Source organism: Paenibacillus senegalensis JC66, from assembly GCF_000285515.1.
Classification (GTDB): domain Bacteria; phylum Bacillota; class Bacilli; order Paenibacillales; family NBRC-103111; genus Paenibacillus_L; species Paenibacillus_L senegalensis.
This window is the reverse complement of record NZ_HE610962.1, coordinates 260,531-318,201: the sequence shown is the minus strand read 5'-3', so window position 1 is coordinate 318,201 and position 57,671 is coordinate 260,531. Positions and strand designations below refer to the sequence as shown.

Sequence of the window (57,671 nt, the reverse complement as noted above, 5' to 3'; positions counted from 1 at the left end):
GAACGAAGAAAGCGCCTCCTTCCAGAAGGAGGATATGGAGCAGGTCCCTCCGCAAAAACTGGGATTTATATCTGCTCATTTCTCCCGTGCTGATCTATTTCTTTATCTTTGACTATATCCCGATGTATGGGGTGCAGATCGCATTCAAAAATTTCGTTGCCGCCAAAGGGATATGGGGCAGTGACTGGATAGGCTTTGATCATTTCCAGCGCTTCTTCGACAGCTATTATTTCTGGCGGCTGATATGGAACACCTTCAGCATCAGTCTTTACCAGTTGGCGGTAGGCTTTCCGATTCCGCTCATTCTGGCTCTTTTGATTAACGAAGTTGGCAACAAAACATTTAAACGTTTTTTGCAAACGGTAACTTATGCACCGCACTTTTTATCAACGGTCGTTATGGTTGGACTTATTTTTATTTTCTTGTCACCGCAGAACGGAATCATAAATCAGCTTATCGTTTTCTTTGGCGGCACGCCGATTTCGTTTATGACTGAAGCGGGATGGTTCAAATCGGTGTACGTATGGTCCGGAGTATGGCAGGGAATGGGCTGGAGCTCGATCATCTATTTGGCGGCTTTGGCCGGGATTGATCCGTCCCTGCATGAAGCGGCCAGGGTCGATGGGGCAAGCCGCCTCCGCCGGATCTGGCATATTAATCTCCCGGGCATTATGCCAACGGTTGTCATTTTGCTGATTCTAAATGTTGGTCAGGTGATGAGCGTCGGCTTTGAGAAAATTTACCTGATGCAGAACAATCTGAATCTGGAAAGCTCAGACGTCATTGCGACCTATGTCTATACACAGGGAATTCTAGGCGCGCAGTACAGCTTTGCTGCTGCAGTCGGTTTGTTTAACTCTGTCATCAACGTGATCCTGCTGGTGACTGTCAACCAGATCGCCAAAAAAGTGAACGAGACCAGCTTGTGGTGAAGGAGGGAGAGCGATGAAAGAAACGTTTGCGGATCGGTTGATAGGTTTTGTAATTTACGCTGTGCTTGTACTTATCCTTATTGTTGTTTTGTATCCGCTTATTTTTGTGGCCAGCGCTTCAATCAGCGATCCGTTATCCGTGGCGAGAGGCGAAATGTGGCTGTTTCCAACCGAATTATCCTTTGTTGGGTATGAGCGTATCCTGGCCAATACGGAAATATGGGTCGGGTACAGGAACACGATCATTTATACGGTTGTCGGCACGGCGATCAATCTGGTAATGACGATTATGGCGGCCTACCCGCTGTCCCGCAAAGATTTTGCCGGGCGGCATGCGATTACGGGCTATATTGTGTTCACCATGTTTTTCAGCGGAGGCTTGATTCCGACTTACTTGCTGATCAAAAATCTCGGAATGATCAATTCGATGTGGGCACTTATCATTCCAGGGGCTGTATCGGTGTGGAATATTATTATCATGCGCACATTCTTCCAAACGAGCATTCCTTATGAAATCCAGGAGTCGGCTTCCATTGACGGCTGTTCTAACCTGCAAACCTTGTGGCGAATTGTGCTGCCGCTCTCCATGCCTGTCATCGCAGTTATGATTTTGTTCTACAGTGTCGGCCATTGGAACGCTTACTTCAACGCTTTGATTTACTTGAATGATCGCGATAAATATCCTCTGCAGCTGTTCTTAAGAGAAATTCTGATCAAATCAGAAGTCGATCAGATGGCGGGAAGTATGGACTTATCGGTGCAGAATCATCTAATGGAGACTGAGGCTATCAAATACGCGATTGTGATCGTAGCCAATTTGCCGGTGCTGGTCATTTACCCGTTCCTGCAAAAGTATTTCACCAAAGGCATTATGATCGGTGCTATCAAGGGCTAGCCATTTGCTCTTGTTCACACATAGACAACCAATAACAAGGAGGTTTCCAAAGAAAATGAGTAAGTACAAAAAATGGACCTGCGTCCTGCTGACGGGTGTTATGACGGCAGGGCTGGCTTCAGCATGCTCAAATCAGGCCGAACCAGCACCATCCGATGGAGGAAACAAGCCTGGAGAGAGCGAGCCGGCTGTCCGGGCCGAAGGATTCCCGATTGTGGAGGAGCCGATCAAGCTAACCTTTTTTGCTGGCAAAGCCGCTTCAGCGCCGGCTAACTGGAACGACCTGCCCGTCTGGCAGGAATACGCCAAGATGACCAACATCGAGGTTGACTTCCAGTTAACACCGGCAGACAGCCTGGCGGAGAGGCGCAATCTTGTGCTTGCCGGCGGCGATTATCCGGATGCGTTCCATACAGCTAGGCTGTCAACGACTGATCTGATGAGCTATGGCGGACAAGGAACGTTCATTCCGCTCAACGATTTGATCGAGCAATATGCTCCCAATTTCAAAAAAATGCTGGAGGAGCATCCGGAAGTGAAGAATGGACTGACGATGCCGGACGGCAACATCTACTCCTTTCCAACGTTTTACGATCCGGAGTTTCACTCCGTATTGATTGGACAGAAGCTGTGGTACAACGAGAGCTTCCTGGATGCGCTCGGTATGGAGCCGCCGGAAACGACGGAGGAATTTTACGAATACTTAAAAGCTGTTAAAACCGGAGATCCGAACAAGAACGGTCAGGCGGATGAAATTCCGTATGCGGCCAGCAACTATGGTTCCTTGCTCGATGAGTTGAAGGGAGCATGGGGTCTCGGCAACCGCGGCAATGTCCACGGCCGTGTAGATCTTCACCCGGAGACGAATGAGCTGCGATTTATTCCGACGGATCCGCGCTACAAGGAATTGCTGGAATACATGAACAAGCTGTACACGGAAGGATTGTTCGTTGATAACTTATTAACGATTACCGGGCCGGAGGTCAATGCGCTGATGGATGAAGGGATTGTCGGCTCTTCGGTCACCAACAGTCCGCATGCGATCAGTGGTGTCAATATTGAGCACTTTATAGGCGCTCCTGCATTGAAAGGTCCATATGGCGACCAGATCTTTTCCAGAGCCCGTTCCCCGCTCATTGATGCCGGAGCATTCGTGATTACGGACAAAAATCCGCATCCGGAAGCGACCGTTCGCTGGATTGATTATTTTTACAGCGAAGAGGGAAGCAAGTTGTTTTTTATGGGGATCAAAGATTTAAGCTACATTGAAAAGCCCGATGGCACGCTGGAATACACGGAAGCGTACAACCAGGATCAGTCGAAGTTCGTCTCTTGGGCCGGAGGATTCTACCCCGCCATGCTGACTGCAAACACGTTCAAGGGCGGAGAAGCGACACCGCTTAGTATGGAAGCGGCAGCTAAGGTAGTGCCGCATTGGCCGGAGGAAGTATGGCCGGCATTTACGTATACCGAGGAGGAGCTTCCCCGGTTTACTCCGCTGCATACTGATCTGAATAAATACGTGGATGAGATGACTGCCAAATTTATTACAGGCGACATTCCCTTCTCCGAGTGGGACAATTACGTGCAAACGCTGGAGAGGATAGGCTTGGCGCAGTATTTGGAGATTTATACGGCCGCTTATGAGCGCTATAAAAATTAAACGAAGATCAGAACTGGAAAAAGAGAATCAGAACTCCAGGAACGCATCCACTAGGAGGGAATGGGAATGAATCGAAAACGCAAGCCGCTCACGGTGTTGTTGATCTCTGTGCTGGTAATGTCCATCTTTCTGCCGGCAGCCTACGCCAAGCCCGAGCCGTTGTTTACCGCATGGGTAGCCAGCAATTCGCAAAAGGTGATGAGGGATGAACCGATGCCGGCTGATTCAGCCCGGACGATGCAGCTCGCTGCGGCACGCAACGAATATGAAAGCGGCCAGGTGATTGTCCGGGCGGGCAATCACCCTCTGCGCAAGCTCCAGGTTTCGATCAGCGATCTGAAGCAGGAGAACGGAGCAGCCAAAATCCACCGCCGCGATATCGAGCTGTTCCAGCAGCATTATATCGAAGTGACTACGTCGACAACTCCGGCTTATCCGCAGGGCTGGTATCCGGACGCTCTGATTCCGCTGAAGGGCAAGCTGGAAGTGGGGGCCGGGCATAACCAGGGCATTTGGGTTAAAGTTTATGTGCCCAAAGGCCAGCCGGCCGGGGTGTACAAGGGAGAAATCACCCTTCACGAAACGGGCCAGCCGGTACGGATTCCGGTGGAACTGACGGTGTGGGATTTTGAGTTAACGGATGAGAACCACTCCAAAACCGCATTCGGCATATGGGGCGGACCGATACAGGAGGCACATGGCAACGTCCAGGGGATGGAAGCCTGGGAATATATTGAGAAGTATTACTGGGCTTCAGTCGAGCACCGTTTGACGCCAGGCTATTTGCCCATTCCTGATACGGATATCGACTATTATGTGGAGCATGCGCCGCGATTCATCAACGATCCGCGAGTATCCGCCTACCGGCTTCCTTACTACCGGGATGCTCAAGGTGAGCCGGACATAGAACGGATCAAGGAATTGGCTGATAAGCTGAGAGACCGCGGGATGCTGGAAAAAGGCTACTTTTATATCAGTGAAATCGATGAACCGGTTCCTCACCCGAACGCTGCGAACAACTATGACCGGGTGAAGGTGATCAACGATGCATTGAAGCAGGCGGCACCGGATGTCCCCCATCTTGTTACGATCCAGCCGCTAGAAGAGCTGCTTGGCGATGTAGACATCTGGTCACCGGAAATCGATAAATACGATTATGATTTCGCGCGCGAGCGACAGGCTGAAGGTGAACCGGTCTGGTGGTATACGAGCGTGTTCCCGAAGCATCCGTTTCCCTCCTATCACACGGATGACGATCTGGTAGGAGCGCGGCTGCTAACGTGGATGCAGCATGATTACGGAGTGGAAGGAACCTTGTATTGGGCCACTACTCAATTCCAGAAATACGATTCGGCGCAGAGAAAATATGTGAGCCGGGATGTATGGACAGATCCGTTGGCTTTTCCAGGCGCTAACGGGGACGGGTACTTGTTCTATCCCGGGACGGAGATTGGCATTGACGGTCCGGTAGGCACGATCCGGCTGGAAGTGCTGCGTGAGAGCATGGAGGATTACGAATACTTATGGCACTATGAGCAGCGGCTGCGTGAAACGGCGGCAAGACTTGGAATCGAGGAAGACTCTGAGAATTTCTCATACCGGGATGCTATCCGGCCGTTTTACGACCGTTTATATGAAAGCATTAAAGTTTTCGATGAAGATCCTGCTGAGCTGTTCGAGGTGAGAAAAGAAATCGCGGAAGCGATCACCGCGGCGCCTGAAGCGGTTCCGGTAATGGTAACTGTGCATGCGCCGGAAGAGGGCAGCCGGGAGGTTCGGGTTTATGCTCCTGCAGGCTCCAAGGTGACTTTAAACGGTAACCCGATCGCTCTGGAGAACCAGGCTGCAGGGTATGATCAGTTTGCTCAAACCTTGACGCTTGCGCCTGGCGCCCATGAGGCCGATATCGAGGTCAGCAAGGATGGATTGACACAGAAGGTAACACGTAAGCTTGTCGTTTATGAAACGGCAGCTCCTTATGCTGTTGAGCTCAATTCGCTGGAGTCGGAGGAAGCGGTGCAGCGGTTTACGACTTCTACCGTGAGCTTAAGCTTGTCGGATGAATTTGCAACGGAGGGCAAGCACTCGATGAAAGCTGTTTTCCCGGGTGAAGTGAACTTTCCGAATATCCGCTTGTTCAATGAAGGCCGCGGGTTCAGAAGTGCCGATTGGTCCGGATTTGATGCGCTGGAGTTTGACCTGTACAACCCGGGAGGGACGGCTCAATTTTACGTGAAGTTCTTCTCCGAGGATGGGCGCAACGATGACTCCTTCATCCAGATCGCGAGAAGCGGACAGGAGAAAACGGTACGAATCCCGCTGCGCCATGTCAATTTGGATCTGACCCGGATGAGAGGGATCGAAATATGGATGTGGAGAAGTGTTTTGCCGCAGACCCTCTATTTCGATAACTTCCGCTTCACCTCCGCCGAGCCCGCAGACCCGATGACTCCTTAAGCGAGATGCGGACCCGGCATCCCGGAGGACGGAAGAGGCAGTGAGGCAGAAGAGATCTCGGGATCTTTTTTGCAGCAGTTTGGTGAATGGAATGATGCAATTTATTACCCATAGGGTATTACTAATTAAGTGTTAACCAATAGCAAGACTGGAAGCGAAGGTTAACCAATAGCAAGGCTGGAAAGCGAATAACATCTTATGGCAAAGAAAGAGTGAAGCGAAATGAAGCTTACTTTTCTGGGGACCGGGGCTGCTGAAGGCATCCCCTCCCCCTTCTGTGATTGTTCGACGTGCGAGCATGCCAGAGTCCATGGCGGCAGAAATATTCGCAAGCGGCAAAGTGTCCTCATCAACGATCATCTTCTCGTTGATCTTGGTCCAGATATTTTTGCTTCGTGCGCACAGCTGGGCATTTCCCTCTGCCAGGTGGATCGTTTGCTGGTCACTCACAGCCATTCGGACCATTTCGATCCGTCCAATTTGATGCTGCGGGCCAAGACGTTCCGGTTAGAAACAGAGCTGCCGGAAATGACGGTGGTCGCCGGGCCATCCGTATGGACCATATGGGACGCATCGGGTGGCAGTGACCAGCAGGCAGGAATTAAGCGGGTGCCTATTTTGCCGGGGAGGGCTGTTCAGCTGGGGGCGTACTCTGTTCGCTCCTTTGCGGCCACCCATCATTCACGAATCGGTGACGCGATGAATTACGTAATCCAGGACGAGACGGCGACCTTGCTGTACGCTTCGGATAGCGGCGTGTATGCGGAAGAAATATGGCGGGAGCTGGAGGTGCAGCGGGTTGAGCTCGATGCCGTCGTGCTGGAGGGGACGATTTGGACTCGGCCACCAGGTAAGGAGCATTTGAATGAAGGAGACTTCCAGCTGATGCTGGAGCGTTTGCGTGAGATTGGAGCGGTGACCGATAGCACGGTGGTGATCGCGACTCATTTTTCCCATCAAGGGTCGGCTCCTTATGAGGAGTTGGCACAGAGGGTTAAGAAGCTTGGCGGTGTGTGCGCTTATGATGGGTTTGAGGTGAGCTTTGGCCGAGAGTAAACAGTTGATGCGGGCGCATTAAGCAAAATCAAGCAAATGCAAACCGAGCTAGCACAGATCGAGCTATTGCAACCGAGCTAACGCAACCCAAGCTAAGCCGAATTCTATAACAAATGGCATCGAGATCAATAGACCAACCTTAAACCGTTTCCGATTGGCAGTACCGGGGAGACGGTTTTTCCTATTTTGAAGGGAAAGGAAAGTGGGAAGGAGGGAAAGTTGAGGGATAACGTACGGTTTTGTAATTGGAAAGAGTGCCTAATAGGGAGCGACATCAAACATTTGTTAAGATATGGTATGCTAATGTGGTATCAAACGTATACGCAGACAATTGTGGGTAAGCGTGGGCAAGTGCAGGCAGGTGCAGGTAAGCGTAGGCAGTGATGACGTTTGCCGCCTGTTCGTATTCTAACGCTCGCAACGGTCCTTATTTTGCTAAAATAGTAGTTTTCTGGGCCTTTTGTCACAAATAAGAGCGAGGACGAGCGTTAGAAATAAAACCCTTGCTTTTTCGGGCAAATAAGAGCCAGGGCGAGCGTTGTGCGCAGAACAATTTTGCTGATTGACGCTTGCTGACATGTTTAGAGGAGGTATCACATAAATCGGAAGCCTACTGACGCAAATTATCACTAAACCGACCCAACCGACAGCCAACCCAACCGGCCCAGCAGGACACAAATAACCAACCAACATAGCGATTCAATTGACACAACTCCATAACGATTCAAACGACGCAAATTACCGACAATCAACCCAACCGAAACAATAACAAGAACAACCCAACCGGCACAATTACGCGCGCTATACACAGTTTGGCGAACAGCTCAAGTTTATGATTAGTTCACCTTAACTAGCTTAGGAGGTACGAAGCTCGATGAACAGATTCATCATTGGCCAATTTGGCGGATTTGATGAGGGGAAATATGAGCGAGATTTTCGGAGAGGCTTTTACGGTATAGAGGCTTGTTTATTTAAAAATGAGCAGGACCTCACCAGGCTTATGCAGGAGGCCGAGCGGCAAAACTTTCAAATTGGCGTCCACTTTCCAATGAGGGCTGGGAGGCGTGAGCTCAGGGATGCTCTTTTTCTTGCTGCCGATCCGGCGGTACGTGCCGAAGCATTTGAATCAGTCGAGCAGGAACTGGACTTTTTAACGGCATTCAGGCCGAAATATATTCTGTTTCACTATCCCAAGCCGGTCATACTGGATAATAGAGTAGATTGGCGCCAGTGGCATTTTGACGACCGAAGAGAGTATGAGTATGAGTCAGCGTATGCCCTTGAACCGTTTAAGCAGCAGACGGAAACCCTCCTGAAGTGGTTGACGGAGAAGGGCAGGGCCTATCGGTTTACCCCGGTATTGGAGTTCGATGGGCTGAACCGCTATATCTATGAGGATGACTTCTTTGAACAGCTGTTGGCGAAATATACGGACATCCGTCTCTGTCTGGATACCTTGAGACTGTTCCTGCAGGAACGAATCGACCCTTTCTTCAGTGCATCGCGGGTTCTTGAGAAATACGCGCGTTTTGCGGAGACCGTTCACTTATCTAACGTGCAGATTCTAGACGACCTCACCATCCAAAATCGCCGCTGCCCGGTGCTACCGAACCAAAATCCTGAGCAGGGCTGGGCGCCGATCGAACAATATCTCTCACAAATTAGCAGGGTCAATTCTTCAGTTAAAATCGTATTCGAGCATCGTTCCGACATGGTCAGTGATGAGGAACTGGAGACTTGCTATCAATGGGTCGACAAACTGTTAGGGTAGGAAGTAGTTTTTTAGATTGGCCTCGGCTTGAGGTAGTTGGCACGTATTTGGGCATTTTGCATTTTTGCATCATTCCAGTATTGTTGTAAATAAGGTGTGATTAGAAACAAAAGACTCGCATCAAGGCAGCTAACGGACGGAAGCTTAAGCTAGTGGCGGGATGGACTGACGAGTATGAATGCAAAATAATCAAGCTCACATATAGTATAGGAGGATTGAAAATGAGCGAAGAAGTGCAATCTCATGGCTGGGATGCCATAGAGCAGTCGATGTCCAAGCTTTATGGAGTTCAAGAGCCTAAACATTACGGCACGCTTATCCCTTATATGCTGGGAGGCCGGGATCCGCTTGACGGCATCAGCGCTTACAAAGCGGAGCGCCCTTTTCCTCATTGGCATATCGTTACATTTGGATTTTCCGAGCTTTACGAAAAGGAATCTGCGGATACTGAAAGCAGCGGATATGGATTTGAGCTGACCTTCCGGCTGCCGCGTGGGGAGGATGAGGAGGAGCCTCCAGGCTGGGCGCTGAATCTGTTGCAAAATATGGGGAGATACGTATTCAAAAGCGGAAATGTTTTTAGAACCGGCGATTATTTGGACGCTAATGGCCCGATCTGTCTGAACGCTGATACGAAGCTGACGGCGCTGGCTTTTATCGAGGATCCGGAGCTGCCGCCTATAGACACGCCTAATGGGCATGTTGAGTTCATACAGATGGTTGGCATTACAGGCTGCGAGCTCGAAGCTATGCAGACCTGGAATACCCGTGGAATGCTGAAAGCCTGTGAAGAGCATATGCCCCATTACATAACCGATCTGTCGCGGGAATCCTTTGTGGAAAAACCGGAGATTGCGGAGGCTGTGCAAAAAGGTATGGAGCGCGATGGGTCCAGCACCGGATTTTTATACGTGGATCAATTGGGGTGGGAACCGGGAAAAAAACGTTTGCTGGGCAAAAGCCAGGCGGTGCTTCGTTTGGGAGCCAAGCAGGCGGAAGTGGTCGCTAAGCTGCTGACAGGCCGCATTCGCAAAGGAAAATCGCTTTCCTTGTCGGGACCAGACACCCTTGTCGTATTGAAGCCTGGGGAGCAATCAGTTTGGGAGGAGGGGGAGAAGGGTGAAGTTCACATCTATCTTGACGAGGCCTGTACTTCCGAATTGTCCCAGCGGCTCCAACCGAAGGAAGGGATAGTTCAGCTATTAGCATGCAAAAGCTTGACGGTGCAAATTCTCAAAACCTACATTAAAGACCAGGACGGAAATGTCGTATCTACTATAGGGTGATAGTTGAGATGGTAACAGCTCCAAGAGGCATATTTCAGTCTATTCTTCTGTCCTAATGATAACAGAGCAAACAGTAGGTGACGCTACTATACTAAGGTGTGAACTCCCAGGAACAATGTGCCCCTGAGAGGTTCGCATCTTTTATTTTATGGCTTCACTTTATAAAAATCGGCTCACTGCTAAATCTGCTGAATTTACAGCATCAGCATCTTCATAGTGTATATTGCATTAGCGAATAGTGAATTAGAATTAGTGATTTGTGCATTTACATTTTAAAAGGTTATTGGTACACTATTGCCGTATGAGTAATTGATAACGATAATCATTATCATCTAATAGTCGATGATTCTATTAATAAGCTTGTCAATAAGTTTATCAATAAGTTATCAATTAATGAGGAGAAGATCGAAAGGAGATCAATAGAGTTGAAACAAAAAAGACAGCTTTCTATCGGATTATCCTTGACGGCTACTTGGAAAAAGGGAGACAACGAGAAGCAGCAGAAGGATACAGGAGAAGGAGATGATTTGGATCCGTTTTCGAATGATCTATTCGTGAAGCTGGCGAAAATGGCAGAGAGAGCGAAGCTCGATTTTGTGTTTAAACCGGACGCCCTTTTTCTTCAGGCCAATGGACAAGGGCATTCATCCCGCTTCGCCAGTCTCGATCCCACATTAATGCTGACCTCGATTGCCCGCGAGACGGAGCGCATCGGGTTAGTGACTACGGTATCCACCTCGTTCAATCCGCCTTATATCGTTGCCAGACAGCTTCAATCCCTGCATTGGCTCAGCCAGGGCCGCGCTGGCTGGAATATCGTGACGTCTCTCGGCGGCTCAGAGAATTTTACTAGTGAACCCATGCCTTCATCTGAGGAAAGATACGAGAAGGCGATAGAGTTCACGGGCATTGTATGCAAGCTTTGGGCAAGCTACCCGTACGATGCGCTTAGGGCAGGGGGCGCAGCTAGCGAGGGGAACGCGGACAGGAGGATAGAGGCTATCCATCACAGCGGCAAATATTTCCACGTCGAGGGCCCGCTTAATCTGCCTGCCCATCCTTCAGGAACGCCACCTCTATTTCAAGCCGGTGCTTCCGATTCCGGGCGTAACTTTGCGGCTTTGGTGGCAGATGCTATCTTTGCATCCATTCCGGACATGGCTTCCGGAATTGAATTGCGAGAGGATCTGCGTAAGCGGGCCGTGGCGCACGGCCGTTCTCCGGACGCGGTTCGCGTGCTACCGGGGTTGTATTTTTTTCTCGCCGACACGCGAAGTGAAGCCCAAGAGATGTTTGAGAAAGCTCATGCTCATCTGACACCGGAGCGCCGCCGCGCATCCGTGCGGTCGATCCTTGGCCTCGATCTGGAGGGACTGTCTCCCGATCAGCAAGTTACAGCCGACATGCTTCCTGATGCCAGTGAACCCGTACGCAGCCGGACACACGCTGATCTGCTGCGCAAATATATTGTTAACCGCCAGCCAACAGTTGGGGAGCTGCTGTCACGGCCGGAGGTCGTCAATTCGGCGCATTGGGTTGCTGTCGGTACCGTGGAGGATGTCATGCAGGAGATGATTACGTGGTTCGAGGCCGGTGCCATGGATGGGGTCATCGCGCTGCCAGGCGGCTCCCTGCATTCACTGGAGCTGTTTCTGGAAGAGCTGGTGCCGAGGCTTGCTGAACAGGGATTGTTCCGCAGCGAGTATACGGGCAAGACGTTGCGCGAGCACTTGAGAATTGAATCAGCTGAAGGCGAAAGGCATTTCAGCAAATTCACTTGAATTTGTTGGTCCCGGAAGGATACCTCGAGGACAGTCAAATTATTTCACAGGGGGGCTTTGACCGGGATGAACCCTGACTATATTTCAGCATGATATCGAAATGGCATGGGTTTCTGTAAAGAAGCAAGAATCGATGCAAGTATGGCGATAATGAATCAACAATCTTAGAGGCGCTAACTGTAAGCGCCTCTAATCCTGCCCCAACCGCATTTCGCTTAGATGACTTTTTTCATCACATGAAACTGCCGGGTGATTTCGAAGCCGGTATTTTTGTAGAGATAGCCGGCGGGTGTTTGTTCCCCAGTCCAGAGAAACCAGGCGCTATGCAGGCCTTCAGCCCGCATCCGCTGGAGGCATTCGTTTAATAGAATTTTCCCCAGTCCTTTTCCTTGTTGATCCGGGTCGACGCCGAACGGTCCAAAGCGATCCGGGATTCCTTCATAGCCTCCGTACATGCAGAAGCCTACCAGTTTTTTCCCTTCTCTGGCCACCAGGATTCGCTCCAGGGGCAAGCCCTGTAAAATTCCTTCACGAATCGCTCTGCCCCAGTCCGGGTTAAACTTAAGATTGGCAAATTGAATCACGTCATAAAGATCCTTATCTTGTGCAATTGCAAATGAATAGCCCTCCGCTTCCCGGTCTTGTCTTAGCTTTTTGACGGCATCCGGGATTTGAAAGCCTACCAGGCTGCGGTCCATGGCTATGGGAGAATAAAGCTTTTCAAAGCCTTGCTCTTGTAAAAAGAGATACGCTTCCGGATACGCCTCCTCGTCAAGCCCCGGCACGATATAGTTAGGGGCATAAGAGGCAAAGAACACATTTCTTCGCCCTTCCTCCTCAAGAAACTGCACAGCCTCCTTCATCAGCTGAGAGCCTACTCCGCCGCGGCGGTGATCGGGATGAACAAAAAAGAAAGGAATCCAGCCGTTATCCGCCTCCAAATCGGTCCCGAACATCGGCAGCAATCGTCTCACCGCATACACACAGCCAACCAACTGCTCCTGTTCAAAAGCGAGCCGAAGTCCTTTGGGATCAAAGTTAGCATCTAACAGCACTAAATGGCGAAACCGTTTTGCCGTAATCGGATCCTTGGGTAAGCACTGATTCCACAGCTCTATAATTTGGGATTCATCCCCGGACTGATAATAACGATATGCAACCATGTTTGAAACATCCCTTTCCATAGGAGTAACTTAAAGCAGACCAGCAAGCCTATACGTATCCATCAATCTCCGCCACAGTAAGAAAAGGCGCCATCCCGAACAAGACTTATTTTGAATCCAGCCAGCGGTCATAAGCGGCCTGATAAATTTCCTGGATTTCTTCTACACCCAAGCTTTTCATAGTTTGGACATACTTATCCCAATTGTCGAACGACTCCGCACCGGACACAAATTTAGCCTCCATTTGCTCTAGAGACGTATTAATATCAGGCTTTAACGTATTGACTCTCTGCTGCTCTTCTAAAGTTAAGTATACCTGAGGGTACGGAATTTCGGCATAAGGTAAATATTCGTCTTCCACCCAACCGGCGATCGTATGAATTGTTGGATTATCTTCCTTTAGGAAGAACTCCTTGTTAATGACCATCGGCACGTTTGATCCCGCGCCGGGCGCATCCTGCGCATTCGCCTGGGTTGTGTTCATGCCTTCCGGTGCCAGCAGGCGCCAGGCGGACTTGCTGTCATCCGTCCATTCCCAGTTCTTTCCTTCCACTCCCAAGCGGGCCAGGATGGAGCCTTCTTCCGAGTACAAATAATCGACCCAGCGCATGGTCGCCTCCGGATATTTGTTGTTCTTCGTAATGGCAAAACGCCCTCTTTTCACTTCAGATACTTGGGTCACAATCTTTTTATCGTTCATATGGCTGGTTAAGGCAGGCAGCAACGGATATTTAGCGGCTTCCGTCACGTCAGAGAAACCGATCATCACGATGGGCCAGGTTGGGAATACGCCTACGCGATTTTCCGCGCCTTTGGCTACATATTGCTCCCAAGTATGAGAGAAAATTTGCGGATCCAACAGCCCTTCCTGGTGCAGCTGGTTCAGAAATTGCAAGTATTCTTTGTATCCGTCCTGGATAAAGGCATATTTGACCTGGTCCTGATCCACCAGTATCCCGTCAGATTGATTGATGCCGAAAGCGGGAAGAATGTTTAAGCGCAATTCGGCGACCGAAGACGCAGATAGAGGGATTTCATCCGGCTGGCCGTTTCCGTTCGGATCTTCCTCTTTAAATCTCTTCAGCAATTGGTAAAACTCCTCAATCGTTTCCGGTCTGTCTGCATTCAGCTCGTTGAGCCAGTAGCCGTTCATCCAGGCTAAAGGAGCCATGGAATGACTTAAATCATCAATGCCCGGCAAAGTATAGATATGTCCGTCCGGAGCCGTGATGGACGCTTTTAGATCCGGGTATTTTTCCATAATTTTTTGGAGGTTTGGTGCATAGGCTTCGATCAGATCCTCCAGCGGGATAAGCAACCCTTGGGAACCGTAATCGACCTCTTCATTCGCCGTAATTTGCCCAGCGAAAAACACGTCCGGCAATTCCAAGCTGGAGAACGCGAGCTGCTTCCTCTGCGTGTAGGAATCGGAGTTGGCTGTTATAAATTCAAAATCGATGTTGGTCAGCTCTTTCATTTCTTTGAAAAATCCCATTTCTCCCCATACCGGCTGCAATGGAGAGCTTTGTCCCATCATTTTAAGTTTAATCGGCTCGTTAACAATCGGATACCCGGTCTCGTTGAAGTGGCCAGGGTCCTGCGCACCCGGTGTTTCCTCCTTCTTTTGACACCCGGCAAAAACCGCCGCAGCGAGCAATAGAAGCCATAAGACTCGCAAACCTTTTTTCACCGTTTACAACTCCCCGCTTTGAAATTAATAATCAGCATTTTACTAACCAGCATGTTAAAACCAGCATTTGCATAAATCCCGGCGAAGGGTTACAAAATCGAAGCCGGATTTCTTACTCCCATCACCGCCCTTCAATGAACAGGATCACCCTTTTAAGGAGCCAATCAATACGCCTTTGACAAAAAAGCGCTGCAAAAACGGGTACACGATAAGCAGCGGTGCTGCTGAAACAATCATCACGGCATATTTAATGATTGCGGCAATCTTTGCCTGTTCGCCGATAGCCTCGATATTCGATCCTTGGATCATTAATTCCGCGGTAATCTGCTGCTGGACCAGGATATCTCTTAAAAAAAGCTGCAGCGGAAACAGGTTTTTATTTGTTAAATAAATCAGTCCGTTAAAGTAGGAGTTCCAATGACCGACTCCGTAAAATAACCCCATCACAGCTATAATAGGGAGGGAGAGGGGCAGCACAATTTGGAAAAAGGTTCGGAACACAGAGGCGCCATCTATTTCCGCAGCCTCAACCAAGCCATCGGGGATCGTCACCTTGAAAAAGGTCATCGTCACAATAATATTCCAAACCGAGGCCGCATTCGGGAGTACCATCGCCCAAATAGTATTCGTCATACCCAGGTCTCGAACCAGCAAGTAAGTAGGAATTAATCCTCCATCGAAAAACATAGTAAAGATCAGCAGGCCCATAATAATGGCTCTGCCGACAAGCTCCTGTCTTGCCAAAGCGTATGCGCAAGGCAAAGTGACAGCAAGGTTGATGAATGTCCCGAACAGGGTGTAAAAGATTGTATTTCGATAGCCGGTCCAGATGTCATTCGATTGGAACACTCTTTTATAGCCCTCGAACGTAATGTCCCTTGGCAGCAGCCACATTTTCCCCGAGTTGACATAGCTGGGGTCACTGATCGAAGCGCTTAAAATATAAAGAAGAGGATAAGTAATAATCAGAATAAAAAAACAGACGAGCAGCTTGTTCAATATGTCAAAGATCTGGTCTGTTCTCGATTGCTGGATCACGGTTAGCCCCCCTTACCATAGACTGGTTCCAGTTCTTCGGGCCAGCCTGTTGAAAAAGACTAGAATCGCCAGATTGACGACGGAATTAAACAATCCAACTGCTGTCGAATAACTGAATTGGCCTGTTAAAATACCGATATCATAGACATAGGTTTGAATGACTTGAGAGGCTTCCAAATTCAAAGGGTTCTGCATCAATAAGATTTTTTCAAATCCGACCGACATAAAGTTCCCCATATTGAGAATCAGCAAAATGATGATGGTAGGCATAAGGTAAGGGATATTAATCTTCCATATGCGCTGCCATCTTGAGGCCCCATCGACCTTGGCCGCTTCATGAAGCTGCGGGTCTATGCCGGCCAGCGCTGCCAAATAGATGATAGCGCCCCAGCCAAGATTTTGCCATTCTCCGGAAAATACATAGATGGTTTTGAACCAGGCCGGATCGGTCATGAAATTAATCGGTTCAAAGCCAAGGAACTGGATAAAGTGATTAACAATGCCCGTCATCGGGTCCAAAAAGGCAATGATCATTCCGACGAAAACGACGACCGAAATAAAATGGGGGGCGTAAGTAATCGTTTGGGCAATCTTTTTAAAGCTGCCATTTTTTAATTCATTCAGAGATAACGCGACGATAATGGAAATAGGGAACAGAGCGAGCTGATATAAATTGATGGCTAACGTATTCCACAATAAATCCCAGAAGAAATGGGAATTAAAGAAGCGAATAAAGTGATCGAACCCTACCCAATCACTACCCCAAATTCCTTTCGTGGCCATAAAATTTTTAAAAGCAATCTGCACCCCGTACATGGGATAGTATTTAAAAACGAGAAAATAGATGAGAGCCGGGGCGAGCAGAACGTATAGCTGCCAATATTTCAACATTTTCTTCAGCTTCAATTTCCGCACGGGGAGACGGGCTGAAACGGGGGAGGCATCGTCGGCTCCGCTCATGTTCATGTTTTGCTGGCTGTTCATCTTCGTTCAGGCAACCCCTTTCTGTTCCGTTATGAGGGACGACCAACATTACTGCGAGAATCAAGCTCCCCGGGAAGCTAGCTTCTCCCGCTTATTGAGCTTCTGTGCTTCGCTTAAAGCGGCGGATCACTTAATTTCATATCCGGGAATACTTCCGCCTTTTCGGACATTCGTTCCTATTGGGAATTTCAAGGTTTGGGCATACTTCGTCCGGTTTACGCATCCTCTGACCGTCCCTAGCGCCTTGTAGTAGTCGTAATAACGGAAGGATTTGGAATTCATAATAAACCAGTATTCGGATAGCGCTTTTAAATAGGTCTCAAATTCATCAGAAACATCTACAAAAACGTCTGGCACATACTCCTCCATATCCTCCCAATTCTCGCTGTGGTAGTAACTGTAATAATGAGCGGGCAGCCCATCAAGATCAAAGCCGGGCAGTCCTGCTTTCAGTTGAGCGGCCTGGACGATTTTTGCACAGAGCACATGATCAGGATGAATGCTGTGCTCCCAATGGGTGATCACCACATTCGGTTTCAGCTTCCGCATCAACGTCGCGACCCGGGTTACAATCTCGTCGTCCAACGTCAGTTCTGCATCCTTGTAATCTAAGGTGATCGTGCTGACACCCAAAACCTCTGCTACTTTTTCGGACTCCCGAATTTTTTGCACCCGGTACTCTTCGACGGACACATCGGGGGGATTTCCTTTTTCGCCGGCAGTTAGGTGAACGAATGTCACTTCATGGCCTGCCTTGGCGTATTTATGGGCGATCGCACCCGCTTGAATTTCTGCATCTCCGCAATGCGCACCAACAACGACTAATCTCATACAGACGCCTCCTAAGTTATTAGAAATATTAATTTCATATATATGGTTTGTTCCATGAAATAATTCAAGCGGATGTTAAAAATATGAATTTAAATTTCAATATATTTACAAAATTTATGAAATAATGTTTCTTTGTTTGTTAGATGGAGGTGAAGGTCTAGTTGGTTAGGAGGGGCAGAAGAAGAGTGAAAAGGGGAGTTAGGGTAAAGGCAATCCCGGAATCTAAAGCTTGCAGATTGCCCTTATTTGACAAGCGGGGATGCAAGTTCTGCTTGAGTTTTGTAACTCAATGAGAGCTTTATATACTTTTTTAATTTTATTTCTTAGACTAAAACTAGCAAAATAAGGAGTTGATGAATAATGGATATGCGCAGGATAGGGAAGAAAATAGCAAAATGGAGGAAAGATAAGGAGTTTACACAAATGGGGCTAGCCGACCAATTAGGTGTTACCTATCAAGCAATTAGTAATTGGGAACGTGGAGAAACCTTGCCGGATATCACAAAGTTACCTAAACTAACGGAGGTATTGGGTGTAAGCATTGATGAACTATTATCAAACAGTGAAGAGACCACCGCAGTAAGGAAATTAATTGAAGAGGGAGAAACGGCAGTAATCCCAATTGGCACCGTAAAAACTCTTGCTCCTATCTTGACGCCAAAGCAAGTAACTTCTTCAGTAAAGAAGAACGATAAGGAGCTGCATTTTTCCGATTTATCTGCGCTAGCTCCTTATTTAAGTGAGGAGTATTTGGAACAATTAGTCGAGGAAAACTACAATAAAATCACTCTGTCTGATTTAATAAAGATCCTTCCATTTCTCAGTGAACAATACTTATCACAAATAGCTGAAAGAGAGTATTTGTCAAAAGGAATAAAAAGCTTGAAATATCTGCTCCCCTTTCTGGCTGAAGACCACATTGATGGTATTGCCTTGAAGGAGTTCGAAAAAACTGGAATTAAAGGAATAAAAGAATTGCTTCCGTTTCTAAGTGAGGAATGTCTAGAAGATATCAGCAGGAAAAGCTATGAAATACATGGCTTGTCCTCACTACACGATATTGTCCCGTTTCTTAATGAAAAATTCTTAAAAAAGCTGGCTGGGGAAGCTTTAGAATGATGCTCTAAGCTATCCTAGCAAGGTGATACAGGATTAATAGTCCGTTTTCTTAACTATTAACCCCATATCTTTCCAAAGCCTTTGTCGATGCCTCCAGCATCCGGCGTTTCACATAATTGCCTTCAACCACCCGGACCCGCTTGCCAAGAAATCGGAGCTTGGACAGGAGATATTCCTGCTCGTCGCTGAGCAGGCAGATTTTGATCCGGTACGTATCCCGGTCTGCATCATATTGAACATCCTTTTCAAAGCTGGAAAAGGCGTAGAGAATGCGCGAAAGCTCTTCATTATAAAGCCGGACCACTTCAATAAGCACCTCGCTTTTACGCGAATCAAAAGTGCCGGTGATTTTCTGAATAATACTTTCGGCTGTTGAGCTTCTAAGAGGCTCTGCCGTGAAGGCCATGATTTTGCTTAACCTTGTGCTCATGAACGCTTTGAACTTCAAGTGGTACCAGAGCAGATACCACTCTCTTTTGACCATGGAGTATTCCAGCTTGTAGGGGAACCCGGGATGGTCGCTGTTCACTCTGCCGCCTTTAACCTCGTAGCTCAATCGAACGGCGTGCTTATTCATGATGGCTTGGCGGAGGGAACGTAAAAGAGGGTGGTACACCTGCTTTTCGAGGCTGCGCGCTTTTTGCATCAGATGGGTAGTGGTGTCCAGCTGGTCATCCGGCTCCAAAACGGCTTGAAGCTTGCGCAAGGTTTCCGGCGTAAAGGCTTCCGCTGCAGCAGGGTGCTCCAGCATCGCCTTCAACCAGGCCCTCTCGTGAGAGGTGACCATGAACGTGCCTGAATCCTCCAACCGGGAGAGGATTTGGTAGTTGAATATTTTTTCAAACAGATTCATAGTAGGCTTGAATCTCCTTCCACTCGGCAATCATTTCCCGGCGCAGGGAAACGGGCTCCAAAATTTCGCAGCTTGAACCGAAGCTTCGCAGCCATGGCTTGATCTCAAACGTTCCGTTGACCGTGATTTCATAGATAAACGATTCCTCGTCCTCCGACACAATTTGCCCCCATTGCCCCTGCAGCAAAACCCGTTCCTTTACGAAGTTAGGCTCCGTGCTTTCAGGACTATAAAATTTGGCGCGTATCTTCACGGACCGTCCGGTATCGATCAGCCAGCTGTAGCGGAGCTTTTCCTCCAGTTCGCTTCTCTTCTCCTCGAACAACTCCCCGCTCACGGAGTCAGCCTCTTCCAACTGGGTAATCCCTTCCATCCGGTATTTGCGGATACCATGTCGGCCATTGGCCAGCAAATACCAGCGGCCATATTGATGGTCGTAAACGATTTTCAGCGGCAGCACATGCTCCTTCTTACCGTTGGTTTCACGTTCAAACAACGGGTTCGTATTTTTCGAGGCGTAGCTTTTTTCCGATTTGGGTGAGAAATACAAGAACCGGATTTTCCGCTGCTCACGGATGGAGCTTAACAGTGTGAATAAATGAGCCTCATCTAGTATTCGCGAATAATAATGATACTTATATAAAAAATGCTCCATCGCGTAGGATTGTTCATTAGTACGCAGGAGATGCTTTTTCAAGCCGTCGCGCAGCAAATACCCTTGCACGGAAGGGACCTGCGTGTTTGCCATGACATCGACAAAATCGTACAAATCGATAAGCTCTTCCTCCGACAGGCAGCGGACCAGATCGTTTTGAATCCGGTACCGGTACGGGCGGGGGCCCGGCTCCCGCTTAATGACACCTACCTGCTCCAGATACTTGAGATCGGAGCGGATCGTTTTCTCATCCGGTAGAGAAAGGCCGACCGGCATGCTGCTGCAGCATGCGTCCAGGAGTTCCATTGCCGTCATAGCTTTTTCGTTCATGGCCCCGAGCAGCAGGGAAATGCGCTGGCTCTCTGACTCCTTCACGGATTTGGCGCGGAACACAAACAGCAGCATAGGATCGGTAGAGTCATAATAGCTGTAACGGATAGCCTCGGCCAAAGGAACATCATTCTCCTCATCCGGCTGCTGGTGCAGAGAGACTGCGATCTCTTTGAGCTTGCGGATCGTTTTATCGAAGGTATGTACGGAAATGCCCAACCGCTCGGCAAACTGCTGCCTGTTGAATGCTCCGCTGGTCAGCACAAGCATGCGCAAAAACTGGATTTCTTTATCGAAGCTTTCCCTGGCCATGACTATCCCTCCTTTCAGGCATCTTAAATTACTGTTAACACTAATACATTAATTCACTAATTCACTAATTCACTAATTTGATCCTGTCTAACAAAACGTTTTCTACTATTGTAGCAGGGAATGGTGGGGGCGAAAAGGAAACCTAGTTTTTGGCATGAATCCGTTTTACTCACTTTAGGTTATGAAATTGATTTAGGCATTGTAATACTTTTGCCATGTTCGTTCGGTTTAAAATGATAGATAATCAGTTTATGGCAAGCATCACACCTTAAAAGGAGGGGGCCCTATGGCTGAGGTAAACGTGAAGATCCAAGAAGAATTGCGGCGAATCGAGGAACAGGAGAATGTCCGGATCTTGTACGCATGTGAATCTGGAAGCAGGGCGTGGGGCTTCCCGTCCAGGGACAGCGATTACGATGTCCGCTTCCTATATGTTCGTCCGGTCAATTGGTACCTATCTATATTCGAAAAGCGCGATGTGATCGAGAGACCAATCGATAATATGCTGGACATCAATGGATGGGATTTGAAAAAAGCGCTGAATTTGTTCCGCAAATCGAACCCGCCGCTCCTGGAATGGCTGCAGTCTCCAATTGTCTATCTTGAACAGGGCTCAGCAGCCGGACAAATCCGCCATATCTCACCTGCTGCCTTTTCCCCAAGATCGTGTTTGTATCACTATTTGCATATGGCGAAAGGGAACTACCGGGAATATTTGCAGGGAAATCAGGTCAAGCTCAAAAAATACTTTTATGTACTGAGGCCGATCCTCGCTTGCGAGTGGATTGAACAATATAGCGAGCTGCCGCCAATGCGGTTTCAAGCTTTGGTAGAGAGGCTGGTGCCGGAAGGAAGTGAGCTGCACTCAGCGATTCAGACTCTGCTTGCCCGTAAAATCACGGGGGAAGAGCTGGACTATGAGCCAAGGGTCGATTGTATCAATGAGTTTGTGGAAGAGCGGATTGCTTATTTTGAGAAACATGCTTCCGCTATGGAGACGGCTGAAGGTAATCAAGACCAGCAGCTTGACGAGTTGTTTCGATCAGTAGTGCGGGAAGCATGGAATTAAATACAGGAGTTGAATTAACGTATGGCTTATCAAACTATTAACGGAGTGCGTGTCTGGGGGAATCCTGATGAAGGTGCGCTGACCCAAGCAAAAATGTGTGCAGAAACAGGCAGTGTAGTGCAGACCCTGCTGATGGCTGACCACCATAAAGGATACAGTCAGCCGATCGGCGGAGTTGTTGTCTATGATGGGCAAATATCGCCGTCCGGTGTAGGCTACGATATCGCATGCGGCAACAAAGCCGTGCGGACTGAACTGCTGGCTGACGACGTAAGACCACGCTTGTCGACGATCATGGATGACATCGCCAGGCAAATTTCATTTGGGGTGGGACGCGTCAATAATGAAAAGGTTGACCATGACCTGTTCGACGATCCGGACTGGGCGGTCTACCAAAACATAGGCAAACAGGAGCATGATAAGCTTAAGGCGCTTGCCCGCGATCAGCTTGGTACAGTCGGCAGCGGCAATCATTTTGTCGATTTGTTCGAGGAACAAGAGACTGGCCGCTTGTGGGTTGCCAATCATTTTGGCAGCCGGGGCTTCGGGCATAAGACGGCCAGCGGGTTTCTCAACCTGGCGGCAGGCAGAGATTTCCTCGCCAATGCCCCTGGGGAAAAAATGGATCAGCCCCCGACCTTGCTCGATCTGGATAGCGAGGTGGGCGACATGTATTACCGTGCGATGAAGCTGGCCGGTCGTTATGCCTATGCCGGACGGGATTATGTGATGGATAAGGTGCTGGCGATTCTCGGGACTGATGCGGATCTCGAAGTTCATAATCATCATAACTATGCCTGGAAGGAGACGCATAACGGTCATGAAACGGTGGTCGTCCGCAAAGGAGCCACGCCGTCTGCGCCAGGCCAGACCGGATTTATCGGGGGAAGCATGGGCGATATCTCTGTCATCGTGCGGGGTAAGGACTCGAAGGAGAACGAGGACGCCTTTTACAGCACGGTTCATGGAGCCGGGAGAATTATGAGCCGTACCCAGGCAGCCGGGCGGATGAATTGGAAAACCCGCAAGCGCAGCGGGGGCCAAATCACACCACGGCAAATGCATGAGGCGGTACGTGAATTCGGCGTGGAGCTGCGGGGAGCGGGAACAGACGAAAGTCCGTTCGTCTACCGCAAGCTGCAGGAGGTGCTGGACGCTCATGCGGAAACGATCGACGTTCTGCATGTGCTGAAGCCGATCGGGGTTTGCATGGCGGGAGCGGATGAGTTCGATCCGTATAAGGATTGAATAAGGTAGGAACACGACTTAAAAATAGGGTAGGAACACGACTTAAAAATTGCAAGTTCAGCTTACACACCACGGATTTTGTACGATAAATCGTACAAAGTGAGTGGAATCGATGATTAAGTGGTGGGCTTTGTACGATAAATCGTACAAAGTGAGTGGAATCGATGGTTAAGTGGTGAGCTTTGTACGATAAATCGTACAAAGGAGCCGAAAACGCGAGGTAGGAGGGGCGCTTTGTACGATAAATCGTACAAAGTGAGTGGAATCGATGGTTAAGTGGTGGGCTTTGTACGATAAATCGTACAAAAGAGCCGAAAACGCGAGGTAGGAGGGGCGCTTTGTACGATAAATCATACAAAGCAACTGAAATCACATCCACCGCATGGCAAATACCGCGATTTGTATGACCAAACATACAAATCGCGGTGCAACAAGCTGTTTAGTGGCCGTGGCTTAGCCATCACCAATTAGAACCGCCGGATGAGTTGTTCTTCTTCGAGCTACCCGAAGACCCCCATGAAGAACCGCCGCTGGAGGAATTCCCGCTTGAGGACCCCCAATTTGAGCCACCGGAAGAGTTCCGGCTCGAGCTTCCCCAGCTGGAGCCGCCGGAAGAATTGCTGGAGGAGCTGCTCGAGCTGCTGCTTGAAGAAGAACTGCTGGAACTACTGCTTGAAGAACTGCTGAAAAAGCCGCCGGAAGAAGAACTGCTTCTTGATGAAGGCCCGGAATCGAACCATGAGGAAGATGTACTACGCTGATGTCTTCTTTGATCCTCTCGTACCGCGTCGTTATAATGATCATTCATTTTGCGGACGAGGGCGTAGACCATCTGGAGCTGATCAATAGCTTCTTCATAATGTCCGTCTTTAATTAAGCTGTCCGCGTAGGCCATAATGTTATTGTAATCCTTGGTGTAAGGACGGATTCTTAAACGGCTGCTAGTTCTTGCCGAACTGGACCGGTATTCAGCTACAGCATGATTTCTAGTCTGCAGGGCTTCATTTTTCAGCTTGACCAATCGGCCGATTCCTTCAGCAATCACTTTAGTTTGTTCATAATGACGCATGATTTTTTCTTCTAAATAAACTAAGGTATAAGGCGCATTTCTTAATAACGCTTCTATCTCATCTCTGGCCCTTTCCACATGATCGTATAGCTCCTCATAGGAAAATAAGGAATCGTAGTTGAGACTGTTTTTTCTGGCTAAGGTAATCGCCTCTGTATATTGTCTCCCGGCTCTGTCGTAATAGCTGATCATATCACTTAACCGTTCGTTAAGGTTCAAGATTAATTGACGGAATTCCACTAGCCCGCTCTTCAACTGGTCTAAGTGTCGGAAAATATCATCCAGCTTTACTCTGGCTTTTTCAAAATACTGATGCTCATCATCTGTGAGCTGCTGAATAAAAGGCAGCTCTTCTTGAATGCCGCCAATTCCTTCAACCAATGATTCGATAATGTTCCATTGGTTCTCCCATTGCACTCTTGCAAATTTGCTGCGCAGAGTTTCTGTTTGCAGGCGGGACCAGTCAGCTTCAAGGCTGCTTATTCGATCTTGAATGTGCTGCAGGTCTTCCTGATTTTGTTTTCGCAGCGCGGCCTGACGCCTTGTCATCTCCAAAGCCCGCTCCATTAAGCCGGTGACTTCATTATAAGAAGTCTTGACCTCTTCCATCTGGTCCGCCTTCAATTCCTCGTACATCCGCTCGGCTCTTCTGGCGGCCTCTTTCAACAGCTCGAACGGGGCGATTTCTACCAGCTTCAAATGGTTGTCAGCAATCAGTCCTTCAATCCGCTGTTTTACACTGCTCCACGCATTTGGGAAGTTTGAGTATCTTTCCAAGTAGTATTGGACAACTTTCAATTCACGGTGTGCTTTTTGCAAATGCTCTTGTATAATTTTGGCTTTGCGAAAGGTTTCGAGTGGATCGAACAGCTTGATACTATGCAGATTCTCCATAGCTGGCTGAAGTTTAGCAACTGTTTCTGCCAGTTCGGTGACAGAAAGCTTGTGCTCTGACTGTAAAGCGGTAACGCCTTCTTTTAATGCATTTAAGTCCGTATCGATTTCATCGACAAGCACCTTGCCATTGCCCTCTGCCTCAATAAGCTGGTCGATTTCTTCTTTAAGACCCGCAATTTGCGATGACAGGTCTTTAAAAAAGAATGCTTTTCCATCTACAAAAAAACGGAAGGTGCCCAGCCAATAAGAACGGAATTCATCGATTTCCGCGAATTGTTTGCTGATATCCATCATTCCTTTGGAGAGCTCCTCATCAATACGGGTAACGAGCTTTTCCGACTCTCCCTGTACCATTCCGACAAACGGTTTTAAAAGCTCGCTGTTCTGACTAATCTGGGCTAGCAGCTCCGAGCCTTGCTCTCTTAGTTTGACCAGACGCCTTTTAAGCATAAAGTATTTTATGATATAGGAGAAAATAGAGATCAGTGCTATTCCGGCCGCAAGCCAAATGCCTATAAGTGTATAGTTTAATTGCGGCAAGTCCCATTTGGGCCATGTTATTTGGACCGGTTTTGTTGGAGGGGTGACCGGCTCGTTCCCGGCAGGCTCAACTCCTTCGGCACCAGGAGCTGTCACAGCTTCCGGTAAAGGGGCAAGATCATTAGCCGCTTCTATGACCGCTATGCTTGCTTGAGCAAAATCCCCCTGCTGGGCAAAAGGAATGAACGTATCCGTTATAAACTGATCAATCGTTACACCGCCCTCGGGTTTACTGGTGGATATAGCCTCCAGCAGCGCCGGATTATTAAAATTCATCTCTATGCGTCTATCTTCACTAGAGATAAGCAGCAGCACATCGCTGGTCTGCAGCTGCCAAGAATCATACACCCGGTTGGCGTATTGGGCCGGGTCCTCTCCCTCCAAGCTATGTATCGTTAAAATATAAAAGGAGTAAGGCTCCCCTTGAGCTGCTGCATGTTCAACAGATTCTAAAGCAGTCTGCTGAATCATCGCTGCCGTATCCACTACCCTGCCGTTTTTAGCAGGTATTTCAGCAGCCCATGCGATACTGCTCCATGCAAATAATAAGATGAGCAACCCCGCTGCTATCCTTTTCAACTCTTAACCCCCTATCTAATTATTTCCAGTATACTCAATTTGCTTTTCCTTGAACAGATAGCAGTTTAGTACTTGAGCATTATGCAAAATGCTGACTTAAAAAGCTTTTAATTTCTATTCATTTAATACGTCAAGTAGACAAAAAAGTGTCCACTTATTCGGAGCTATAATCTGCATTAAAATTTTAAACAGATCTACCTAATTGATAAAAAAGGTAGGGCTTGGCGGAAATCAACTATTGCGCAAAATGCTCCAATAAAATGAAGAAGGCGGGAGAATCAGGTGGGAAATATAGGAGAGATAGGAAAAAAGGATCTGAACAGGCGTTTATGGCTTGCTTTTGGCAGCTTGGTTATATTGACAGGAATTATTGTCAGCATTTTTACGTGGAACGTAGGAGGACAAAAGGCCAGTGCGGCTGTATCCGGTGATTTTGTGTACGATGAAATTATATTTGACGGGCGGGAGGCTGCCCGCATCACCGGATATACCGGACCGGGCGGCCATATTGTTATACCTAACCGTTTAGATGGACGGTTTATTTCGGAAATAAAGGAGAATGCATTCATTGGATTGCATATAACGGAAATTACATTTCCTCCTAACTATATTCAGATCGGAAGAGGTGCATTTTCCAATACTAGCGGAACAATAGATCACTTATACCTGCACGACTCGCTTTTTGTTGGTGAAAATGCATTTAGGGCATCTGGTATTACAAGTTTAACTCTCTCGCCAAATACAACCTTACGTGATGGTGCATTCCACAGCAACCAATTGACGAGTCTGATCATTCCGGAAGGGACATATGATGTACCAGCAGAAGCATTCAGAAATAATTCTCTAACTTCACTTAGCCTGCCTAACAGCTTACTGAGGATTAGGAATAGAGCTTTCAATGATAATCAATTGACTTCTGTTCAATTACCGGCAGGGTTAATCCTTCTGGAAAATTATATTTTCGAGAATAATTTATTGGAGAGTATTGATATCCCTTCTAACCTTACAACCATTCCGACGGGTACATTCAATAATAATAAATTGAAACAGGTAACTCTGCCAGATAACCTTACTACAATCGGGGCCCATGCATTTTCGAATAATGCTCTGACTGAAGTAACGATTCCCAGAAACGTTACTCTATTAGGAGAAAATGCGTTTCAGAATAATAATTTATCGACCGTTACTTTTTTAAACAAACAAACGACCGGCTTGCAAAATGCCTTTGCAGGAAATTCTATTAATCAAATTTATGGATGGCCTTCATCTACAGCTCAAAATTGGGCGAATGAAACCGGAATTCCTTTTACAAGCATTATAGAATTCACACCCGATGAACATGTGAATGAAGGGCAGGATTTGGATAGTGTTACGGTAAAGATAAATCTTCCTAGACTAGCTGGTCAAAAGTATATGTGGTCGACGGCTGCTTCTACACCGGATTCAGGCAGCCCGGAGTGGGCTGGATTTCAGAGTGGAGATCTTCTGCCTATGCCGGCATCGAACGGAAATTGGTATTTGCATGTCCGGGCAGGAGAAGCATCAGGTCATGAATACTTTGTTCATTCGGGGCCTTATGAAGTGACGGCCTTGCCCGGCGACTTTGAGTATGAGATTAGAGGAGACGGGCTAAGTATTGTCATTACCGGATATGACGGCCCGGGAGGGGATATCGATATTCCCGAAACGATTGAGGGGCTGCCTGTTACTCATATCGGTAGGAATGCGTTTAGAGAGAAAACGATAACTTCTATCCATTTCCCGGAAACTCTAACTACAATAGAAGAATATGCATTTTCCTATAACTACGGTGATATTCAAAATTTGGTCATCCCTGATACAATACAGCATATTGGAGAAGGAGCTTTTTTTGCAGCACGGATCGTAAATCTAATCTTAAATGACTCTACAGAACTGGCAAATGGCTCATTTGACTCTAACCTGTTGACGCATTTGACTATACCGGATGGGGTCACAACTGTCCCGGCGCGGGCTTTCACCTCAAACTGTATACAAACTATCAGCTTGCCAGAAAGTTTGACAACAATAGAAGATAGTGCATTTAGAGATAATTGTTTAACTAGTGTCACTTTACCAAGCCAATTAATCCATTTGGGAGATCATTCGTTCGCAGATAATTTACTAACCTCCATCATTTTGCCGGATTCGCTAACGTATTTTGGCAAAAGAGCGTTCTTTATTAACCAAATAACACAGATTACATTCCCTTCGAAAATTGAAGAGATTCCGGAAGGTGCGTTTGAGGTTAACCAGCTGGCTCAATTAACACTTCCAGAAACAGTGAGAACAATCGGCCATAGCGCATTTAGTAACAACAAATTCACGGAGCTTGTTGTTCCAAGGCATGTTACTTCAATAGGGGCCTATACATTTTCCGGTAATTTAATAAACAAGGTAACGGTATTGAACGCAAATACGCAAATTCATAATCTGGCGTTCGAAACCAACTCATCTTTAACGGTTTACGGTTGGAAGCTTTCTCCAGCACACAACTATGCAAAACAAAAAACAATTCCATTTGTTAGTTTGGTCGAATTTACGCCTGACGGAGATGCGGGCGAGGAGCAGGTTCTGGATGGAGTAACGGTACAGATCCACCTTCCTGAGCCTTTAGATCAGCATTATAGTTGGACCCATACGACCACAATTCCTGAATCTGACGAACCGGTATGGACACTTTTTCAAAGTGGTGAAAAAATTGATTTGCCGAATACTAATGGCAATTGGTATTTACATGTAAAAGCAAGAGAAACATCCGGTTTCGAATATAACACGGTTTCGGAAGTTTTCGTAATAAATTCTTATGACGAGGAGCCGCCCGAGATCACCTTGACAGCAAGCCCGCAAACGCCTACGAACGGTGATGTGACTGTCAAGGCGATCATCACAGATAACCACAGCGGAGTGGAAGAGATGAAGTGGGCGCATGGTCAGCACGATGCGGCATACTTTACAGGAGCGGGGGGCGCAGGAACACCTGAAGGAGAAGTAATCCCGGGCAGTCCGGCGAGCATCACGGTGACCGAGAACGGCTGGATCAGCGTGTATGCGCGTGACGTGGCAGGGAATACGACGGTGGAGCAGCTGCAGATCAGCAACATTGACCGCAAAGCGCCGGTCATCACGCTGCAGGGCGAAGCGGTGGTCAAGCTGACGATAGGCGAAGCGTATACGGAACCAGGTTACAGCGCCCAGGATAACGTGGACGGCGATGTGACTGGCAACGTCGTGGTGACTGGCACAGTCGACACGAGCCAGTTAGGCGACTACATGCTGACTTACGATGTGACGGACAGTGTAGGCAACGCAGCGGTGCAGGTGACGCGCACGGTGAGCGTGGTCGACGAAGTGCCGCCGACGATCACGCTGAGCGCGAGCCCAACTGTGCCAACGAACGGCAATGTGATCGTGGAGGCGGTGTTTACGGACAACGAGAGCGGCGTTGTCGAGATGAAGTGGGCGCATGGTCAACGTGATGCGGCGTACTTTACGGGAGCGGGGGGCGCAGGAACACCTGAAGGAGAAGTGATCCCGGGCAGCCCGGCAACGTGGGATGTGACCGAGAACGGCTGGATCAGCGTGTATGCGCGTGACCTTGCGGGGAACACGACGGTGGAGCAGCTGCAGATCAGCAACATTGACCGCAAAGCGCCGGTCATCACGCTGCAGGGCGAAGCGGTGGTCAAGCTGACGATAGGCGAAGCGTATACAGAACCGGGCTTTATGGCCCAGGATAACGTGGAAGGCGATGTGACTGATAACGTCGTGGTGACTGGCACAGTCGACACGAGCCAGTTAGGCGACTACATGCTGACTTACGATGTGACGGACAGTGTAGGCAACGCAGCGGTGCAGGTGACGCGCACGGTGAGAGTCGTCGATGAAGTGCCGCCGACGATCACGCTGAGCGCGAGCCCAACTGTGCCAACGAACGGCAATGTGATCGTGGAGGCGGTGTTTACGGACAACGAGAGCGGCGTTGTCGAGATGAAGTGGGCGTATGGTCAACGTGATGCGGCGTACTTTACGGGAAGCGGGGGCTCGGGGATTCCTGCAGGAGAAGTGATCCCGGGCAGTCCGGCAACGTGGGATGTGACCGAGAACGGCTGGATCAGCGTGTATGCGCGTGACCTTGCAGGGAACACGACGGTGGAGCAGCTGCAGATCAGCAACATTGACCGCGTAGCACCCGTCATCACGCTGCAGGGCGATTCCGTGATCAGGCTGACGGTGAGAAGAGCGTATACCGAGCCAGGCTATACCGCATGGGACGACCGGGATGGAGACATCAGCGCCAATGTCGTGATCACCGGCACAGTCGATACGAACCGTACCGGTGAATACACGTTGTACTACAACGTTACGGATCGTGCGGGCAACGCAGCGATGCAGGTAACGAGAACGGTGAGAGTCGTGGCGGCTCCATCAGGCCCTCCAGTAATCATTGGGGATGGAGGAAGCACGGGCAGCCCCGGTTCAGAAGAACCTGGAGCTTCGGAGCCCCCATCTTCAGAGCCGGGAACTCCTGAGCAGCCGGGGACCGATGAGAACGAGGGGCAAGGGCGTCCAGGAGACGACGGGAATCATCCCATGGTGGAATTCAACGATACTCAAAGTCACTGGGCCCAAGCGTCTATTGAACAGGCGGTGCAGGCAGGCATTGTGAGCGGGTATCCAGATGGCAGCTTTAAACCGAATGCTCCGGTCACGCGGGCCGAGTTCACGATTATGCTGATCCGTGCCTTGAAACTGGAAGGTGAAGGCTCCGCAGTCCGTTTCACCGATGAGTCCTCTATCGGGCAGTGGGCGCAGAGTGCGATAGCAATAGCGGTACAACGCGGCATCATAAGCGGGTTCCCGGATGGCAGCTTCCGTCCGAATGAACCTATCTCAAGAGTTCAAATGGCTGTTATGCTTGCCAAGGTGTTAGGAGCTCTGGAAGCTGGTCCCGCTAAGTCAGTTGAATTTGCTGATAGGGAGGCTATTCCTGCCTGGGCAGCAGACGCAGTGCGAACTGTGGCCGACCATGAAGTCATGAATGGCCGTTCGGACAACGAGTTTGCGCCTAATGAACAGGCAACACGGGCAGAAGCGATTACAGTGATTCTTAGAATGCTGCAGGCGCTTTGAGCCCCTTAATAATGAATTTAATTGAGGCGACTAAGACTACAAGCGACTTTGTGTCGACCTAGTTAAACCGAGACGGCAAACCAAGTATAGATCAGCCACATAGACCAACCAAGCATAGATCAACCATATAGATCAATCTAGATAGATCCGGTGATAACCCTTATAGGCTTACCTTTCAATAGAACCTTATAGATTGACTATAGACCGACCTTGTTTTGACCTATATAAATATCCTTAGTTAATAATTTTAGTAAGAATTAGTTAATAAGAACATGTATACTATACTTAATTGGAATGATCTCGGATTAAGGTGGTAGACATGTTCTTTTTTCCTCTTTTTCTACTATTATTTATTAGTTTATTGATATTCAGCTTTTATATGGGATGGAAGCACAAAGGGAACCGCCTGATTTTTTGGGCAGCTATTTTGGCTCTATGCGGGAGCTTGTTCGGACTGCAGATCATGCTTGAGAAGAGCTGGGTTCCGTACACCTTGGAGCAGGGAATGGCGGTAGAGATCACCCGGATTTCCATAGTGATAACGACGATCTTGAACGTCATTATTAATGCACTGCCTTATTACGGGGTGCTTATTTTTTTTCTAATCTATAATGGCTATCTCAACCAAAACAGGTGGGTTCTGATTGTATTAAGCCTACCGGTTGTAGTCGCTTTTTTCCAAGCAGATCTGTATGAGAATTGGGTAGATAAACAGTTCATTGTTTATTGGGGAATCCTATATTTGATCGCAGCCCTTTGGCTGGCCATCCGTTCTATTTGGTTGGAAAGGAATCGGAGACAGAGGTTAATCCATGCAGCCATCGCGATTATTTTTATAATTCCGGTAGCGGCCTTGAATGTCTATCAGTTCGCTTCTTTTCCGTTAAGCGATCAATTAATCATGATCCTTCCTTATCTATGCGTCGTCGGCTTGGCCTTTAGCTCGGTTCTGTACTTGCGGGACGCGTATTTAGGGGTAAAACGGAGATCGGTTAAAACAGTTCATGCGGGTACCGGTTTAATTCATCATTCCTTGAAAAACTCGATCAGCAAAATCAAGCTCAACGCTTTGAACATAAGAAGGAGCCTGCAGACGGGAAAGCATGAAGATATCGAAGGCTATGTCCTTAATCTTTTGAAAACCCATGAGGCTATGAACAAGACGATGTCCCATATCGCCAAATATGGAAAAATTAGGGATATACGTTGTTTTAGATGAAGCTGTGGAATCGTTGAATGCTTTCCCGATGATTGAGATAGACAGGCAATATGGGCGTAAAACATTGTGGCTGGATAAAGCTATGATTACAGAATGCCTACAAAACATTTTCAATAATGCGGTAGATGCAATGAATGAAGAAGGCACCTTGCGAATCCACCTTGAAAGCGGCAAGGGAAAGACACGTATCTCGATTAGCGATACGGGCTCGGGAATGGATAGTATTCAATTGCAAAATATATTCGAACCTTTTTACTCTACGAAGCATAAGAGCGGCAGGCATTTTGGAATGGGGATGTATCAGGTAAGAAAAGTAATGGCAGCCCACAAAGGTAAAGTAGAAGTAAAGAGTAAACCGGGTCAAGGCACGACGGTAACCCTTATTTTCAAATAAAGAAAGGGACAAAGCATGAACAAAGTCAAAGTTTTGTATGTGGAGGATGATTCAGAGTGGAGGAACGGACTTAGCGACTTCTTTTCGGGGCATGGGCGGATAGACCTTTTTGCCTGCGCGGCCAGTATCGAGGAAGGCTTTGCTATCTTAAGGGATGAGCACATCGACGTCGTGGTTCTGGATATTATTATGAATCACCATAAACTAACCGGGCTTGATGCAGCCTTGGATATTACGATTCAGTATCCGGAGGTTAAGATTATTATGCTCAGTTCCCTGCAGGATGACGATGATATTTTTAACGAAGCTTTTATGAACGGGGCTTACGATTATCTGTATAAAGATGATTTCGAGAAGCTGCCTGAAACGATATGCGAGGCTATGAACAACAGAATGTCCAAATACGGGGCCCGGCTAAAAAAACTAGTATACGAGAAGAAAAGAAATTTAATGAGCTCTAGTGACCGGACTCTGCTCAGGATGATTTCTAACGGCAAAACCCAAGTGCAAATTGCAGAGGAACTCAATGTCAGCTTGGCTGCTGTTAAAAAGCAAGTAGGTCGGGTGATGAAGAAGTTCGATTGGAAAGGCTCGAGCTATGACCTGGCGGAAAAATGCTGCAAGTGGGGATTGCTTGAGGAAGAGTAGACGGCTGTGGCACGCATGCCCGCTCAGTATTCGGCGCAAATTCGGTTAGGGACAACCTGCCGATTGTTGTAGATGTGGGTCCTTTTTTTGCCTTCTAGCGGTTCTAGTTCCATTTTTCAGTTGAAGTAACACTTGGCAATACTCGATTATTTCAGCATAAAAAAGAACTGCGCTGAACATCGCCAGGGCTGTTGTTTGTAATTCGGCAATTATTCCTACTATAATAAGGATATAAATAGGGAAATACATAGGGAAAGGTACCTATAAAGCCCATATTAGCCAAAGGAGAATTCAACTAATGACTGACACCAACCGATTCGCAAGACCTGAACTGGCAGACTGTATTCCAGATTTGGTAGCTACTGCCCGTGGAGATAAAAAGGCAACTCTGGTCATTACCAACGCCAAGCTTGTTAGTGTATGCTCAGGAGAAATTTTGGACAACCGTTCGATCGGAATCCAGGGTTCGAGGATTGCTTATGTGGGCACGGATCCGAGCCATTTGATCGGGGAGGAGACTAAGGTCATCGATGCTCAAGGGCGTTATGTATCGCCAGGCTTTCTCGATGGCCACTGCCATATCGAAAGCAGCCAGATTACGGCGACGCAGTTTGCCCGAGCGGTACTGGTCAAAGGTACGACAGGCGGTTTCTTTGATGCGCACGAAATTGCCAACGTGCTAGGTTTGCCCGGTCTTAAGCTGATGCTGGAGGAAGCGAGGACGACTCCGCTGGCTGCGTATATGCAGGTTGCTTCGTGCGTGCCATCTACCGGACCAGAGCTGGAAACGAGCGGAGTGAATATCGGCCCGGCAGAAGTGGCGGAAGCCTTTACTTGGGGGCCGGATATGATTGCACTCGGCGAGGTGATGAACTTCCCGGGCGTCGTATTCAGCGATCCCAAGATGATCGGAGAAATTCAAGCGGCGCTAAGAGCCGGACGAGTCGTAGACGGCCATTTCACCTGGCCTGTCGATGACTGGAGGCTGTCGGCCTATGCTGCAGCTGGCGTGACCGGGGATCATGAGCCGGTGACGGCCGAGGATGTGATTGAGCGCGTGCGGCTCGGCATGTATGCCAAAATGCGCAGAGGCTCGGCGTGGCATGATGTGGCTGCGACGATTAAGGCCCATACGGAACAGGGGCTGGACAGCCGCCGGATGATTCTCGTCACGGACGACCGCAGTCCGGAATCGCTGGTGGATGAAGGACATATGGACTTCGTCGTCCGGCATGCCATCCAGCAGGGGGTCAAGCCGATTACCGCCATTCAAATGGCGACGATCAATACGGCGGAACGGTTCGGCGTGGCCCGTGACGTGGGCTCCATCAGCCCGGGCAATTTCGCCGATATCATTATGCTCGACGGCAATCTGGCGGACATTAATGTGGTCATGACGATCTGTGCTGGCCAGGTTGTGGCCGAGAACGGAAAAATGACCGTAGAGCTGGACGAGTTCGTCTATCCGGAGGAGGCGGTTACATCTGTACGCTTGAACCGCAGCCTGAAGGCGGAAGACTTCGTCATTACCGCTCCATTTGAATCCGGGGAAGTGAAGGCTAGATCAATCGGAGTCCGGGAAAACCATGTGGATACGCAAGAAATCATCGTGGACGTTCCGGTCCAGGATGGGCGCGTACAGATCGGTCCTGACCGGGATTTGTGCAAAATTTCCGTCATCGAGCGCTACGGCATCAATGGCAATCAGGCACATGGTCTCGTTAGCAATGTAGGCTTCCATGAACCTGCCGCGATTGCCACAACAGTAGCCCATGACTGTCACAATCTGATGGTGATTGGCAACGATGACGAGCTTATGGCGAAGGCGGCCAATGCTGTTGCTGCTGCCCAGGGGGGAATCAGCGTTGTCACCCGCAATGGGGAAACGACACTGCCGTTGCCGGTAGCCGGCTTAATGTCGAACGCTCCGTTCGAAGAGGTCGCGGAGCAGTCCCGGGCGGTCAGCGAGGCGCTTAAACAGGCGGGCTGCACGATGAACTATGCGTTCATGACGCTTTCCCTGCTCGCCCTGGTTGTCGTGCCCGAGCTTCGCCTTTCCGATATCGGCCTGATTAAAACAACGGCAGAAGGCTTCAAGATCGTTCCTCTCTTTGTGGAGGGGGAATAGACTCAACCGCAACGGATGTTACTAATGCTGCCTTTAATAAAAAAGACAAAACTCCTTTGTTCCAGGTGGACAAAGGAGTTTTGTCTCTAGAAAAATCTAATCCCGCCTACTGCCCGCCACCTGCTACCCCGATAGACTTGGGTTAGCGCTAACGCTTGCCCTGGATCTTATTTGGCCGCAAAAAGGCAGTTTGAAAATGTAACGCTTGTCACAGCTCTTATTTTGCCGAAACCCTTCAGAAATAGGGTGATTTTGGTGCAATAAGGCGGCTCACAGTCGTTAGAATTGCCAAGCTGCCTAAATCAGCCAAGTAGCGTCGCTGGCAAGCGTTAGAGCTTAGGCAGACCCCAGCGGAGGCTGGTCCCGCCGGATTTGTGCGATTTTTCGTATAAGTGCCGCCAATGGAGGCGAGCCAGTAATGGACTAATCTTTCCACTAATCCACAATTTTCGAGAGAAGGATTACTCTGATGAATGATGACATTCTATCTTGTGCGGTTTCCAGGTATCTATAACGAATATAAACGTTAGACATATACAATGAATTAGGGGTGGACGAATGGAAACAGGATTAACAGAGACCATGATTTTTGATGACATTATAAAAACATTGCGCCGCTTGTTCGATGTGAAGGTTGTAGATTCTACACCTATAAAACGAGGCTGGTTAAATCTAAAATGGAAGATTACTACGGATTCGGGGCAGCAATTTCTACTTAAACAATACAACAAAGAAAGATATAAGTTATATAATGCAGAGGAGCTGTTGTTTGCTTTTTCTCAACAAATTAGATTGAAAGATCAGGGACTTGCTTGTCCAAAATTGCTATCCCATAACGGAGCCGTGTTATTCCAATCTGATAACGCGGAAATTTTCATGGCGATGGAATATTGTCAAGGCCAATTAGTGGCGCCAGGCAAAAGCAATGCAAACCAAATCTACGATTTAGGCCGGGCAACAGGGAACATGCACCGTTTGCTTAACGACGGGACATTGGGTGTTAAGCAAACACCCAAGTTTATTCCTCCAAGCCGTGAGGATCGTTTGGCACATTGGAGCTTAGTTCTGGAAAAGACCAAGGAGTCCGGCAAGGCTCAGCTGCTTGCTGATATCGAAGCTCAACGCAGAGCGACTGAAGCTATGAATATCGAAAATCTGGAATCCCTTCGATTAGGCTGGGCTCACCGGGACCTTTGGGTAGACAACCTTTTATTCGAGGAAAATCGCTTAACCGCGATTCTGGACTTTGACCGGTTAGGCTATGACTATCCGCAGCTAGATGTGGCCCGCGCCGTTATATCTTGTGCTTTGGATGACGATTTAGATGTCTCTCTGGCCGGGGCCTTTCTCGAAGGGTATAGGGAGGAATGCAGCGTAAAGGAGGGCTTTCTAACAAATTCATTACGCTGGCTATGGTATATGGAAAGCACGTGGTGGATAACTGCGGATATGGATCAGCACAGTGTGCCACCTGCGCGTTTTGCCAAAGAAATGAATTGGCTTGCTGAAAATTATAAACATATCCCCTCGATGTTAGGGAACATATAGAGAACATGAAACATAAAACATAAAACATAAAACATAAAACATAAAACATAAAACATAAAACATAAAACATAAAACATAAAATAAAACATAAAACCCATTCAAGCCGCCCGCTCGAATGGGTTTTATGTTATTTGCCGGATAGTCCGACCGACTGGTGGGCTGGAGTGCTTTCCCCGTTGTGTTTGATCATCAGCAGACAGACAAGGGCAAGCCCCATAGCTGCCGACGCACAGTAGAACAGGATCGAGTAACCGAAAAAGTCGATCAGGAGACCGAGCAAAGGCGGGGAAGCAATGGCCGCCAAGGAAGAGACGAGGTAATACAATCCGGTTCGCGTACCAATGGCCGCATCGGTTCCGGTAGAGACGATGAACGGATAGGAATTGATGTTAATGCAGGCCCAAAAGGCGCCGCCGATCAGCAGCAGGATGCGCAGCATCACTATGGTTTCTACCCAATTGATCGCCAAAAATACTAGGGCGAGGCCTACAACTCCGGCTAAGATCACCTTCTTTTTGCCGAACTTGGCGCCCATCCAGCCGCTGGGAATGGCGAAGATAACAAAGGCGAGAGAAAAGAATGTCAAAGAGAAACCGGCCTCAGCATCGTCCATACCAAGCTGGTTCGTGCCGTATAAAGTAAAGAGCGCTTCAACTCCTTGATAACCTACAAACCAGAAGAAAATGGCGAGCAGCAGAAATATAGTCGTGCGGTCCAATTGGCCTTTAAAGTTCAGCTCTTGCTTTTCCGATATGGTGTAGGACAGCGTATCGCGTCTTTCCTTTATGCTGCGCTGTAGAATAAACATGGCGAATAAAATAACAAAGGCGGAGGCGATAAACGGAAAAGATGGGTCTGCCCGGTAAAGCATGGAGCCCGCTCCGAAGGCAAGAATCGCACCGATGCCACCCATGAAATTGATAATGCCGTTTGCTTTAGTCCGCTGTGCTTCTGGAGTAATGTCCGGCATGAGAGAGATTGTTGGGGAGCGAAACAGACTCATGGACAAGTTCATGGCCATCATCAAAAGAACGAGCAGGAGCAGGCTATTATGAAAGGGGACGAGCGCCACGAACAAGGCTGCCAAAGGCATACCGATCAGTAAATAGGGCATCCTCCGCCCGAACCGTGTGTTCGTCCGGTCGCTGCGGCGGCCAATCCAAGGCTGCAGGAAGAGGGCAAAATAGTTGTCAATCGTCATCATGAAACCGATTAGCGCCGTGCTGGTCAAAAAACGTTCAAGAAACAAAGGGACGAAAGCATTGTACAGGGACCAGGTGATGCTGATACTGAAAAAACCGAATCCAAGCAGCCACGTTTTTTTCATTGGCGTGTTCACCCCTTGAGGGAAGTGGTGGGAGGTATAATCTATACCCGTATCATAGCAGAGCTGCTGTTTCTTTGTCTTTTACTTTCTATGGATGTAAAGGTTAAATCTTTGTTAATCTAATAAATCCACACGAACAAACTGCTTCATGTAGAAGGGCTTTCTTTCTAAGTGGAGTTTTTTTGCATTGTGAAGTTTTTTTGCATTTCAAAAGCCCGCGTAATTGCATGAACCTTACTCACATTTACGTGCATAGCGTCAAAATCTGATTGACAAAACTAAAACAGTGATGATATAAAAATACATATAACATTATAATACATTATATAAATGGAGGAGATTGTTTTGAATCAGCATTATTTGAAGGCGGACAAGCAGCTTGAAGACATTTTCGCAGCTTTTAAGAAGAGGGAGATTAAGCGGGTATTTTACGTGGCATGCGGTGGTTCGTCCGCATTGATGTACCCGAGCAAATATTTTATTGATCGAGAATCCGCAACGATTACAGCTGAGGTGTACAGTTCAAACGAATTTATTCACCGCAACCCGCGGACACTTGGCAGTGAATCGCTGGTTATCCTTTGCTCCCACAAAGGAAAAACGCCTGAGACCACAGAAGCGGCCAAGTTCGCCAAGAGCAAGGGTGCACTGGTTGTCTCGCTCATGTATGTGGAGACAGCCCCTCTTGCCGACGCTTCAGATTATATAGTCAACTACAGCTGGGTATCGGCCGGCAATATGGAGCCATATCCCGAAATGATGAACTACGCGGTACTCTATCGCTTAGCAATGGGACTGTTGTATGTGAAGGAAGGAAATGACAAATACCTTAAGCTTGTGGATAGCTTGAAAAATCTGAAAGCCGTGTTCCAGCGTGTTATGGACCAATATCGGGAATCGGCGCATGATTATGCCCTGTCTGCAAAGGATGAAAAAGTGATTTATACGATGGCGAGCGGCTCTAATTATGGAATGGCATATTCATTTGCTATATGCATTTTAATGGAGATGCAGTGGATTCACTCGCATGCGATTCATGCAGGGGAATTCTTCCACGGACCGTTTGAAATTTTGGATAAGGATGTTCCGTTTATTTTGCTGATGGGGCTTGATGAAACCCGTCCTTTGGAAGAACGGGCACTGAAATTTTTGAAGCAGTATGGCCAGAAGCTTCTTGTAATCGACGCCAAAACGTTCGATCTTACAGGCATTGATAAAGACATCCAAGGCTACTTGGCGCCGATCGTGATCAACTTTGTGCTGCGCATGCACGCTTTAGAGCTATCCAAAGCAAGGAACCATCCTCTTGAAAAAAGACGCTACATGTTCAAAGTTCCCTATTAATTGCTGTTCCAGCGAGAGAATCCCGTCTGATTTTCATTATAATTGAGAGAGAAATTCTAGCAGTTTTATCTTAAGACTCGTGCGTAACTTGGCACGGGTTATTTTTTTAATGCAAAGAAATGAAAGTTCGTAATTCAGCATTTTGCATAAATCCCAGTGGAGCTTCAATCAATAGATCAAAACGGTTTTACTATGTCTATATCTTGTTACCGCATGTGGATGAAATCGAATGATGCAAAATGCTCAATTGGAAAATTTCCCTTTATTTAGTCAGATTTTTTTGACGGTTTGTAATAGTATATTATATAATGTATTAAGTTTATGGATCGGATGAGAAAATACCAATTTGTTTCTCAGGAAGGAAACCTTTATGAAACTGAACAATGCCAGTGACAAGCCTTTATACTTGCAGTTAAAGCAAATTATTATGGATGATATTAAGAGTGGAAAATATCAAGCTGGTGAGAAGCTGCCACCGGAAAACGAATTGTGTGAGCAGTATGGTGTCAGCCGTATCACAGCAAGAAGGGCAATCATGGATCTGGTAGATGAAGGCATATTGCACCGGAAGCAGGGAAAGGGCACCTTCGTTAAGGATTGGAAGGTTAAGCGGGAGATCATTTCTGTCGGCGGGTTTTCTGAGCTGACAACAGCCTCCGGCAAGCTGCCTAGCTCACAGATCCTTTCAACTAATCTTATTGAAGCCGATGAAAAACTGGCTGAAATTTTTTCTATGACGGACGATAAAAGGTTGTTAAGACTTCATCGTTTGCTGTATATCGATAATGAACCTTTTATTATTGAAACATCCTATTATCCTCTGGCATCGTTTCCGGATTTGGAGCAGCATATATCCGAATCACCCTCGACATATGGTATTTTAAAGAACAGGTATGGCATAGAAATAACCCGCTCGGACAAATTGCTTGATGTGGTATTGGCTTCCAATGAAGCGGTGGAATTGTTCCGATGTGACGTTGGTATTCCGCTATATGCCATCGAAAGAACCTCTTACGATCAAAAGGAACGTCCGGTACACTACTCTTATTCTCTACTGATGACTAGCAAAGTCAAATTTGTTATAAATGCCAAAAGAGATTGGCATGATATCGATTGATTGCCGACAACCGCGTTTTGCGGTTGTTTTTTTATTAACTGACTTTTATTAACTGACTTCAACGGCCTGACTTACTGGTATTAATTATAGAAAACGCTTTATTGACAAAAAAATGAGAAAAGATATAAGATGTTATATAACAATATGTTCGTTGAATCAATTTATGCAAAAAGAGTATTTGTTCATGGAAAGGAACTGTGAAGGTCATCCAATTCGGGAACAGAGGAGGTCAAACTCGATGCAGATCATGATTGTGGAGGATGAGGATTTAATACGCAGGGGACTTGAGAGAGTCATCAATAGGATAGAAGGCGTGGAGGTTATTGCTGCAGCAGACGATGGAGAATCTGCGCTGCAGTGGCTGGAAGCTTGCGAACAGCTGCCCGATCTCATCATTACGGATATTTTCATGCAGTTTGTTGACGGTCTGGAGCTGGTTGCGGAGATCAACCGGCGGTATCCCGGGATCAGATGCGCGCTTCTCTCCGGTCATGATGATTTTAAGCTTGCTCAAAGAGCGATACATTTGAAAGTGTGCCGGTATCTGGTCAAGCCGGTCAATGAGCAGGAAATTAGCCAGTTTCTCGCGGAAATCCGTCAAGAAATGGAGCAGGAGCGTTTATCGCATGAGTCAAACCTGTTGGCCTGGGAACAAGCACATATGAACGATAAAAAGCATGTTATGGATAAGCTGCTGCTCGATTTACTGGAAAACCGGCTGGCATCGGTCAAGGACATAAGCGATTTCTCGGGCTATTTCCCGTTTGACTTAGAGCAAGTGAAGCTCGCTGGCGGCATTATCCAAATTAGAAAGAGTGATCCGGGTTACTCACAGCGTGATTTGCTGCTATACTCTATCGCTGTCAAACAGCTGTTTGCGGAAGCAGTGCTGAGCGACAATGCCGGCTTTGTTATTTTGAAGGACAGCTGTACGCTAGTTTTTGGCCTCCAGAATAAATCTCTGGAGCTTGTTGAGGAAGCTCTGCTGCGATTCTCTGAATTGTCCTCTTATATGCTGGGGATTCCAATTGTATTCGGAGTCGGTGGAGAGACGAAGAAATTAATTGAATTTCGCGAAATAATTGGAAGTGCTTACGATAAACTTGGCGCCGTCAAGGATTATGTGCGGCTTTATCCCGAAGAAATCGTACAGCAGCTCCGTCTGAGCTTGCGGATGGGTGATAAACAAAAAGCTTGTGGCTATGCCAAAGAGCTGATCGATAAAATTGCTGCCATTTCAACTGATGCGGACTTTCTCCTCCAATCCTTTTATCGTGTAATAGATTCCGTTCAGGAGTTGTTGGAGGAATTGCGGCAAACGAGAGTGGAGGCACCAAGAATGGCGGGGCTGTCCAGCTTGGAACTGATACAGAATATGCAGAAGTGGATCACAGCCGTTGCTAACGGGATGATACTGGAAGGGAAGTCGCCGCAAAATCAGCTGGTCGCACAAGTAATAGCATTTATGGAAGAGAATTATCACGATAGTGAACTCAGTTTGCATCGACTGGCCGATATCGGATACGTTCATCCGAATTACTTAACCCAAGTATTTCGCAAGCATACGGGATTGTCATGCATGCAATACTTGGCCAGGCTAAGAATGGAAAAGGCAAAGCAGCTGCTCGCCCAAGAAAATTTAAAGATTGGTCAGATAGCAGAACGGGTCGGATATGGCAATCAGTTGTATTTCAGCAGCTATTTTAAAAAATGGACTGGACAAACACCATCGGATTACAAGGAAGGATTGATCTCAGCGAATGTTCCAGCCAATTCATAGCTTCTTTCGCAGGTGGTACGGAAAACTATCCAGCAAAATTTTCGTCAAGCTGCTAATCCTTCTGCTGGCTTCCAATTTAATTCTCGTGGCGGTCATCTATCATCTGATCGGCAACCTGATCGATCAGAAAGAGGCGGAAACGTTGAATACGATAAGAAGCTTGGAGCATGCGCTTGGACGGGAGCTCGGAGATCTTTTTAATTTGGTGACCACTTTGACGAATCAGCTGATCATTGAGCCTGATTTGCAGCAAATACTAATAGATTCATACTTGGATGATAAACCCGTACCTATACCGGAAGATTCGGAATCAGAGCTGCGCCGCCTGCAAAAGCAGTATGATAATGAAGCGCTCATGCTTACGCTGCTTTCCAAGTACAGGCTGGTGTGGAATAACAACATTTATTCACTTGCGGTTGTCGACTCCAATCAGCATGTTTATTTGAGCACTGCGCAAAACTATCAGATTTATGCCGGAGATATTGCCCAATCAAGGCTATTGAATGTAAAGACCAAAGAAAATATGATATGGAGCATTAATGATTCGTTGACTAAGAACGAAGATATGATCACGATTACAAGGAAAATATATGGAACGACGATGCCGAAGCAGGTTATCGGATATGTGGTCATCAATATGTCTCTCGACGAGATTAGAGACTCCTTCGATACTTATAAATACTACGGGAACATGTTGTTTGGACTTTATGATTCCTCGGGGACCGGACGAATGCTTTACGATGGCGAAGAGATTTCCGCAGATACGGATATTCCTGCAGCTCTATGGTCCTACGAAGCTTCGGGTCAATGGTCTGCCGTTGATTATGACGACCAGACCTGGAAGATGATTAAAGGAGTTGTCGACCATACTGGGCTGACAGGAAACCTTAACTACTTATTTGTTGGCTTGGAAGAGCAATATTTGTTAACGATGAAAAAGGAGATAAGGGACCGTCTGCTGTACGGATATTTCCTGTTCCTGCTTTTATCCTTGGCCGTTTCTTTTTATGGAGCTAAAGTGATCTCCGGAAGAATAGGAGCCTTGTTGAAGACGATGCGTCAGTTCGGCAGCAACTTGAGAACCCGTATCCATTTGAAAGGCAATGACGAGATAAGCATTATCGGCAATACGTTCAACGTAATGGCCTACCGAATTGAAGATTTGTTGGAGGATCTGGAAAAAGAACAGAGGATGAAACGCATGTTTGAGCTGAGGGTTATGGAATACCAGATCAATCCGCATTTTCTGTATAATACGCTTGATACAATACATTGGCTCGCATTGGACAGCAATCAACAGCAAATCAGCCGTATGGTAGACGGTTTGTCCAAGCTGTTCAGAATAATATTGAGCAAAGGAAAAGAACGGATCACAATGCAGGAAGAGTTTGAAATGATCCGGATTTATTTGGATATTCACAAAATCCGTCTCGGTAACCGCTTTGATTACAACATTCAGTTGGATCCTGCTGCAGCTGATTACACAATCGGCAAGCTGGTGCTGCAGCCGATTGTAGAGAATGCGATCATGCACGGCATCCGCAAGCTGCGTGGAAAAGGGTTAATATCTATAACGGGAAGCAAGCGGGACAAGTACATCGAGCTGAGTGTAAGCGACAATGGTGTGGGAATGGATGCCGATACGCTGGAGAAGCAAATCTCGCTGCTGAATTCCGATTTACTGGATGAGAGGATGCTAGACTCGACCGGCTATGGGATGAAGAATGTAGACAGCCGCATGAAAATGATGTTTGGTGACCGGTATCGGATGGAGGTGCACTCCGCAGGCCATTTATCAGGCTGCACGGTAAACATTTATTTGCGGGTGGAAGAATGAATTTCGGGAAGACGTCGTTAAAAGCGTCTTCCTGTTTTTTTTCTCACCACATAAACGAATATTAAGATTGTTAATAAGTATAACTTAAGTTTGCTCATGTTCCCTTTGTAAGCGTTCTACTATAATGTGCTTCAAGAGGTCAAGCCTCATCTACCCACTTACAGTACAGGGAGGTCAATAGGTATGGTTAAACGCAGTTTGCTATATTTGTGCACATTTCTTATGGTGTTCGTCGCGGCATGCTCTTCGAACAACGGCACGCCAAGCGAGTCCCAACCGCCTGGCAGCGGAGGATCGGCGGCTCCGGAAGAAGAGCAGGTAACGATTACGTGGTGGGATTTCCAACCCAACGAAGCGATGATTGAATCGCTGCAAACGCTGATTGACGCTTATGAAAAAGAACACCCTAACGTCAAGATAGAAAGAACGTTTGTGCCGTTCGCAGATATCAAGAACAAGCTGTTGATCGGCTCAGCCGCCGGGCAGCTTCCCGACATCGTGATGATCGACGGTCCTGACCACCAGGCTTTTGCCGCCTCCGGCGTGCTGGAAGACATTACGGACAAGGTTGAGGCCTGGGGGGAAGCGGATATGTATTTCGAAGCTCCCTGGAATGCCACCATGTATGAGGGAAGAAACTACGGGGTACCGGTAAGCAACAACAACCTAGGATTATTCTACAACGCGGATATGTTCGAGGCAGCTGAATTGCAGCCGCCAACTACCTGGGATGAGCTGCTCGAGACGGCCAAGGCGCTGAGCAGCAGCGAAGTTTACGGAATTGGCATAGCGGCAACGAAGAGCGAGCAATTGACGTTCCAGTATCTCCCTTTTCTGTGGCAGTCCGGATCGGATGTAACCGACATCGGCAGTCAGGGAACGGTAGACAGCTTGGCGCTCTACAAAGAGCTGATCGATTCCGGGGCTATGTCGCTGGATGTGTTGAATCAGGACCAGCAGGCGACCTTCCTGCAGTTCATGGCGGGCAAGCTGGCGATGGTAATCAGCGGTCCGTGGCAATTGCCCGCGCTGGAAGAAGCGGACTTCAACTGGGGTCTCGTGCATCTCCCGGAAGGAAAGGAGAAAGCGACGATCCTCGGCGGGGACAACTGGGCGATTGCGTCAACGTCTGAGCATAAGGATATCGCATGGGATATCATCATGTTCTCCCAGCAGCAGGAATATTTGGAACCGCTGCTCGTGGGAGGAGCGAGAATTCCGAGCCGGAAAGATTTGATCGAAGAGGAATATTGGCAGGAAGACGAATATATGAAAATTTTCGCCAGCCAGCATGAATGGGCTAAGGCGAGGGCGTACGGTCCCGATTATCCGAAAATTTCAGAAGCTATTCAGGAGATGATACAGCGGACCATTACGGGAGTTTCGACACCGGAAGAAGCGGCTTCCGAAGCGGCTGCAAAGATTGCACCATTTTTGCCGTAATTTCGAAAGGGGAGGCTAGGCATACTCCCCTCCAGATTTTTTTACCACATCAGAAAGCAGAAGATTTCGATATCGGAAAACCCGCTTTCTGATTGGCATGAAAAGTTACCGCTAGTACCGGGTTATTCATCTTCGAAAGGGCTTCGTTAAAAGCTTTTTTTAAAAGAGGGAGAAAAATGATGAACATCAAAACCAGACCGCGCTTCTCAGCAGCTATTACCAATTACTTGTTTGTTCTCCCCGGACTTCTGTTTGTTTTGTTGTTCCTTGTGTTTCCGATCTTTTATAACGTCTGGATCAGCTTTCAGAACGTGACTTTGATGAATTTGCGCGGCGGCGCCGCATTCGTCGGCTGGGACAACTACAAAGCAGTCTTCGCAGATCCGTTGTTTTTGTCCTCCGGCATTAACTCCCTGATCTTTACGGCAGGATCGCTCGTGTTCCAGTTCGTGATCGGATTCTCACTTGCTTTGTTCTTCAACAGGAAGTTTCCGGGAAGGGATCTGATGCGTTCGCTCATTCTGCTCGGCTGGCTGATGCCCATTGTCATTACGGGGACGTTGTTTAAATGGATTTTCTCGGGAGACTCCGGTGTCTTCAACCATTTGCTGAGCCTGATCGGGCTCATTGACGGTCCGATCTTTTGGCTTTCCACTCAGGACACGGCCCTGCTCAGCACAATTATTGCAAATATATGGATCGGCATACCGTTCAGCATGCTGATCCTGCTGTCAGGCTTGCAAACGCTGCCGGAGCAGCTGTACGAGGCGGCCAAAATAGACGGCGCGGGTCCGTTTCGGCAATTCGTCAGCATCACGCTGCCGTTAATGCGGCCAACGATTGTCATCGTGCTCATGCTGGTGCTGATCTATACGTTCAAAGCGTTTGATCTGATCTATGTGATGACGGGCGGCGGTCCTGTGAATGCGACGATGATTATGCCTCTGTATGCTTACAAGCTGGCTTTTGCCGACTATGACATCAGCAGAGGCTCGACAGTCGCTACGATCATGTTCATGCTGCTCATGATAGTTTCTTCCTTCTATCTCTTCTCGAGCCGAAAGGAGGAAAAGCAATGAAGCAGCAGTTGCCCACTATTAGACGCACCGCGGTGTTTGTTGTGGCGTGCGCGGCTACGGTTGTTTACTTATTTCCTTTGTATTGGCTGTTCGTCACTTCGATCAAGCCGATGAACGAGCTGTTTGCATACCCGCCCAATTACATTCCGGTATCGCCGACACTGGAAGCGTACGCAGCGAACTTTGTACACAATACGGAAATTTTTCATTATATCGGCAACAGTGTGATCATTGCTTCGGGCACGGCCCTGCTTACACTGCTGTTGGCCACACCGACCGCATACGGTTTGGCGCGATTGCCCATCCGGGGCGTAGGGCTTGTGCTCATCCTTATGCTTGCTGTGCAGATGCTTCCGAACATTATGCTGGCGATGCCGCTGTTCGTTATGTTTTCCAAGTTTGAATTGGTGAACAGCTACTTGGCGCTCATTATCGCCAACACGACGCACTCGCTGCCTTTTGCCGTGCTCGTGCTGCGGCCGTATTTCCTCGGTGTCCCTAGCGGCGTTGAAGAAGCGGCGTTGATCGATGGCTGCAATAAATTCAATGCATTCTTCAAAATTGTGATGCCGCTCGTCGTTCCCGGAATGGTGACGATCGGCGCGATCAGCTTTCTGTGGGGATGGGGAGATTTCATCTTCGCGCTCACGCTGACGACGAATGAAGCGGTCAGACCGTTGACGATGGGCTTGGCCAAATTCACAGGGGAATTCGGCACGCAGTGGAATTATTTGATGGCGGTCGCCGCAATTGCCGCGGTTCCGATCATTCTGATTTTTACCTTCCTGCAAAAATATATCGTTAGCGGGCTGGCCAGCGGCTCGATGAAAGACTAATCAACCAACCAAAGACAAACTCAAAAGACAAACTCAAAAGACAAACAAGAATACGCGAACAAGAATCAGGCTAGAGAGGTGGATCATTAGCATGAGTTATCGGCTTGGAGTAGATACGGGAGGAACCTTTACCGACATCGCACTTATTCATGAGCAATCCGGACAAATTCACGTGGCCAAGGTGCCTTCCACGCCTCATGATCCTTCAGAAGCGGTCATGAACGGCGTGGATGAGATTGCCCGCAAGACGGGCATTGATGTTAGGGAAATTTCTTTTTTTATACATGGTTCGACGGTGGCGACCAATACGCTTTTGGAAAGAAACGGGGCCAGCACGGCTCTGATTACAACCAAAGGGTTTCGCGATGTGCTGGAAATCGGCAGACAATCCCGTCCGAAGCTTTATGATTTTAGAGCCCGGCGAATTAAGCCTCTCGTCCCGCGAAATATGCGGCTTGAAGTAAATGAGCGGATCAAAGCAAACGGCGAGGTGCTAATTGCGCTCGATCCGGCGGAGGTTGAAGGCATCGCCCGCGATCTGAAGCAGCAAGGCGTGCAGTCAATCGCCGTTTGTCTGATCAATTCGTATTTGAATGACAAGCATGAGAAGCTGATCCGCCAGGTGATCGAGAGTGTGTACCCGGAGGCGCACATCACGCTGTCCAGTGAAGTGCTGCCCGAGTTCAAAGAATATGAACGGACGAGTACCGTGGCGGCGAACGCTTATGTGATGCCCAAGATGAAGCGGTACCTGAACAAATTGGCGGAAGATTTGAAAGCGAAAGGCGTGTCCTCGGAGCTGTACATCATGCAGTCGAACGGCGGCATCATCACGGCGGAGAGCGCGATGGAGACGCCGGCCAGAACCGTGCTGTCGGGTCCCGCTGGCGGCATCCTGGCCGGAATGTTCATCGTCGAGACGACACCGTATAAGGATCTGATCACGATCGACATGGGCGGAACGAGCCTCGATACGGCGCTGATCGAGAACGGCCAGCCGCAGTATACGACGCTGAGCGAGATCGAAGGCAGCCCGATCAAGCTGCCGATGATCGAGATGCATACGATTGGCTCAGGCGGCGGCAGCATCGCTTGGATCGATGAGGGCGGCGCTCTGCGGGCCGGGCCGCAAAGCGCAGGCGCGATGCCGGGTCCCGTCTGCTACAACCGGGGCGGAATGGAGCCGACGGTGACCGATGCGAATGTCATCCTTGGCCGCATCAACCCGGATTCGATTCTCGACGGCAAGATGAAGATGAACCTTGATCTGGCGCGCCGGATGATGAAAGAGAAAATCGCTGATCCTCTCGGATTGACTGTGGAGGAAGCGGCCGAAGGCATTCTTAAGGTTGTCAATGCCAATATGATACGGGGCATTCGCGTCATATCGATCGAGAAGGGGCACGATCCGCGCAACTTCACGCTTGCCGCTTTTGGCGGGGCGGGCCCTATGCATGCGGCCGATATCGGCAAGGAGCTCGGCTGCCGAACGATTATCATTCCGCCAAACCCCGGCATTACGTGCGCCATGGGGATGCTGATGGCCGACGTGCGGCATGATTTCGTGCAGACAGCTCTTGCGGATGTGTCCGAGCTCGATCTGGCGGAATGCAACCGCATCATCGGGCAGCTGGCCGAAGAGGGCACGCAAACCTTGACGCAGGAAGGCTTCGCGCCGGATGAAATCGAGCTGCAGGTTTCGCTCGATATGCGCTATTTGCGCCAGGCCTATGAAATCGAAGTCCCTGTGTCAGGCATGGCTTTGGACGAGCAGCTGCTGGAGTCGGCAATGGAGCACTTTCATGCCGAGCATCACAAAGTGTACGGTTTCCGCCGCGACGGCGAGCGGATTGAGCTGGTTAATATCCGCCTGACAGCAATCGGGAACATACCGAAGGTCAGCTTCGAGCAGCATCGCAAATCCGGGAATGGGGATGCGGCACAGCCGACAGGCTCTCGGCCGGTATTTTTCAAGGGACAGTTTATGGAGACAGCCCTTTATGACCGCTCCTCGCTGCCGACCGGCAGTGTAATTGCAGGACCGGCTATTATCGAGCAGCTCGATTCGACCATCGTTGTTCACCCGGACCAGACCGCGGAGACGGACCGGTTCGGCAACCTGATTATCCATAACAAGAATCAAGCGAGAATTGGAGAGGACGCCATATGAGTGCGAAAGTCGACGCCATTACGATTGAAGTGATGAAGAATGCCTTTCATACAATTGCGGAAGAGATGGGCGTTGCCTTGATCAAAACGGCTCTTTCTACGAATATAAAAGATCGCATGGACTGCTCTACCGCTATCTATACGAAGGAAGGAAAGCTGGTCGCCCAAGCGGAGCACATCCCTCTGCATCTTGGGCTCATGCCTTCGGTTGTCGAAGAGGTGCTTAAACTATACAAGCCGGAAGACCTGCAGGAAGGCGACGCGATTCTGATCAATGATCCTTTCATCAGCGGCTCTCACTTGCCGGATATATTCATGATCTCGCCCGTGTTCTATGAGGGGAAGCTGGTCGCGTTGGCCGGCAGTATCGCCCACCACATTGATGTGGGAGGCATGTCTCCCGGAAGCTGTTCGGTCAATACGACGGAAATTTTCCAGGAAGGACTGCGGCTGCCCGGTGTCCGCATACGCAAAGGCGGAGTGATGGACGAGGAAATGCTGCGGCTGCTCGTCACTAATTCGCGAACCGGCAAAGAAATGCTTGGCGACCTCTACGCGCAGCTGGCTGCCAACAAAATCGGCGAAACCCGGCTGCAGGAGCTGTTCGAAAGGCTGACGCCCGAGTTTACGGAGATGTGCATGAATGAACTGATGAACTACTCCGAGAGACGTATGCGCGCTGCGATTCGCCGTGTGCCGGACGGCACCTATACGTTCGAGGATTACCTGGAAGGCGACGGCATCTCGCATGATCTGATCAAGATAGCGGTGCAGGTGAAAGTAGAGGATGATCAGATCCATGTGTATTTTGAGGGGACGTCGCCACAGGTGAAAGGCCCGGTTAATTCCACCATCGGGGTAACGAGCGCCTGCGCGTATTATGCGGTCAAAGCGATGCTGGACCCGGAGGTGCCGCCGAATGACGGAGCGTACCGGCTAGTGCATGTCCATGCCGGGAAAGGGACGGTCGTGAACGCAAAGTTCCCTGCGGCGGTATCGAACGCCAACGGCAACACGTCGCAGCGCATTACTGATGCGATCCTGGGAGCGCTGGCGAAGGTGCTGCCCGAGGCCGCGCCGGCAGCCAGCTCCGGCTCGATGAACGGCATCAACTTCGGCGGCTTCAATTCGGAAACGAACCAGTACTTTTCGTATATCGAGACTTGCGGCGGCGGCCAGGGCGCAACTGCCGGATTGGACGGCATGAATGGCGTTCACACGAATATGACCAATACGCGCAATACCCCGACGGAAGTCATCGAGCAGTCGTATCCGCTGCTGGTGAAGCAGTATTCCTTTGTGAATAATGGCGGCGGTTACGGCAAGAACAGAGGCGGCACCGGCATCGTCCGCGAGGTGGTCGCGGAAGCGGACGAGATCGTGGTGACGATTACCTCCGAACGGCAGCGCATCCGGCCGTGGGGCTTGCTCGGCGGCAAGGAAGGAGCCGCTTCGGTATGCACGCACATTCACGCTTCGGGCGAGGAGATTGCGCTGCCGCCGAAGGTGACCCTGACGATGAATCGCGGAGACACCGTGATTCTGAAAACGCCGGGCGGCGGCGGTTACGGCGATCCGCTGGAACGGGACCCCGAGCTGGTGCGCCAGGACGTAAGCGACGGTTTTCTGCCGGTCGAGGAAGCGCGTTCCGCTTATGGCGTTGTGCTGCAGCCGGACACCTTGGCCGTCATGCCTGAAGAAACGCACGCTCTGCGTCAGCAGCTGCGGAGTCCAATGCGGCAATAGACGTTAGAGGTAGAGCAAGCCCGATGCGGCTCAAGGAGATGCAGGCAGAGGTAGAGCAAGCCCGATGCTGCGCAAGAAGATGCCGTTGGGCCGTGGACTAGCAGGAGTGGACTGGGAAAATTGGACTGGCAAAAGTGGACTAGAGATAGGCAAGCAAGAACGATTAGCAAGAGTTGACCTAGCCAGTGAGGCCAAGAAGATGTTGGTGGGAGCGTGGACTAGCAAGAGTGAACTAGCAGGAGCGGAATAGCAAGAGGGGACAGCAAAAACGTACTAGCAGAAGGGGAGGGGATTTGGGAATGCGTATTGTCGGAGTCGGCCTGTCCGTCATTGATATCTATGACAATCTGGGCAAGTCTTACCCCGCTGGCAACAGCGTAGATTTTGTCATTCATCTGAGCCGAATGGGCCTCCCGACCTCCATGATCAGCGTGGTGGGCGACGACCCGTACGGCCAACAGATGATCGATCTGCTGCAACAGGAAGGTGTAGACGCCAGCCATATGCACATAGAGAAGGGGAGGACTGCCACCTTCACGATGACCTTGAACGACAACGACAGGGTCCATCTGGAAAAAGTGGAGGGTGTGATGGCGGATTTCACTCTAAGCGAGGACGATATTCGCTTCATTAAGCAGCATGATTGTGTGCATACTCATTTTTCCGGCCGAGTTAGCCATTATGTTGCAGAGTTTAAGGAAGCGGGACTTACAACGGTATATGATTACTCTACCCGGACAGATAGCGACGCGGCGGTCACGCTGCCGCATGTCGATTATGCTTTTTTATCCTATAAGCATGAGGATGCTTTCATAAAAGACTATATCAAATGGACTTGGCAGCAAGGTCCCCGAATTGTGGTGGCAACGCTTGGCGAACAGGGAAGTCTTGCTTATGACGGCAAAACGTTTTACAAGGAAGGCATCGTTCCTGCGGAAGTCGTGAATACGGTAGGTGCCGGCGATTCCTATTGCGCGGGCTTTATGCATGGTGTGTTCTCGGGACTGCCGGTGCAAGGCTGCATGCAGCAGGGTGCTAAGCTGGCTTCCAGCATCGTCAGCCGGTTTAAGCCGTACTAGGAGCGTGAAAAAGTGCTGCGCACTTAAATTTATACGATAAATCATACAAACGAACTTTGAAAGAAAGCGGAATGCGAGAATTTGTACGAAAAGTCATACAAAATGACGCTAGGGTTATGAGGGAATATGGAATTTGTATGAAGAATCGTATAAATTCCCCCAAAATGCACCTGAAATGCTTTTAGTTATATGAAAAATCGTACAAATGGACTCGTAGCAGACCTCGCGTGATTACTTTTCCTAAGAGATCCATCTAGATAACAGAAACTAGAATGTTAGAGCGACCAGATAAGTGAACCGGAAAAAGAGAGTTCATTAGACCAACGAACAACGACTAAAAGCGAACGGGAGGCGATACGGCCATGATTATTGATGTGCATTCACATCCGATTTTTTACAAAGCGATCAGCAATGATGCGGATGCTCTGAAGTTCCGCAAAGAGCAGTTCGCTGTCTTTAAGCAGTCCCCGTATCCGATCGAGACGGCGATCTATGAAATGGATTATATGAATATTGATAAGACGGTGCTGCTGCCGCTTGACATTACGACAAGACATAAAGGTCACATCGTTTCAAATGAAGAGGTTCGCCAGATCGTCGACCTGGCGCCGGACCGCTTCATCGGATTTGCCAGTGTTGATCCTCATCGGCCGGATGGGGTGGAAGTGTTGGATTATGCGTTTAAGGAACTGGGCTTATCCGGTCTTAAACTGCATCCTTCGAAGCAGCATTTCTATCCGCAGGATGACATGCTGTCACCGATCTATGAGAAATGCATCGAGTATAACAAGCCGATCATGTTTCACGCCGGAATGACCTGGGAGCCGGACGCCCCCGCCAAATATTCGCAGCCGGTTCATTTTGAGGAAGTGGCGATTGCTTATCCGCAGTTGCGAATGTGCCTCGCGCATTTTGGCTGGCCGTGGATGCATGAGACGATCATGCTGCTCTTGAAATATCCGAACGTGTACACGGATACTTCTCTTTTGCATATGGATAATGCCAAAGATTTTTATGAGCAGATTTTCACCAAAAATATGGGGCCGCTCTGGATTGAAAGAAATTTGAACAAGAAGGTCATGTTCGGTACCAACGCACCGCGTTTTAGGGCTAAACGGCTGCTGCCTGCTTTGCGGGAATTGCCGTTCCGTCCGTCTACGCTCAATAATATTTTCGCCGGGAATGCTATGAGATTCATAGGGTTAGAGGAGCAGGAGGGGCGCTAATGATCAAATTAAAGACATTGACGATCAGTACCAAGGCGGAAGTGGAAATGATCAAGATTACGGAGGAAGTCCGAACATTCATTGAAGAGTCAGGTGTTAAAGAAGGATTAGCTGCGGTAATTTCCGCACATACGACTACGGGAATCATGGTCAATGAAGGACTGGAATGCGTGGAGACAGATATTATGGAAACGCTGGACCGATTGGCGCCGAAAGAGCTGCCTTATGCGCACGCCCGCTTCCTGCCATCGTATGGTGCAACCGGAAGCAACTCGACATCCCATCTGAAATCGATGCTGTCCGGCAACAGTTGTTTGTTCGTTGTCCAAAACGGAAAAATGGTATCTGGAGAGGCACAGGACATTTATTTATCCGAGTTTGACGGGCCGAAAACAAGGAAAATTTATATTCAAATAATTGGGGAATAGGGGTGGCGCGAATGAAATGGGGAAACATGAAGCTTGCCAATATGAACCAGCATTATCACCGATATCCACTGACTTATTTTCTGGACTCTACAGTAAGAGTGGGTTTGCAGGCGATCGAGCTGTGGGGAGGCACGCCCCACCTGTATGTCGATGACGCTAAGCCTGCGGATGTTAAGAAGGTTTTGAAAGAAATCCGCAGCAGAGATCTGGAAATCGTCTGTTTTACACCTGAACAAGCGATTTATCCGATTAATCTGTCTGCCAAGGACGACACCTGCCGGAACCGCAGCATTGATTATTTCAAACGCTGTCTGGAAGTGACACGTGAGCTGGAATGCTCGAAGCTGCTCGTCATCGCCGGCTTCGGTTTTTATAATGAGCCGGAGGAAGAAGCGTTCGCGAGGGGGAGAGATTCCCTGCAGCAGTTGGCAAGAGAGGCGGAAAAGACTGATGTAACACTTGTCCTGGAAGCCATGTCGCCAATAGGCTCAAATGTCATCTACAATTTGGAGACATTGAAGAAGATGTATAAGGCTGTCGATTCTCCTAGCATGAAGGTTATGCTGGACACCGTCTTGATGGCCGTGTCAGGAGATACAATCGACGAGTATGCTTCGGCTTTCGGAGAAGATCTGGTTCACTTCCATTTTATCGATGGCGACGGACAGACAACCGCACACCTCGGTTGGGGCGAAGGCTCTTTTCCGCTGCAGGAGTTTAAAGCAAGCTTGGAAAGAATGAACTATCAAGGCTATTTGACGCTCGAGCTGATAAGTCCTCCCAAGTATAATTGGGACCCTGAGGCTGGAATACGAAAAAGTCTCGAGGCTTTGGGGGTTTATTAATATAAGAAGAAAATGTTGCTAAAACAGCGGGAACCACGACGGGGTTTCCGCTGTTTTTTGTTTAGGCAAATAGATGAGACCGGATTCAATCCTGAATTTATCCCGTATACCGGAACGGGTTGGGCATGGTTGGTGCTGGTCAGATATCCGCCTGTCCCACAAGCAAAATCGAGTACCTTCTCGCCAATTCTCTGATGGAAGGTATGCCTATCAATTAGAATGGATTAATAGGTTTCAAAGAAACAGCTATGCCCGCCTTTACTTAAAAAGCTTACCTACTGAAGAAGAAACGCGAATTCCTTTGGACATGAAGGTAAATCAAATTAAGACCATTACCGTAAATACTTTATTGGATCAGGTTAGAACAGAGATCAGATCCTAACTATTATTTTTTGCAGACCACAGAGTTTTTCCCCTTACAACACATCTATAATGTTGACGTAAGAAAAGGGACGGCTGAATTAGTTCAATAAGCAGCCTGCCCATCTTTAAAAAACTGGGGGTCCAATATGAATTGGTTTCGTCTTTTAATGATCGCTACCATACTATTTAGTGTTTCATCATTCATGTGGTTTCTACTGGGATCAACGGCGTATTTTCAACGAGGGATGGATATTATAGGAACCACTTTCTTGTGGGGGGCAGGTATTCCCGGTTTATTGTTCTCGATATTGTTTATTATACTACTAATCAAAAGATGGGCCCCGACAAGTGGAACCGACTACGGAGGGTTTAGCCCTATTTTTATCAGTGTTGATCTCTATCTCTCTGATTCAAAGCGTTAACATTCATGGTTGGACAAAAGAAACAATAAGAAGCGACACATCAAAGACTACGGCTGACAGTAAGTACGAATACCGAATTGATCTAATTAATTTATTCCAAAGAAATAGCACCGCGCGGCTGTATCTAAGGGATGTTGGCTCGGGTGAGGAGAGGCACATTCCTGTAGATATTCAAACACGCCAGATCGTAGGACTTGGTGTCGGTAGAGTTAATCATTGGGTGATACTTGAACCAACGGATGCCCCCTTTCTTTACAACTTGTCTACGACAAAAGACCTTCGCATTCCAGAGGAAACATTTCTAATAGATATTAGGGCAGGAACTTCAAGTAGATTTGAATAGTATAGTCTTCATCTAGCCACAAGCGATTTTGCTTGTGGTTCTTTTTTTCAAAGCATAATAGGATTCATTATAGACATGCTGTAATTTGCAATGACCTATCGAAGAGGGGACTTGAACTAATTCCACTCTTCTATAGTGTGTCATGCCAACGATCTTTACGTATTGCTGCCGCAGCATTTCTTATATTTCTTGCCGCTGCCGCACGTACAAGGATCGTTTCGGCCGATTTTGACAGAACGGACTTGTGGAGCGGGGATGAGGAAGAACTCATTTAGTTTCTTTAGTCGCTGAAGCTGACGCTCCTGTTCAAACTGTTCCTTCCACACTTCTAATTCAGGCAGAGGCTGGCCCGATATGATGCAGTGGGCATAGAGGGACTCTTTCAAATTCAAGTATCCTTGGTCGTAACCGGCTTCCACTAGCCGCCGGATTAACGGGATGCCTTGCAACGAGCCGATCTCGCAGAGTCCGTCTGCCAGCTTGGTAGCAGTGGTGAGATTCTTCTCTTTCGAAAGCAGTTCAAGCAAAGCGGCTTCTGAAGAAGGCAGTTTGATTTTGCCAAATACATCGGCAGCGAACAATCTGAAGTACTCGTTCTCCCCATTCCGCAAATAATGCTCAGTTACCGCAGTCACGACGGCATCTGTGCCGATACGTACCAACGCATCTGCCGCCTTGCCGGGAAGAAGGTCGTCTTCTGCGCCGAGGAAACCGCATAAGAAGGGGATGGCCGTTTCCAGCCGTCTTTCGCCAGCCAACTGTGAATAATAGATGATTTCATAGCCGTAATCAGCATCAGGATTGAACGATTTTAATACGCGTAAAATATGGTCTTCCTCCACGCATGAACGTCTGCCAAGCTCCTCGACCAGGGTATTCCCGTAGAATGTATCCAATTCGTTGTAATATTTTCCGTTCGAATCTTTAAGGTATTGCTCGAACGCCTGGAAGAGCTGATCATCGGTCATATTGAGAATGTCC

The 57,671-nt window shown here is 48.4% G+C and carries 40 protein-coding genes (2 of these 40 running past the window's edge); 30 read left to right on the top strand and 10 right to left on the bottom strand.

Annotated features, from left to right (window positions below):
• The 8 genes from PSHG_RS22315 to PSHG_RS22275 all read left to right on the top strand — a co-directional run.
• Window positions 1-932: the 3' portion of an ABC transporter permease gene (locus PSHG_RS22315; RefSeq protein ID WP_042122596.1), read on the top strand. Its footprint begins 34 nt before the window's first position; 932 of the gene's 966 nt are visible here — the last part of the coding sequence; its start codon lies beyond the left edge, outside the window; it ends in the stop codon at window positions 930-932.
• Between the two features lie 13 nt (window positions 933-945).
• Window positions 946-1,827, top strand: coding sequence for a carbohydrate ABC transporter permease (locus PSHG_RS22310; RefSeq protein WP_010278013.1), 882 nt, complete (start codon window positions 946-948; stop codon window positions 1,825-1,827).
• A gap of 55 nt (window positions 1,828-1,882) precedes the next feature.
• A complete protein-coding gene (locus PSHG_RS22305; protein ID WP_010278009.1) occupies window positions 1,883-3,490 on the top strand; it encodes an extracellular solute-binding protein in 1,608 nt (535 codons plus the stop codon).
• A gap of 66 nt (window positions 3,491-3,556) precedes the next feature.
• Window positions 3,557-5,947: a DUF4091 domain-containing protein gene (locus PSHG_RS22300; RefSeq protein ID WP_010278002.1), complete on the top strand. Its 2,391-nt coding sequence runs from the start codon at window positions 3,557-3,559 to the stop codon at window positions 5,945-5,947.
• A 222-nt stretch (window positions 5,948-6,169) separates the two neighbouring features.
• Entirely contained in the window at window positions 6,170-7,003 is an 834-nt protein-coding gene (locus PSHG_RS22295) for an MBL fold metallo-hydrolase (protein ID WP_010277998.1), read from the top strand.
• 874 nt (window positions 7,004-7,877) lie between these two features.
• Complete coding sequence (locus PSHG_RS22285; RefSeq protein ID WP_010277992.1) at window positions 7,878-8,774, top strand: hypothetical protein; 897 nt, start codon at window positions 7,878-7,880, stop codon at window positions 8,772-8,774.
• A 221-nt stretch (window positions 8,775-8,995) separates the two neighbouring features.
• Window positions 8,996-10,060, top strand: a complete 1,065-nt coding sequence (locus PSHG_RS22280; RefSeq protein WP_010277989.1) for a suppressor of fused domain protein — start codon at window positions 8,996-8,998, stop codon at window positions 10,058-10,060.
• A gap of 425 nt (window positions 10,061-10,485) precedes the next feature.
• Complete coding sequence (locus tag PSHG_RS22275; protein ID WP_010277984.1) at window positions 10,486-11,841, top strand: NtaA/DmoA family FMN-dependent monooxygenase; 1,356 nt, start codon at window positions 10,486-10,488, stop codon at window positions 11,839-11,841.
• Between the two features lie 215 nt (window positions 11,842-12,056).
• Here the strand turns inward: PSHG_RS22275 and PSHG_RS22270 are convergent, their stop codons facing one another.
• From PSHG_RS22270 to PSHG_RS22250, 5 genes are all read right to left on the bottom strand, one after another.
• Complete coding sequence (locus PSHG_RS22270; RefSeq protein ID WP_010277981.1) at window positions 12,057-13,004, bottom strand: GNAT family N-acetyltransferase; 948 nt, start codon at window positions 13,002-13,004, stop codon at window positions 12,057-12,059.
• A gap of 106 nt (window positions 13,005-13,110) precedes the next feature.
• On the bottom strand, window positions 13,111-14,694 hold the full coding sequence (locus PSHG_RS22265) for an extracellular solute-binding protein (RefSeq protein ID WP_010277976.1): 1,584 nt from the start codon (window positions 14,692-14,694) through the stop codon (window positions 13,111-13,113).
• A gap of 144 nt (window positions 14,695-14,838) precedes the next feature.
• Complete coding sequence (locus tag PSHG_RS22260; RefSeq protein ID WP_010277972.1) at window positions 14,839-15,732, bottom strand: carbohydrate ABC transporter permease; 894 nt, start codon at window positions 15,730-15,732, stop codon at window positions 14,839-14,841.
• A 12-nt stretch (window positions 15,733-15,744) separates the two neighbouring features.
• Complete coding sequence (locus PSHG_RS22255) at window positions 15,745-16,716, bottom strand: ABC transporter permease (protein WP_010277968.1); 972 nt, start codon at window positions 16,714-16,716, stop codon at window positions 15,745-15,747.
• Between the two features lie 126 nt (window positions 16,717-16,842).
• The gene (locus PSHG_RS22250; protein ID WP_010277966.1) at window positions 16,843-17,547 is read right to left on the bottom strand and encodes a PIG-L deacetylase family protein; all 705 of its coding nucleotides are present in this window, start codon (window positions 17,545-17,547) and stop codon (window positions 16,843-16,845) included.
• Between the two features lie 360 nt (window positions 17,548-17,907).
• On the opposite strand from PSHG_RS22250, the gene PSHG_RS22245 reads away from it, so the two are divergent.
• Window positions 17,908-18,666: a helix-turn-helix domain-containing protein gene (locus tag PSHG_RS22245; protein WP_010277964.1), complete on the top strand. Its 759-nt coding sequence runs from the start codon at window positions 17,908-17,910 to the stop codon at window positions 18,664-18,666.
• 49 nt (window positions 18,667-18,715) lie between these two features.
• On the opposite strand, the gene PSHG_RS22240 is transcribed toward PSHG_RS22245, so the two are convergent.
• Together PSHG_RS22240 and PSHG_RS22235 are read right to left on the bottom strand one after the other, a co-directional pair.
• The gene (locus PSHG_RS22240) at window positions 18,716-19,519 is read right to left on the bottom strand and encodes a WYL domain-containing protein (RefSeq protein ID WP_010277962.1); all 804 of its coding nucleotides are present in this window, start codon (window positions 19,517-19,519) and stop codon (window positions 18,716-18,718) included.
• Complete coding sequence (locus tag PSHG_RS22235) at window positions 19,506-20,816, bottom strand: helix-turn-helix transcriptional regulator (RefSeq protein ID WP_010277960.1); 1,311 nt, start codon at window positions 20,814-20,816, stop codon at window positions 19,506-19,508. The genes PSHG_RS22240 and PSHG_RS22235 overlap by 14 nt, the downstream gene beginning before the upstream one ends.
• 286 nt (window positions 20,817-21,102) lie before the next feature.
• Here PSHG_RS22235 and PSHG_RS22230 point away from each other — a divergent pair, with 286 nt between their 5' ends.
• Together PSHG_RS22230 and PSHG_RS22225 are read left to right on the top strand one after the other, a co-directional pair.
• Window positions 21,103-21,885 (top strand): nucleotidyltransferase domain-containing protein, encoded by a 783-nt coding sequence (locus tag PSHG_RS22230; RefSeq protein WP_010277957.1) that lies wholly within the window; start codon window positions 21,103-21,105, stop codon window positions 21,883-21,885.
• A gap of 21 nt (window positions 21,886-21,906) precedes the next feature.
• A complete protein-coding gene (locus tag PSHG_RS22225; protein WP_010277954.1) occupies window positions 21,907-23,133 on the top strand; it encodes an RtcB family protein in 1,227 nt (408 codons plus the stop codon).
• 460 nt (window positions 23,134-23,593) lie between these two features.
• On the opposite strand, the gene PSHG_RS22220 is transcribed toward PSHG_RS22225, so the two are convergent.
• Complete coding sequence (locus PSHG_RS22220) at window positions 23,594-26,218, bottom strand: TPM domain-containing protein (protein ID WP_010277952.1); 2,625 nt, start codon at window positions 26,216-26,218, stop codon at window positions 23,594-23,596.
• Between the two features lie 282 nt (window positions 26,219-26,500).
• Between PSHG_RS22220 and PSHG_RS22215 the strand changes: the two genes are divergently transcribed.
• From PSHG_RS22215 to PSHG_RS22190, 6 genes are all read left to right on the top strand, one after another.
• Complete coding sequence (locus PSHG_RS22215) at window positions 26,501-31,369, top strand: leucine-rich repeat protein (RefSeq protein ID WP_010277949.1); 4,869 nt, start codon at window positions 26,501-26,503, stop codon at window positions 31,367-31,369.
• A gap of 319 nt (window positions 31,370-31,688) precedes the next feature.
• Complete coding sequence (locus PSHG_RS22210; protein ID WP_026021555.1) at window positions 31,689-32,588, top strand: hypothetical protein; 900 nt, start codon at window positions 31,689-31,691, stop codon at window positions 32,586-32,588.
• Window positions 32,589-32,616: 28 nt separating this feature from the next.
• A complete protein-coding gene (locus PSHG_RS22205) occupies window positions 32,617-32,982 on the top strand; it encodes an ATP-binding protein (protein WP_157213489.1) in 366 nt (121 codons plus the stop codon).
• 15 nt (window positions 32,983-32,997) lie between these two features.
• Window positions 32,998-33,630 carry a response regulator transcription factor gene (locus PSHG_RS22200; protein WP_010277945.1) on the top strand — a complete coding sequence of 211 codons (633 nt, stop codon included), beginning with the start codon at window positions 32,998-33,000 and terminating at the stop codon, window positions 33,628-33,630.
• Window positions 33,631-33,928: 298 nt separating this feature from the next.
• Complete coding sequence (gene ade / locus PSHG_RS22195) at window positions 33,929-35,758, top strand: adenine deaminase (RefSeq protein WP_010277943.1); 1,830 nt, start codon at window positions 33,929-33,931, stop codon at window positions 35,756-35,758.
• Window positions 35,759-36,316: 558 nt separating this feature from the next.
• A complete protein-coding gene (locus tag PSHG_RS22190; RefSeq protein ID WP_010277940.1) occupies window positions 36,317-37,306 on the top strand; it encodes a phosphotransferase in 990 nt (329 codons plus the stop codon).
• 127 nt (window positions 37,307-37,433) lie between these two features.
• On the opposite strand, the gene PSHG_RS22185 is transcribed toward PSHG_RS22190, so the two are convergent.
• Window positions 37,434-38,633 carry an SLC45 family MFS transporter gene (locus PSHG_RS22185; RefSeq protein ID WP_010277936.1) on the bottom strand — a complete coding sequence of 400 codons (1,200 nt, stop codon included), beginning with the start codon at window positions 38,631-38,633 and terminating at the stop codon, window positions 37,434-37,436.
• A 345-nt stretch (window positions 38,634-38,978) separates the two neighbouring features.
• Here PSHG_RS22185 and PSHG_RS22180 point away from each other — a divergent pair, with 345 nt between their 5' ends.
• The 13 genes from PSHG_RS22180 (at window position 38,979) to PSHG_RS22115 (ending at window position 55,562) form a co-directional block, all read left to right on the top strand.
• A complete protein-coding gene (locus PSHG_RS22180; protein WP_010277933.1) occupies window positions 38,979-39,977 on the top strand; it encodes an SIS domain-containing protein in 999 nt (332 codons plus the stop codon).
• A gap of 370 nt (window positions 39,978-40,347) precedes the next feature.
• Window positions 40,348-41,094 carry a GntR family transcriptional regulator gene (locus PSHG_RS22175; protein WP_010277928.1) on the top strand — a complete coding sequence of 249 codons (747 nt, stop codon included), beginning with the start codon at window positions 40,348-40,350 and terminating at the stop codon, window positions 41,092-41,094.
• 238 nt (window positions 41,095-41,332) lie between these two features.
• Complete coding sequence (locus PSHG_RS22170; RefSeq protein WP_010277924.1) at window positions 41,333-42,874, top strand: response regulator transcription factor; 1,542 nt, start codon at window positions 41,333-41,335, stop codon at window positions 42,872-42,874.
• Window positions 42,855-44,711, top strand: a complete 1,857-nt coding sequence (locus PSHG_RS29630; RefSeq protein WP_010277923.1) for a sensor histidine kinase — start codon at window positions 42,855-42,857, stop codon at window positions 44,709-44,711. Before PSHG_RS22170 ends, PSHG_RS29630 begins: the two co-directional genes overlap by 20 nt.
• A 183-nt stretch (window positions 44,712-44,894) precedes the next feature.
• Entirely contained in the window at window positions 44,895-46,154 is a 1,260-nt protein-coding gene (locus tag PSHG_RS28665; RefSeq protein WP_010277922.1) for an ABC transporter substrate-binding protein, read from the top strand.
• Between the two features lie 176 nt (window positions 46,155-46,330).
• Window positions 46,331-47,233, top strand: a complete 903-nt coding sequence (locus PSHG_RS22155; protein ID WP_148497831.1) for a carbohydrate ABC transporter permease — start codon at window positions 46,331-46,333, stop codon at window positions 47,231-47,233.
• The gene (locus tag PSHG_RS22150; protein WP_010277919.1) at window positions 47,230-48,069 is read left to right on the top strand and encodes a carbohydrate ABC transporter permease; all 840 of its coding nucleotides are present in this window, start codon (window positions 47,230-47,232) and stop codon (window positions 48,067-48,069) included. The genes PSHG_RS22155 and PSHG_RS22150 overlap by 4 nt, the downstream gene beginning before the upstream one ends.
• Window positions 48,070-48,160: 91 nt before the next feature.
• Window positions 48,161-50,239: a hydantoinase/oxoprolinase family protein gene (locus tag PSHG_RS22145; protein ID WP_010277917.1), complete on the top strand. Its 2,079-nt coding sequence runs from the start codon at window positions 48,161-48,163 to the stop codon at window positions 50,237-50,239.
• A complete protein-coding gene (locus PSHG_RS22140) occupies window positions 50,236-51,984 on the top strand; it encodes a hydantoinase B/oxoprolinase family protein (RefSeq protein ID WP_010277916.1) in 1,749 nt (582 codons plus the stop codon). The genes PSHG_RS22145 and PSHG_RS22140 overlap by 4 nt, the downstream gene beginning before the upstream one ends.
• Window positions 51,985-52,283: 299 nt before the next feature.
• Window positions 52,284-53,063, top strand: coding sequence for a fructoselysine 6-kinase (gene frlD / locus PSHG_RS22130; protein ID WP_010277912.1), 780 nt, complete (start codon window positions 52,284-52,286; stop codon window positions 53,061-53,063).
• Between the two features lie 362 nt (window positions 53,064-53,425).
• The gene (locus tag PSHG_RS22125; RefSeq protein ID WP_010277910.1) at window positions 53,426-54,289 is read left to right on the top strand and encodes an amidohydrolase family protein; all 864 of its coding nucleotides are present in this window, start codon (window positions 53,426-53,428) and stop codon (window positions 54,287-54,289) included.
• A complete protein-coding gene (locus tag PSHG_RS22120; RefSeq protein ID WP_010277908.1) occupies window positions 54,289-54,717 on the top strand; it encodes a secondary thiamine-phosphate synthase enzyme YjbQ in 429 nt (142 codons plus the stop codon). Before PSHG_RS22125 ends, PSHG_RS22120 begins: the two co-directional genes overlap by 1 nt.
• Window positions 54,718-54,728: 11 nt before the next feature.
• Window positions 54,729-55,562: a TIM barrel protein gene (locus PSHG_RS22115; RefSeq protein WP_010277905.1), complete on the top strand. Its 834-nt coding sequence runs from the start codon at window positions 54,729-54,731 to the stop codon at window positions 55,560-55,562.
• A gap of 1,283 nt (window positions 55,563-56,845) precedes the next feature.
• Here the strand turns inward: PSHG_RS22115 and PSHG_RS22105 are convergent.
• Window positions 56,846-57,671: the 3' portion of an SEC-C metal-binding domain-containing protein gene (locus tag PSHG_RS22105; RefSeq protein WP_010277903.1), read on the bottom strand. It continues 368 nt past the right edge of the window; 826 of the gene's 1,194 nt are visible here — the last part of the coding sequence; its start codon lies off the right edge, out of view; it ends in the stop codon at window positions 56,846-56,848.

Coding starts and splice junctions, on each gene's coding strand:
- PSHG_RS29630 (WP_010277923.1), top strand. CDS start 42,855: ATGTTCCAGCCAATTCATAGCTTCTTTCGCAGGTGGTACGGAAAACTA.
- PSHG_RS22205 (WP_157213489.1), top strand. CDS start 32,617: ATGATTGAGATAGACAGGCAATATGGGCGTAAAACATTGTGGCTGGAT.
- PSHG_RS22185 (WP_010277936.1), bottom strand. CDS start 38,633: ATGAAAAAAACGTGGCTGCTTGGATTCGGTTTTTTCAGTATCAGCATC.
- PSHG_RS22225 (WP_010277954.1), top strand. CDS start 21,907: ATGGCTTATCAAACTATTAACGGAGTGCGTGTCTGGGGGAATCCTGAT.
- PSHG_RS22170 (WP_010277924.1), top strand. CDS start 41,333: ATGCAGATCATGATTGTGGAGGATGAGGATTTAATACGCAGGGGACTT.
- frlD (WP_010277912.1), top strand. CDS start 52,284: ATGCGTATTGTCGGAGTCGGCCTGTCCGTCATTGATATCTATGACAAT.
- PSHG_RS22235 (WP_010277960.1), bottom strand. CDS start 20,816: ATGGCCAGGGAAAGCTTCGATAAAGAAATCCAGTTTTTGCGCATGCTT.
- PSHG_RS22120 (WP_010277908.1), top strand. CDS start 54,289: ATGATCAAATTAAAGACATTGACGATCAGTACCAAGGCGGAAGTGGAA.
- PSHG_RS22280 (WP_010277989.1), top strand. CDS start 8,996: ATGAGCGAAGAAGTGCAATCTCATGGCTGGGATGCCATAGAGCAGTCG.
- PSHG_RS22295 (WP_010277998.1), top strand. CDS start 6,170: ATGAAGCTTACTTTTCTGGGGACCGGGGCTGCTGAAGGCATCCCCTCC.
- PSHG_RS22115 (WP_010277905.1), top strand. CDS start 54,729: ATGAAATGGGGAAACATGAAGCTTGCCAATATGAACCAGCATTATCAC.
- PSHG_RS22300 (WP_010278002.1), top strand. CDS start 3,557: ATGAATCGAAAACGCAAGCCGCTCACGGTGTTGTTGATCTCTGTGCTG.
- PSHG_RS22250 (WP_010277966.1), bottom strand. CDS start 17,547: ATGAGATTAGTCGTTGTTGGTGCGCATTGCGGAGATGCAGAAATTCAA.
- PSHG_RS28665 (WP_010277922.1), top strand. CDS start 44,895: ATGGTTAAACGCAGTTTGCTATATTTGTGCACATTTCTTATGGTGTTC.
- PSHG_RS22140 (WP_010277916.1), top strand. CDS start 50,236: ATGAGTGCGAAAGTCGACGCCATTACGATTGAAGTGATGAAGAATGCC.
- PSHG_RS22270 (WP_010277981.1), bottom strand. CDS start 13,004: ATGGTTGCATATCGTTATTATCAGTCCGGGGATGAATCCCAAATTATA.
- PSHG_RS22150 (WP_010277919.1), top strand. CDS start 47,230: ATGAAGCAGCAGTTGCCCACTATTAGACGCACCGCGGTGTTTGTTGTG.
- PSHG_RS22305 (WP_010278009.1), top strand. CDS start 1,883: ATGAGTAAGTACAAAAAATGGACCTGCGTCCTGCTGACGGGTGTTATG.
- PSHG_RS22285 (WP_010277992.1), top strand. CDS start 7,878: ATGAACAGATTCATCATTGGCCAATTTGGCGGATTTGATGAGGGGAAA.
- PSHG_RS22255 (WP_010277968.1), bottom strand. CDS start 16,716: ATGAACAGCCAGCAAAACATGAACATGAGCGGAGCCGACGATGCCTCC.
- PSHG_RS22155 (WP_148497831.1), top strand. CDS start 46,331: ATGATGAACATCAAAACCAGACCGCGCTTCTCAGCAGCTATTACCAAT.
- PSHG_RS22245 (WP_010277964.1), top strand. CDS start 17,908: ATGGATATGCGCAGGATAGGGAAGAAAATAGCAAAATGGAGGAAAGAT.
- PSHG_RS22230 (WP_010277957.1), top strand. CDS start 21,103: ATGGCTGAGGTAAACGTGAAGATCCAAGAAGAATTGCGGCGAATCGAG.
- ade (WP_010277943.1), top strand. CDS start 33,929: ATGACTGACACCAACCGATTCGCAAGACCTGAACTGGCAGACTGTATT.
- PSHG_RS22200 (WP_010277945.1), top strand. CDS start 32,998: ATGAACAAAGTCAAAGTTTTGTATGTGGAGGATGATTCAGAGTGGAGG.
- PSHG_RS22190 (WP_010277940.1), top strand. CDS start 36,317: ATGGAAACAGGATTAACAGAGACCATGATTTTTGATGACATTATAAAA.
- PSHG_RS22175 (WP_010277928.1), top strand. CDS start 40,348: ATGAAACTGAACAATGCCAGTGACAAGCCTTTATACTTGCAGTTAAAG.
- PSHG_RS22310 (WP_010278013.1), top strand. CDS start 946: ATGAAAGAAACGTTTGCGGATCGGTTGATAGGTTTTGTAATTTACGCT.
- PSHG_RS22125 (WP_010277910.1), top strand. CDS start 53,426: ATGATTATTGATGTGCATTCACATCCGATTTTTTACAAAGCGATCAGC.
- PSHG_RS22210 (WP_026021555.1), top strand. CDS start 31,689: ATGTTCTTTTTTCCTCTTTTTCTACTATTATTTATTAGTTTATTGATA.
- PSHG_RS22145 (WP_010277917.1), top strand. CDS start 48,161: ATGAGTTATCGGCTTGGAGTAGATACGGGAGGAACCTTTACCGACATC.
- PSHG_RS22240 (WP_010277962.1), bottom strand. CDS start 19,519: ATGAATCTGTTTGAAAAAATATTCAACTACCAAATCCTCTCCCGGTTG.